Raw genomic sequence first — 44,185 nt, forward strand, 5'->3', positions numbered from 1 at the left:
CTTGCGGAAACATCAACGATCTTTTTCCAAGCCCAACCTCTACCGCGAAGGGAAACAGAATGGGCTTGCATTCGGAGATGGCATCTTGATTGTCCGTGATCTGTTCGAACAGCTTGGTGCCGCCACGGATCAGAATATCAGTCACGTCGGTCCCGGTGATGATCACAGCACTGCCGCCATCAGCAGCGGGAACGGGGGCATAGCTGGGATCGGTGGACGCGCGGCGTAGATCGACATCCACTTAAAGCGCTGATGCTCCGCTCACTTCCGCGTCTATTTAAAGCGTGACTTTGTCACGAATGGTGATTTCCGTATTGGAAACGATAACCGGTTGGACATCGTCTGGAATTACTGGCGGGCCAAGTTCCATATGCAGTCTTATATCTGGTGAGTTATATGCGGTATTGGATTTGTTAGAAATATCAAGGCTCGCATCGGCTTTAATTGTGTAGGTGTCCAGCACATCGGTGGCGAGATCTTTTACAAGATTCGCCGACTAAATGAGGGTAGAGATAAGGGCCATCAGGCGATCTCCCTAAAAATATGTTACTTAGAGGTGCATGGGGTGACGTGGCACACTTTAAGCGTGATGTGCTTGAGGCGTTATTTCAATAAGTTTTGCAACAAAATGTAACACATTTCTTATTGCGGTGGTGAGTGGAGGATTAAAGCGCAATTAATGCTTTTAGGTAAATAATATGGGGTTTTGTGTTGAATTTTTCGGAAAACAAAAAGCCCCGTGTCACCGGGGCGGATAGCGTCAAAGAGGGAAAATCAAGGTTGGCTCCGGCGGTAGGGATCGAACCTACGACCAATTGATTAACAGTCAACTGCTCTACCGCTGAGCTACGCCGGAATACCTTGTACATGTCGCGCCACGAGCCAAGGTTGAACCTTGAGGAAAGTGGCTCCGGCGGTAGGGATCGAACCTACGACCAATTGATTAACAGTCAACTGCTCTACCGCTGAGCTACGCCGGAACATGTGAGGGGCTGTATAGCTATGGCTTACAGGGACGTCCAGAGGGTTCTGGCAGATTTTTTCAAAAATTTTTCACGGGTTTTCAGAGACATGAAACACGGTGTCTTCGGCCAGAGGGTCGGCGTGCGTGACCCGGCCTTTCTGAGCAAGATCAATGAGATGGGCTAGAACGTTCCGGCTGGCTGCTGGCAATAGGGCAGGGTCAACATCAGTGTAAATCCGTGCGGCCAGTTCTGCCGCGGATCCGCCTGTGGTCTTCAGTTGCTTTAGGATGTCACCCTCGCGTTTCTGGCGGTGGGCCAGCAAAGTTTCGACCCGTGCGCGGGGGGCGGTCACGGGCGTGCCGTGGCCGGGGTAATAGATGCGGTGATCATGCTCTAGCAGGCGGCGGCATGATGCCATGAAGGCGGCCAGATCCCCATCGGGGGGCGAGATCAGTGAGGTTGCCCATTCCATCACATGATCGCCGGAAAACAGGCGATCGCCAGAGACAAAGCACATGTGATTGCTCAGATGGCCGGGGGTCCAAAGGGCGGTGACGTGGTGATCGCCGATCTGGAGACTTTCGCCGTCCGCCAAGATGTGATCGGGCTGAAAGGTTGGATCGATCCCTTCGCCGCCGCCGACATCTGCGGCCGCGCGCAGGGCCTGCATTGTCTCGCTTTCGCCTGCATGGGCAGGGCCAAAGGCATAAATCGCTGCGCCGGTCTCGCGGCTTAGGCGGGCGGCAAGAGGGCTGTGGTCCTTGTGGGCGTGGGTCACAAGAATATGGGTGATCCGTGCGCCGCCGGTCTGACAGGACAGCAACGCCTCAAGATGGGCGTCGCTGTCAGGGCCGGGATCGATCACCGCCAGTGCATCCGTGCCTAAAATATAGGTGTTCGTGCCCCAATAGGTCATGGGCGAGGGGTTCGGCGCCAGAACCAGACGCAGATCCGGCTCTAGCATCAACGGGGTGCCATGGGCCGGCGGAAATGGGGGCAGTGTCATCAGTCTTTCTTCACGCAAGAGCGGTTTGCCCCATTGCAACCGCTTCCGAAGCGTTTAGCAATAGGGGCCATGTTTCTATGGCTCAAACGTTACATGCCAAACAGCCTTTATGGCCGTGCGGCGCTGATCCTGATCCTGCCTGTGCTGACCGTGCAGCTGGTGGTGTCTGTCACTTTTATTCAAAGGCATTTTGAAGGGGTGACCCAGCAGCTTAGCAAGGGGCTGGCGCTGGATCTGGCCTATGTGGCGACCGAACTAAGTGGTCTGCCCGAGGATGAGATTGGCGTTCGTGGTGCAGAACTGACCGAGCCTTTCCAACTGGCTTTCGAATTCCTGCCCTCGGCGGATGCGAAAGACTTGCCAAGTCGCCGCCGCATCTATGACTTCTCGGGTCTTGTCGTCATTGAAACCCTGAAAGCCCGCTTGCCGAATTTGTTGACGGTCGATCTTCCTGATGATCGCTCTGCCACGACCTATCTTCAGCTCGAGAATGGCGTAGCCGCCTTCGGGTTTGACCGGAATCGCGTCTCGGCGTTGAACCCGCACCAGCTGCTTGTGTGGTCCGTGGCGGTCGGCTTTTTGATGACGGTGATTGCTTACTTCTTCCTGCGCAACCAGTTGCGTCCGATCAAGCGGATGGCATCGGCGGCCGAGGCGTTCGGCAAGGGGCAGCACATCGCCTATAAGCCATCCGGCGCGATTGAGGTTCGGGCGGCGGGCAACGCCTTTCTGGACATGCGCGCGCGGATCGAACGTCAGATCGATCAGCGGACATTGATGCTATCGGGCGTCAGTCATGACCTGCGCACGCCGCTCACGCGGCTGAAGCTGGGGCTGTCGATGATCGAGGATGACATGCGTGATGATCTGCTGCGTGATGTCGATGATATGCAGCACCTGCTGAATGAATTCCTGAATTTTGCCCGCGGCGAGGCCGAGGGCGAGGCCGAGTCCGTTGATCCCGGTCAGCTGGTTGCGCAGCTGGTTTCTGACTTTCAGCGTGAAGGCAAGAATGTCTCTCTTCTGGGCATTGAGGGCGAGGGTGTTGTTACCCTGCGCCCCGTGGCGATCCGGCGGGCCCTGGAAAACCTGGTCGGGAATGCGGTGCGCTATGGCAGTACGGCGCAGGTTAGCTGCTGGATCGGGGAACGCTCGGTCCGGTTCCGGGTCGAGGATGACGGACCCGGCATTCCCAACGCCAAACGGGCCGAAGCAATCAAACCCTTTGCCCGTCTGGACCCTTCGCGTAACCAGAACAAAGGCATGGGCCTTGGGCTGGGGCTGGCCATTGTCACGGATATTGCCCGTGCCCATGGAGGCTCGCTGCGGCTGGACCAGAGCCCGGATATGGGCGGGCTGCTGGCCGATCTTGTGTTGCCCCGTTAAACCGCCAGAAAACCGCGGACGGCTTTGGCTATGATCGCCTCCTCATCGGTCGGGATGACACGAACTGTGGTGGTGCCGTTAGAGATGATGTCTGCGGCTGCCTCATTCGCCGCAGCGTCCAGCGCGATCCCCAGCCACTCCATGCCTGTGCAAACCTCGGCGCGGATGCGGGCCGAATGCTCGCCAATGCCGCCGCAAAAGACCAACGAGTCCAAGCCGCCCAAGATGGCCGCCATCGCGCCAAGCTCTCGCCGGATGCGGAAAGTGAAATAGGCGATGGCCTGTTCGGCTTCATCGGTGCCAGCCGTTTCCAAGGTGCGCATGTCGTTTGACAAGCCTGACAGCCCTAGAAGTCCGCTTTTCTTGTAAAGTAGATCGGTCAGGTCGGCGGCGTCCATCCCGTGGCTTTCCATCAGATACAGCAGCACGCCCGGATCAATTTGCCCGCTGCGGGTGCCCATCGGCAGCCCGTCCAAGGCTGAGAACCCCATGGTCGAGCCGATAGACCGCCCGTCGCGGATCGCGCACATGGACGCGCCGTTGCCCAAGTGGGCCACAACGGTTTTTCCGTGGGCGGCATGGCTGTCGATCTGGGCAAGGCGGTGGATGATGTAGTCATAGCTCAGACCATGAAATCCGTAGCGGCGGACCCCTTGATCATAGTAGCTGCGGGGCAGGGCAAAGGTGTCATTGACCCACGGATGGTGGCGGTGGAACGCAGTGTCAAAACACCCCACTTGCAGCGCTTCGGGAAAGGCTGCAATCGCCGCATGAACGGCAGCCAGATTATGCGGTTGATGCAAGGGGGCCAGCGGCGCGTATTCGGCCAGCTTGTCCAGCAAGGCGCTGTCCAGAATTTTCGGCGCATCGATATCCGGTCCGCCGTGAACAATCCTGTGTCCGACAGCGGCAATCGCAGCCCCTTGGGTCAGGCCATCAAGCGCCGACAGAATTCGGCGCAAACCGGTGGTGTGATCCAACGACCCTTCGCTGCGGGTTTCTGAATGATTGCCTCCATGCAGCGTCAGTTGCGCATCATCGCTGCCGATCTTCTCTAGCTGGCCGTGGGCGATGGGGTGGTCGCCGTTTACGGGATAGACGGCAAACTTAATCGAACTGGACCCCGCATTCAGGGTCATCAAGATGCTCATTTTACACCGCTTTTCGCAAACAGGGCCGCAATTGCACAGGACGCCAGCCGCGCCTTTTCATCATCGGACCGAGAGGTCAGGATGATCGGGCATTTGGCCCCCAGAACAATCCCGCCAGCCTCGGCACCCGCCACAAAGGTCAGTTCTTTGGCCAGCATGTTGCCCGCCTCCATATTGGGGGCGATCAGGATATCGGCATGACCGGCTACGGCGGATTTGATGCCCTTGGTGCGGGCGGCCTCGATATCGATGGCGTTGTCCATCGCCAGTGGTCCATCCACGATCCCGCCGCGAATCTGGCCGCGATCTGCCATCTTGGACAGCACCGCCGCATCAAGGGTCGAGGGGATTTTGGGGGTCACAGTCTCGACGGCAGACAGCACGCCGACCTTGGGCTGCACCGTGCCAAGCGCAATCGCCAGATCAATAGCGTTCTGGATGATGTCCACTTTGGTTTCCAGATCAGGCGCGATGTTGATGGCCGCGTCCGACACCATCAGCAAATGGTCCAGACCAGGCACATCCATCACGAAGATATGGCTGAGGCGTCGCCCGATGCGCAGGCCAGTGTCCTTGCGCAGAACAGCACTCAGAAGAACATCCGTGTGCAAATGCCCTTTCATCAGGGCTTGGGCGCGGCCTTCATGAACCAACTGGCAGGCCAGTTCAGCGGCCTCTTGATGGCTGGCAGTGTGCAGCACCTCATGCTGTGAGATATCCGCGCCGATCTCGGCAGCGGCGGCAGCAATCTTGCTGCGGTCTCCGATCAGAATCGGCCGAATGATCGTGTGCTCATGGGCCAGCAAAGCGCCGCCAAGGCTGTTGGGCTCTTCGGGGCAGACCACGGCAGTCGGGATGGCGGGCAGGGGCTCGGCCTGATGCAGGATGCGATCAAAATGCACATGACGCTGGACGCGCAGGGTGGGCAGGTCATCGATGTTGAAGGTCATCTTGCGCTCTGGCGCGATGACCACAGCCTCGCCGTGCAGGATTTGCGCGCCGCCCTTTTGCGAGACCGTGGTGCGCAGGCGCACGCGGCGGTCAGGCAGTTTTTCTAGCAGATGCACCCGGGCAACTAGCGTATCGCCCGCATGGGCAAGGCCAGTCCAATGCAGTGTCTGGCTTTCGTAGATTGTTCCTGGGCCGGGCAGCAGGTTCCCCAGCACGGACGAGATCAACGCACCCACCCAAGCCGAGGGGGCCTGTGCCTCAGGCAGCCCATCCTGATCGCCGTCTTCATGGGGCAAGTGCAACGGATTAAGGTTGCCAGAGGCGTTGGCAAAGACGAATAGGTCATCCGCCAGACACAGCCGTTCGGTGCTGGCCTCTTGTCCAGCGGTTAGGTCGTCATAGGGGATGTTTTCAAGCAATTTCATGAGGTTGTTCTGCGTTGTTCGGAAGGGTTATGAGCGCAAGGAATAGCCGCCGTCCAGCATATGCACGCCGCCGGTGATGTTGCGCGCCGCATCGCTGGCCAGAAAGGCCGCGAATGCGCCAGTCTCGTCAATTGTGGTCAGGCGGCCCGTCGGCGTCGCGTCTTGCGCCTTCTTCATCAGGCTGTCGAATTCCGGCAAACCATTGGCCGCACGGGTCGAGATCGGCCCCGGTGACAGGGCGTTCACGCTGATCCCCTTGGGGCCAAGCTCAACCGCCGCATAGCGGGTCACCGATTGCAGCGCGGCTTTGACTGGGCCCATGATGTTGTAGTTCTCGACCACCTTGTCGGCTCCTAGGTAGCTGACCGTCATACATGCCCCTCCATCACACATTAGCGGCTCTGACGCTTTGATCAGGCGCAAGAAAGAATGGACCGAAACATCCATCGCCAGCGCGACCCCATCGGCGCTGGTGTCTACCACGCGGCCATAAAGATCGTCTTTGGGGCAGAATGCGATGGAGTGGACTAGAATATCCAGCTTGCCCCATTTTTTGTGGATTTCCTGAAATAACGCGTCCTGTTCGGCGGGGTTTTCCACGTCCAGCGGAGCCAGAATGTCAGCATCCAGTTCGGTTGCCAGCGCCTGAACATAGGGCAGGGCCTTGGCGTTCAGAGAGGTCAGCGCCAGATCGGCCCCCGCTGCATGCATCGCTTTGGCAATTCCGTAGGCGATGGAATGGTCGTTGGCGATCCCGACAATTAGCGCTTTCTTTCCCTGCAACATAGGCGATCCCCTTGTGTCTGCGGTGCTTTTGAAAACTGTCCCACACCAAGATGACAATCCTACTGCAATCGGGCGCTGCGGGTGGATTTCCACAGAATTGTCAGCGGCTTGCTGCCTTGATAGGCGCAAATGCAGTAGATCGGAGAGGTTTTGGAAAATGGTAGGCCCGGCAGGATTTGAACCCGCAACCAAAGCGTTATGAGCGCTCTGCTCTAACCGTTGAGCTACAGGCCCCCCATGGGCGCTTTGCTAAATTGCGCGGGGTATCGCGTCAAGGGGCCGTCGCTGCTTCAAGTTGCAAAGTTAGAGAGGCGGGCAGGGGAATAAGCCCCGCGCCCGCCCGCAGAAATCACGCAAACAGGAAATCGTCTGCGCTCAGATCAGCCTTGGCGACCCCCAGAAGCTCGACTGAGCTGGAATCATAGACAACAATCGCGTTGCCAGCGGTGTTCTGGTTGATCGTCAGGTCCGCATATTTGGTGGCGGCGCTAATCTTGATATGGTCGATACCCACTTCGAAATCAGAGATAGCGTTGTGGTCAAAGTCCGCGCCCGCAAAAACAAATGTGTCCGCGCCGGTGCCGCCCGAGACATAGTCATTGCCCCGACGCAGCAGGAAGGTGTCATCGCCCGCGTTGCCGCGGAAATAGTTGTCATTGGCGTCATCGAAGAACCGGTCAGCGCCTGCGGTGCCATAGACACCCTCGATCGAAACAACGCGGTCGCGGTTGCCAAAGCCGTCGGTGACAAAGCCCTGATCCAGTCGGGCGACGATGGCGCTGTATCCGCCGTAATCGTCATCATCGTCATAGCGCACGTAATCCCGGCCGCCGCGCCCGTTGAATACGTCATTTCCTGCAAAGCCGGTAAAGACGTTGTCCGCCGCGTTGCCGCGCATCACATCGTTCTTATAGGTGCCGGTGATCTGCTCGATCCCGTTGAAGGTGTCTGTATTGCCATCAGGGCCGGTTCCGGTGCCTGCCCGCAGATCCACCACAATGCCGCGATTTCCCAGCCACGGACGCCAGAAGGATTGGGAATAATCCACCACATCCACACCTGCGCCCCCGATGTAGGTGTCAGAGCCACCCATATCCATGATGTAATCCTGACCGGCCAGAGCTTTGACCACGTCATTGCCGGTGCCTGTGTAGATCAGATCGGCCTGCGCAGAGCCGAAATAGTTCAGGTTCCGGTCGGTGATCATCTCCCACAAAAGGTTTCCGCCATCGGTTAGCATTTTCGAGGCAAAGGTGGCGGCGCTGAAATTGAGGTTGCTGGCGCGCATCGCGACGGCGCCGTCGTCGGTGTACCAGGTGATTGTGGTGATGGTGCCGGAGGACAGGGATTGGCTGCCTGCGTTGGTACCGAAGGCAATGTCATAGGCGGTGCCGTCCGCGACAGTGGCCTCGAACCGGTAGGGCGTGGTGCCAAGTGCGCTGCTCAGGACGGTGCCTGTGATTGCAGTCTGAGAGATCGATGTCAGCGCGTAATTCTGGAACTTGCTGTAGGTGCTGGTTCCGCTGGATGCGGGGAAAAATTTGATTTGGGCCATAGGTCTTCCTCCTTGGGGAGAGCTAAACGGGCATGAGTCGCCTTTTGCGAGTCTTTGCGTTTGCAGAAAGCCTTTCCAAGTCACACTTCGGTGGCTGGCAGTTTTCCGCGGGGCATTGCCCTTGGCAGCGCATTTCTGTATCGCCTCAGCAACACGTTTTCAGGGGACCGACATGACCGAGAACAAGAACGGGCTGACCTACGCCGAAGCTGGCGTGAACATCGATGCTGGCAACGCGCTGGTGGATCGCATCAAACCGGCTGCGGCAAAGACCAAACGGTCGGGCGTTATGTCGGGTTTGGGTGGTTTCGGCGCGTTGTTCGATCTGAAAGCTGCAGGCTACAATGATCCCATTCTGGTGTCGGCCACCGATGGCGTTGGTACCAAGCTTCGCATCGCGATTGACACAGGTCACTTCAGCACCATCGGCATCGATCTGGTCGCCATGTGTGTGAACGATCTGGTCTGTCAGGGCGCCGAGCCGCTGCTGTTCCTGGATTACTTTGCCACCGGCAAGCTGGATCTGGACGATGCGGCCACCATCATCGAAGGCATCGCCGAAGGCTGCCGTCTGTCGGGCGCGGCTTTGATCGGCGGCGAGACTGCGGAGATGCCGGGCATGTATCATGACGGCGATTTCGATCTGGCCGGTTTTGCAGTTGGCGCGATGGAACGCGGCGAAGACTTGCCCGCAGGTGTTGTCGAAGGTGACGTACTGCTGGGTCTGGCCTCGAACGGGGTGCACTCGAACGGTTATTCGCTGGTGCGCCGCGTTGTGGATCACGCTGGTCTGACTTGGGCCGACAAAGCACCCTTCGCTGATGCGTCCGTGGGCGAGGCGCTGCTGGCGCCGACCCGTCTTTACGTCAAACAGTGTCTGGCAGCGGTTCGCGCTGGCGGCGTTCACGCGCTGGCCCACATCACGGGTGGCGGCCTGACCGAAAACCTGCCCCGCGTTCTGCCCGAGGGCCTTGGCGCCGAGATTGATCTGGACGCATGGGAACTGCCCGCTGTCTTTGCTTGGATGCAGGGCGTTGCCGGTATCGTGGAGCCCGAGATGCTGAAGACCTTCAACTGCGGCGTTGGCATGGTTCTGGCTGTCTCTGCTGACCGCGCCGAAGCACTGGCCGAGCTGCTGCGCGGCGAAGGCGAAACCGTTTACACCCTCGGTACTGTCGTGAAGGGTGAAGGCGTCAGCTACAAAGGCAAGCTGTCGTGATCCGTACCGCCATTCTTATCTCGGGTGGCGGATCGAACATGGTGCGTCTGGCCGAGTCGATGACCGGCGATCATCCGGCCCGTCCGGTTCTGGTCGTCTCGAACCGGCCGGATGCGGGTGGGCTTTTGAAGGCCCGCGACATGGGGATCGAAACCGCTGTGGTGGACCACAAGGACTTCGCCGACCGCGATGCCTTTGAGGCGCGTCTGCATGAGGTCCTGATGGGCGCAAAGCCCGATGTGGTCTGTCTGGCGGGCTTTATGCGGGTTCTGAACCCCGGTTTCGTGCAGAAATGGCAGGGGCGGATGCTGAACATCCACCCGTCGCTGTTGCCTAAATATAAGGGCCTGCACACCCATCAACGGGCAATCGATGCAGGGGATTCCTGTGGCGGCGTGACCGTCCATATGGTGACGCCTGCTTTGGATGATGGCCCGATCCTTGGCCAGACCCGCGTGCCGATCCTTGATGGGGATAGCGCGGATGATCTGGCCTCTCGTGTGCTTAAAGCGGAACACGCCCTTTATCCGGCGGTCTTCCGGCGTTTCGTTGAAAACTCGTTTCCCGCCTGATTTCTGCCTTTCAAACATGGGGGCAGGTGTCTAGGCTGACGGAAATCTAGAAAAAAGACCTGTTGATGAAGACCCTTACCACGACCGAAGAACTGGCAGCCTTCTGCGCTGAGGCCGCAAAATGCGATTATGTGACTGTTGACACCGAGTTTCTGCGCGAGCGGACCTATTACTCGAAGCTGTGTCTGGTCCAGCTGGCCTATCGCGGCGATTTTGGCGAGGACGCGGTTCTGGTTGATCCGCTGGTCAACACGCTGGATCTGGCTCCGCTGTATGAGCTGTTCCAGAATGAAGCGGTCGTAAAGGTCTTCCACGCAGCCCGTCAAGATCTGGAAATCTTCTACGTGGACAAGGGGATCATCCCCAGCCCGATGTTCGACACACAGGTTGCCGCGATGGTCTGCGGCTTTGGCGAGCAGGTGGGATATGAGACCTTGGTTCGCAAAATCCCCAAGAAATCACTGGATAAGACCTCGCGTTTCACCGACTGGTCGCGCCGCCCTTTGAGCGATGCGCAAAAGACCTACGCTTTGGCCGATGTGACCCATCTGCGCGATATCTACGAATATCTGGCCGAGCGTCTGCGTAAAACCGGTCGCGCTAAATGGGTGTCGGAAGAGCTGAAAACCCTGACCGCGCCTGAAACCTATCAGGTTCACCCCGAAGACGCGTGGCTGCGGATCAAGACCCGCACCAACTCTGGCCGGTTCTTGGCTGTGGTGCGTGAACTGGCGCGCTTCCGTGAATTCTACGCGCAAAGCAACGACGTTCCGCGCAGCCGTGTCATGAAAGACGATGCGATTCTGGAACTGGCCTCGACCAAGCCCGCAAACATGCAGGATCTGGGGCGCTCGCGCCTGTTGCTGCGCGAAGCCCGCAAGGGCGAGATCGCTGACGGTATTCTTGCGGCGGTGAAGGCTGGTGTGGATTGTGCGCAGGAGAACCTGCCCAAAGTCGAAGATCCGCGTGAGAAATTGCAGGTCAATCCGGCTCTGGCCGATCTGCTGCGCGTACTGCTGAAGGCCAAAACCGAAGAGTTCGATGTGGCGCAAAAGCTGATCGCCTCGGCGCAGGATCTGGATGCGATTGCCGCCGGTCAGCGGGACGTGGTGGCCCTGAAAGGCTGGCGCAAGGAAGTCTTCGGCAATGACGCGCTACGCCTGTGTGATGGTGAAATCGGATTGGCCGCAAAAGGCAGTAAAATCAAAATCTTCGACCTCTGACTTGATAGAGTAGTTGAGGTGGAAAGAAGGGGCGCTAGTCGCCCCTTTTTGCACTTCCGGCTTTGGGTTAGCGGCGGATTTGCAACGCGTTGGTGGCGCTGCGAACTTCGATCCGTTTGACGCCTTCCAGCGACTGGCGCGAGATTTTGACGGCCGCAGTAATTTCACGGGTGCGCTGGGGACCGACAGTCGTTGCAAAATCGGGCGGCAGGACCACGAAATCATAGACCAGCGTTGCGCTGTCCTCGCTGAAGGCGGGGATCAGTGCGGCGTTGGTATAGCCCTGACGGTCCGCAACGCCCATGGCGCGGATGATGATCGCACCGGGGATTTGGTCGGTGTCGATGGACGCCAATGCGGCAATGCGCAGGCCCTCGGTCTGATCATCCAGCATCACCCGCTGCATCGGAGCGCCATCAGCGGTGACGTCGGCGGCGCGGGCCTCTTTACCGCCCCACCAGTTCAGCGGGTTGAACGAGGAATCACGCACAGTGGCGCAGCCGGACACGACAAGCAGGCAGCAAAGGGCGGCGGGCAGGGTTCGGATCATGGAGAAACCTCGTCTTCGGATTACGGAATAAGGGCTATCCTAACTGACTGTCCTTGAAAAGCCTTTGCGCACTGGACCTTTGACGGTCAGCGACTTAATTCAGGAAGACGTTCTGCAAGGAGAAATCATGGCCAGCGCTGCATTCGAAGAGATTGTCGAGGATTTCGAGTTTCTGGACGATTGGGAAGACCGCTACCGGATGGTGATCGAGCTTGGCAAAGCTATGCCGTCGATGGACGAGGCGTTGAAGGTTCCCGCCACCAAAGTTGAGGGCTGCGCCTCTCAGGTGTGGTTGCATCCCGAGGTGAGCGCCGAGCGGTTCGATTTCACCGGCGACAGTGATGCAATCATCGTGCGCGGCCTGATCGCAGTTCTGCACAAGCTTTATGCGGGTCTGACGCCGGCCGAGGCTGCGAAAGTGGATGCGCGGGCCGAGTTGGCGCGTTTGGGGCTGGAAGAGAACCTGTCGTCCCAGCGATCGAACGGATTGAAAGCGATGATCCAACGCCTTGGGGAACACGCGCGCGCTGCGGCCTAAGAGGCGCTTTTGGCGGCGGTCGCGCCGTTAGGTATTTTGACCAAGATGAAATCAGATGTGCGGCGCAACCTGTTCAAGGCTGCGCTGTAGATCGCCGTATCCGGTCACTCGGCGCTCGAACGCGAGGCCGAGGCGGTCGGCGCAGGCGCGGGCTTTTTCCGTGAGAGCGGGATCTTCGGTTTGGGCTTGGTAGACCAGTTTGGTGTAATGGCCGAAGTACATATCCCTGAGTTGTGGATGGCGGTCGAGGCCGAGCGGTTTGATGACGAATGCATCGAACTGGCGGACGAGGAAGTCGGTCAGGTAGAAGGCCGAGATTTCGTCATTGGCCGCGAAGGCGGTGTTTCCTTCGAAGAAACTATAGCAATGAGGGCCATCGAGCATCTGAACGCCGAGGTCTTTGCAGCGGGCTTGCAGCAGGCCGCCGGTACCGCAATCGGCATAAAGGACGAAGATTTTGTCGTAATCGTTTCGGTGGGCGATCACCTTTTCGGCCACAGCATCGGGGATTTTTTCGGGGCTGTTGTGCAGGATTGCGGGCAGGCACATCAGATCGATGTGTGTCCATTTGTTGATGGCGATGATGTCCAGAACTTCCCGTGCAAGGGCACCGCATGCCAGCAGCAGAAGGCGGGCGGCACGGGGGGCGTCAACTTCGGTGTTTTCGAAGGTCAGGGCGCTGTCGTCAGGCAGGGCGTCACGGGGCGTTGTATCGGCGGTCATGGCGGTCCTTGGACGGTTGGGGCGCCGTGTGATGCTACTGCAAGTACAGGGGCGCTGAAAGCGCTGCCAGCGACCAATGAGATGCAGGGGCCGTCAATTCTGGGCGATGCGGCGCTCTGCTGCGATGGCGCGCATCATTTGCCGCATGTCGGGAGAGCGGACCTGCGATATTACCAGTTTGGTTTCGTGGGGCTTTAGCACCGGACGGGCCACACTGCCGTAGCTGGCGCTGCCGTAATCGGCTAGTTCTGGGAAAATCTCGAGGATTTCACGGCGGGCGGGCAGGTCAAGGGCGCGCATGGCCATGTCGCCGGGGTGAAAGCTTTCAGCCGGTGCGCCTTCGGCAAAGATGATTTCATGGCGATCCAGCATCAGGTGGTAATAATCTACGGTGCCGCCTTCGATCTGCCGGATGTCTGTATCATCGACAAAGTTGATTGCAGGGGTCAGGGCTTGTGCGTCGTCCGAAACCAGTTCGACCTGCCAGCCCTCGAGCATAACACGATGCTGGGGCGACAGTTTCAGGGGGCGGGTGTTGCCGATGGTGCCGGTGGCAAAGTGAACGGGGGCCAGTTTGCCTTTGGCTTCGCATCGTTTGTGGCCGATCCAGCGGATCTGCTGGAAGCCGTGATCGATGGTGAGGACGTGATCGTCGGTGGTCAGGGTTTCAATCGGGCGCTGGCCTTTGGATGTTTCGATCAAGGTGCCTTTGCAAAAGCATAGGGCGTAGTTCCAGACTTGGCGGTCTGTGGTGAGGCCATCGTAGGTGTTACTGACAACATCAATCAGTTTGAGTGATCGGATGCCTTCGGATTCCAGAAGGGTCTGGTTCGCGCCTGCGGTTGGTGAAGGCGCCCAGAACGTGTGGCCGCTGGGTTCCTGAAAGATCACGACGGTCATATTGGTGGTCGTGCCGTCGATGAAGGTCACTTGGGCGCTGTAAGTGGCAGTCGCGTCGAAGTTCACGGTCCAAGTGTTGTTGACTGTGAACTGGTCAAAAAAACCGAGCGAGTTGTTCTGGTCGTAGTAGGCGCCTGGATTGCCAACCGCGCTAATCGAGACGAAGTTGTTTAGTAGCGGGTTTCCGATGCCGCCGAACGTAAGGCCCTTCAGCAGATTCGCATCGCTGGCAGTCGTGTTCAATTCCCCTAGACCGGCCAAGCCGTCCGGATCGATGATTGCAAGCTGTCCAAGATAGATCGCGTTGAAGGTTGTTGCCATACAGCCGGTCACTTTTCAAAAGGGTAGGTCTTACCCTTAAGAACGGTGCTTGATCGGTCTGATTTAGGAAATTGGAACGTATCTTAGGATTACCTACCATGGGTCATCGGGGTATCAAATTTACCCTTTTGTCGAAAGAAAAAGCGCCGCTTTGCGGAAGCAAAACGGCGCTTGATCTGTTCGATGGAGGCGGTTGTTAGCCGTTCATCTGGTTGTGACGGCGGCTCATGAAATCCTTGGCGGTTTCCACGGCGACGGCGGCGTCACGGCAGTAGGCGTCAGCACCGATGGCGCGACCGAACTCTTCGTTCAGGGGGGCACCGCCGACCAGAACGACGTAGTCGTCACGGATGCCTTTTTCTTTCAGCGTGTCGATCACCACTTTCATGTAGGGCATGGTGGTGGTCAGCAGGGCCGACATGCCAAGGATATCGGGCTTTTCACTGTCCAGTGCTTCCAGATAGGCCTCGACCGCGTTGTTGATGCCAAGGTCCACAACCTCAAAGCCTGCGCCTTCCATCATCATCGAAACAAGGTTCTTACCGATGTCGTGGATGTCGCCCTTGACGGTGCCGATGACCATCTTGCCCATGCGCGGTGCGCCGGTTTCGGCCAGCAGGGGCTTAAGGATCGCCATGCCGCCTTTCATGGCGTTGGCAGCCAGCAGCACTTCGGGAACGAAGAGGATGCCGTCGCGGAAGTCGTGGCCCACGATGGTCATGCCAGCAACCAGAGCTTTGGTCAGCACGTCATAGGGAGTCCAGCCCCGTTCCAGAAGGATGTTCACGCCCTCTTCGATCTCTTCTTTGAGACCGTCATAGAGGTCGTCCATCATCTGTTGGACCAGTTCCTCGTCGTCGAGTTCCGAGAGAATGATGTCGTCTTCTTCCGACATGGCATAATTCCTTAAAGCGCGTGGACCGCTATGGTGCGGCTGTTCTTATTCTTTATTGGCGCGAAAACGCCCCGCGGCTGTGCAGATAACGACATATCGCGGGGCGATGCCGACGAGAGGTTATGTACGACGGCGGCTGTTGCGGCGGCTGCGGGCAGGGGCGTCGGACTGATCGCCGGTGCCGTCCGAGGCGGACGAGAATCCACCCAGCTTTACAGCGATGTCTTCCAGCGTCGGGCGCGGGCCTTTGGGCGTGCTTTCCAGCGCGGCGCGCATGGCTTTGAGATGCTCGGGCATGGTGCCACAGCAACCGCCGATGATACGGGCACCGGCATCGCGGGCCAGACAGGCGTAGGCGCCCATCAATTCGGGCGTGCCGTCATAGTGGATGTGGCCATCGACGTATTTGGGAATGCCTGCGTTGCCTTTGGCGATCACAGGACGCTCGGTGCCAGAGGCGATGAACCCCAGAACCGTGCGCATCAGGTCTGACGCGCCGACGCCACAGTTCGCCCCGAAGGCAATCGGCGGGTTGGGAAGGGCTTCGACCATATCCACCATCGAGGCGCTGGTGACGCCCATCATCGTGCGGCCAGCGGTGTCAAAGCTCATGGTGCCACACCAGGGCATGCCGGCCAGGGCAAAGGCCTCGGCGGCGGCTTTGTATTCTTCGGGGGCCGAGATAGTTTCCAGCCACAGCACATCCGCGCCGCCTTCTTTCAGACCTTCGGCCTGTTCGTGGAACATCTCGACGGCCAGCTCATGGGTGAGCGAGCCCATCGGGGCCATGATCTCGCCGGTGGGGCCAACGGAACCGGCAACGATCACGGTGCGGCCCGAGGCATCTGCAACTTCGCGGCCAAGGGCGGCGCCAAGGCGGTTCAATTCGCGCACGCGGCTTTCTGCATTGTGCAGCTTCAGGCGCGAGGCGTTGCCGCCGAAGGTATTGGTCAGAAACAGGTCGCTGCCTGCGTCAACGGCAAGGCTGTAAAGCTTTTTGATGTTCTGCGGCTCGTCTGCGTTCCACAGTTCAGGCGCATCGCCCGAGGACAGGCCCATGTTGAACAGGTTGGTTCCGGTGGCACCATCGGCCATGACCCAGTCCCGTTCCGAAAGCATTTTGGTCAGCGCATCAGTCATCGTTTTATCCTGTCTTATCGTTGCCTGCGGGTGCCACTGTCTGGCGGCGGTTGCAAATGCCCTTCGATCATATCGACCAAGACATCCATCGCCGCCAGTGGCGGTGTGCAGTTTTTCGGATCGAAACGAAAGGAAAAACGTATGGGTCTGGGGTTAGTGGCCTTGCTCGACCCGCGAGATGGCAGCTGCGCTGAAAATATCGCGCTGCGCTTTGATGATCTCGATTCCCACCATGTCATCCAGATCGGTGGCTAGCCTATTGACGATGGCCTCGGCGTTGCGGGTACTGGCGCGCGCCATCAAGTCATCATGCAGAAGGGCATCCGCATACATGCGGGCCTCGTCCTCGGATTTCCCCAATAGATTGGCCGCCCACATTCCAAGCATCCGATCCCGTAGTGTCGAGATTCGGAACGCGACTTCGTTGTCATGAGCGAATTTCGCCTCGAATGCGCGCTCACGATCGTCCAGTATTCCCATGGTAGTTCCTCCCTGGTCCATGTAAGGGAACGATACCATGTGAGTGCCTTGATTCCGTCTCTCCTGACGGATGGGTGCACCCCGACTTGCGACATACGCAGGCATGCTCTATGAGAGCGCATCGTGGCCCCCTCCCGGGCCCCATAGCAGGAGACCGACACAGCTCATGGCACGGCGCAACAAAATTTACGAAGGCAAAGCAAAGATCCTGTACGAAGGCCCCGAGCCGGGCACTTTGGTGCAGTACTTCAAGGACGACGCGACTGCCTTCAATGCCGCGAAAAAAGATGTGATCGAGGGTAAGGGGGTTCTGAATAACCGCCTGTCCGAGTTCTTTATGACCGGTCTGAACAACATCGGCGTACCGACCCACTTCATCAAGCGTCTGAACATGCGCGAGCAGCTTGTGCGTGCTTGCGAGATTATTCCGCTGGAAGTGATCGTGCGTAACTACGCGGCAGGTTCGCTGTCGACCCGTCTGGGCATCGAAGAGGGCACCCCGCTGCCCCGTCCGATCGTCGAGTACTGCTACAAAGACGACAAACTGGGCGATCCTCTGGTCAGCGAAGAACACATCGCTGCTTTCGGTTGGGCCAGCCAGCAGGACATGGATGATATCGTCAGCCTCGCGCTGCGCGTGAACGATTTCATGTCGGGCGTCATGATGGCCGTCGGTATCCGTCTGGTGGACTTCAAGATCGAGATCGGTCGCGTTTACGAAGGTGACTTCCAGCGTCTGGTTGTCGCCGACGAGATCAGCCCCGACAGCTGCCGTCTGTGGGACCTGAAGACTGGCCAGAAGCTGGACAAGGATGTGTTCCGCCGCGATCTGGGCAGCCTGACTGACGCCTACACCGAAGTGGCCCGTCGTCTGGGGATCATGCCCGAGCATGGTCAGGGCGGCGCGAAGCCGACTCTCATCAACTAATCCGGTCGCGCCGCGTCCAGCGGCGCGTCCTTTGAGTATTTTCGCGATAAAGAAGCGGGCACTGGCCTGCGAAAGAAGTCTGAGGAGACTGCCATGAAGGCACGTGTTCATGTGATGCTGAAAGAAGGTGTTCTGGACCCGCAGGGCGAAGCCGTGCGCCATGCGCTGGGAGCACTTGGGTTTGAGGGCGTCGGTGGCGTGCGTCAGGGCAAGGTGATCGAGCTGGATCTGGCCGATGGCACCACCGAAGAGCAGGTCACCCAGATGTGCGAGCAGCTGTTGGCAAACACTGTGATCGAAAAATACGAGATCGAGCTGAACTGATGAAAGCGGCGGTCATTACATTCCCCGGATCGAACTGTGACCGCGATCTTGCGGTCGCATTCGAGAATGCGGGCGCTGAGGTTGTTCGGGTCTGGCACAAGGATTCGGAACTGCCCTCCGGTATCGATGTGGTCGGCATTCCCGGCGGCTTCTCGTTCGGTGACTATCTGCGTTGCGGCGCGATTGCGGCGAACTCGCCCATTTGTCGCGGCGTTGTGGAACACGCAAACCGCGGCGGCTATGTGTTGGGGATTTGCAACGGCTTTCAGGTATTGACCGAGACCCGTCTGGTACCCGGTGCCCTGATCCGCAACATGAACCTCAAGTTCGTGTGCAAAACCGTCGGGCTGAAGGTCGAGCAGACCGACAGCATCTTTACCGGCGGTTATGTGGCAGGCAGCGAGATCCAGATTCCGATCGCCCACCATGATGGCAACTACCGCGCCGATGATGCGCTGCTGGAGCGTCTGAAAGGCGAAGGGCAGATTGCATTTACCTATGCTGAAAACCCCAACGGCTCGGCCGGTGACATCGCGGGTGTCTTCTCGGACAACCGCCGTGTGCTGGGGATGATGCCGCACCCGGAACGGGCTGCCGAAGTTGTTCATGGCAGCACCGACGGGCAGGCGCTTTTCCGCGCGTTGGTAGACGGTCTGGTTTCGGCCTGACTTGAGCGGATGCGGGCCTTGGCCTAGACTTTTGTGATGTCGAAACCGGCCCGCCTCTCTTCTGACACGAACCGACGCAAGTTGCGTCCCTGGTTTGTGCGCTTGATCGCTGCGGTGATGCTTGTGCTTGCCGTGGCGATTGTGTGGGGCACCAACGTCTGGCTGACCACACGTTTCACCGAGACAACACGCAATCGCGCTGAGGTGCGATTGGCGTTGTACTCGGGTCAGCTTCTTTCGGAATTGCGCCGTAACGGGATTGTGCCACAGCTTTTGGCGCGTGACCCCGCGTTGATCGGCGCACTGAATTCGAACGATTTTTCGCAAAGCTCGCAGCGTCTGATTTCCTTTGTGGATGAGATTGGTGCAGCCTCGCTGATGCTTCTGGATCGGGACGGGCGCACTGTGGCGGCCACGGATCGTGAGCGCCTTGGCAGTATGCACCGAAATGAAGGCTATTTCGTTGAGGCCCTGCGGTCGAACGGGACGGTTTTCACCAAGTTCGAACGGACCACGGGCGGCTATGGCTTTGCCTATTCGCGGCGGATCGAGGATGGCGGCTCGCCCATCGGTGTGATCGTGGTCGAGGCAGACTTGGGCAAGTTCGAACGGGCTTGGGCCGGTATTTCCGATGCGGTTGTGGTGACCGATAGCGAAGGGGTGATCGTTCTTTCGACCGAGCCGCGCTGGCGCGGTCTGAGTGAAGAGGATGCCCTGACGCGGCAACCGGCTGCTACGGCGATTGAGCGCGCCTTGCAGGTGACTGCCGATTGGGCCGCCGAGCGGGACGAGATTTATCTGGGCGGCGAGGCGGTGATGCGCCTGACGGGCCGCATTCCGTTCCGTGGTTGGAACCTGATCACCTACACCAACTATTCCAGCGTCCGCGAAAAGGTGAACGGTGTTCTGGCGCTGGAGATCATGGGCTTCGCGATTCTGCTGGCGGTGGGCTTCTATTTCCTGAACCGCAAGACGGCCTCGCGGATGATGCTGTTCCAGCGCGAGTCGGCAGAGCTTCGCGCATTGAACGCAAGGCTACAGCGCGAAATCGCCGAGCGTGAGCGGGTGCAAAAGACCCTTGCCGTGGCCGAACAAACCATTGCCCAATCGTCGAAATTGGCCGCCTTGGGTGAGATGTCGGCAGCCGTCAGTCATGAGCTGAATCAGCCTTTGGCCGCCATGAAAACCTATCTGGCCGGTGCGCGCCTGCTGCTGTCGCGCAACCGCGCGGAAGAGGCTTTGGCCAGCTTTCAGCGGATCGATGATCTGATCGAGCGTATGGGCTCGATCACCAAGCAGTTGAAATCCTATGCCCGAAAGGGCACAGATCACCTGCAACCCGTTGATATGAAAGACGCTTTGATGTCGTCGCTTGCGATGATGGAGCCTCAGCTGCGGCAAAATAAGGTGCGTCTGGAACGGACTGTTCCGGATGTGCCGGTGCTGGTCATGGGGGATCGGGTGCGTATCGAGCAGGTGATGATTAACCTCATCCGCAATGCTCTGGACGCCGTAAAGGCACGCAAAGATGGCCGCGTTGATATCCTGCTGACCGCAGGTGAAATGGCCACGCTGACCGTGCGCGACAATGGTCACGGGATTGAAGATTTAGAGGCTCTGTTCGAGCCGTTTTATACCACCAAACAGCCCGGCGATGGTGTCGGATTGGGGCTTGCGATCTCGTCCGGGATCGTGAACGAGCTTGGTGGACGCCTGACGGCACATAATGCTGAGGGTGAGGGGGCTGTATTTGAGATGCAGCTACCTATCTTGTTGGAAGATATTGAAGCCGCGGAGTAATTGAATGTCCCACGTGATGAAGATCGCAATCGTCGATGACGAACAGGACATGCGCCAGTCGATCAGCCAGTGGTTGGCCCTTTCGGGGTTCGACACGGAAACCTTCGCATGTGCCGAAGATGCTCTGCAAAAGATCGAACCGGATTACCCGGGGATCGTGATCACCGACATCCGGATGCCGGGTATGGGTGGCATGGGGCTGCTGAAAAAGCTGATGGGCAGCGATAGCAGCTTGCCCGTCATCATGATTACAGGCCATGGCGATGTGCCCATGGCGGTTGAGGCGATGCGTGTTGGCGCGTTTGACTTCATGGAAAAGCCGTTCAATCCGGACCGTATGACGGAACTGGCCCGCAAGGCGTTGCACCAGCGGCGTCTGGTTCTGGATAACCGTGCCCTGCGGCGCGAGCTGTCGGACGGGGCAGGGCTGATGAACAAGATCATCGGCAGCGCGCCCGAAATCAAGCGTCTGAAAGAGGACATCCTTGATCTAGGGCAGGCGGACGGTCACGTGATGATCGATGGCGAAACCGGCACCGGCAAAACCCTGACCGCCCACGCACTGCACGCGGTGGGCAGTCGCGCAGGTAAGAAATTCGTGCTGGTGTCGTGCTCGGCCTATGATGAGGACAGCCTGACAAAGCGGCTCTTTGGCCCGATGCAGCCCGAAGATTCCCAGTTGCCTGCGGTCGAAGAGGCACGTGGCGGCACACTGGTGCTGGAAGATATCGAGACGCTCAGCGAAGTGGTGCAGGCGCGCCTTTTGTCGTTCATCAATGATCAGGGCATGCCGTCAGAGACCCGCATCATCGCCATCTGTAATATGCAAGAGCAGGGCCGCACCATCGAAGACGCCCTGCGTCCCGATCTGTTCTATCGCTTGGCCGCCCTGCGGATCACTCCGCCACCCCTGCGCCAGCGGGGCGAGGATATCTTAACCCTGTTTGCGCGCCTTTCTGAACAATACGCCGAGGAATACGGCTGCGAGCCGCCCGAGATCAGCGCACAGGAAGCGGCGCAACTGCTTCAGGCTCCTTGGCCAGGCAATGTGCGTCAGTTGATCAACGTGGCCGAACGGGCGGTGCTGCAAAACCGTCGTGGTTCGGGTACCATCGCCAGCCTCCTCATGGCCGAAAGCGATGACATGCGCCCGCTGGTGACAACCGAAGGCAAACCCCTCAAAGAGTATGTGGAAGCTTTCGAGCGTATGCTGATCGATAACACCATGCGCCGTCATAAAGGCTCGATTGCCAGCGTAATGGAGGAACTTTGCCTTCCACGCCGGACACTTAATGAGAAAATGGCCAAATACGGTCTACAGCGCGCCGATTACCTGTAATCGGCGCAAGCCTATTCATTTTCCTCATTGTCAATTCTGTATTTGTCCCTTTATGGTGACCAGACGGGTACTTGTTACATAAGTGTCCGCGACAGATTTTCTGAATTGAACCTGGCGATTTGCCTGCAAAGGGCCGCCGTTCAGGACAGACCGTTGGATCAAAATGATCCTGAGAGAACCGCCCGCAACGCGCAAGCGACGGGCCAGTAAGTAGGCGCAACCCTGCGTCGGAGAAGAAACGCGATGAAACGCGCTGAACGTATATCAGTCACGAGTGAGGCGCCCATTGCGCCCGCTAAGTGCGCGTTCAACATCGCCCTTACAAGCCACAGACATGACGTGCGCGTCCGGCTTAGACCGGACCCCGTTGCCCTGTGCAATGAGATACCATGGGAAAGAAAATGCTCATCGACGCCACCCACGCGGAAGAAACCCGCGTTGTGGTGGTTGACGGAAACAAGGTTGAGGAATTTGACTTTGAGTCCGAAAATAAACGCCAGCTTGCTGGCAACATCTATCTAGCAAAAGTTACTCGGGTCGAGCCTTCGCTGCAGGCGGCCTTTGTGGATTACGGCGGGAACCGTCACGGCTTTCTAGCATTCTCCGAGATTCATCCGGATTACTACCAGATCCCCGTTGCGGACCGTGAGGCGCTGCTGGCTGAAGAACGTGCGTATGCGCAGGAAAACAGCGAGGATGACGACGAGTCTGAAAAGCCCAAAAGCCGCAGCCGTCGTAGCCGTAGCCGTAGCAAGTCGAAGCCTGCTCAGGATAAGGCCAAATCAGACGCGCCCGTCGCGGATGAGGCAGAAACCTCGTCCGAAGAGGCACCTGTTGCTGATGACGCTGTAGAAACTCCGGTCGAAGCGGTGGAACCTGCCGCCGAAGCTGCACCCGTTGACGCGGTTGAAGAGACTGCTGCAGTTGAGGAAACCACTGAAGAGGCAGCGCCTGAGGCACAAGAAGCTGTCGCAGAAGAGGCCGTTGCAGAAGCGCCTGCCGAAGAGGTACCTGTTGGTGAAGAAGCGGCGCCTGAAGAGGTTGTAGCGGAAGAACCTGCAGCAGAAGAACCTGTTGCCGAGGATGTGGCTGAGGCAGAAGACGAGGGCGAAGACGCAGGTGAAACCACCCGCCGTCCGCCCGCTCAGGCTGCACGCAATGACAGCGATGACGCGGTAGAAACCCGCGAGATCACGGGTATGGAGACCATCGACCTCGAAGAGGACGAGCAGGAAAACGCTGCCCCTGAGGTTGCTGAGGCTCCCGAAGCTGCTGAAGACGCAGAAGAAGCGTCGGAAGAAGAAAAGAAACCCAGCCGCAGCCGTCGTAGCCGCATCCGCAAGCCCGCCGCCAAGTCGAAAGAGGCAGCCCCCGCAGAAGAACCCTCTGAGGACGCTGGCGAAGAGGTTCAGCCCGAAGACACCATCGAATCCATCGCCGTGCAGGACGACGAGGAAGAGGACATCCGTCCCGTCCGCAAGCCCCGCGCACGCCGTTACAAGATTCAGGAAGTGATCAAAGTCCGTCAGATCATGCTGGTGCAGGTCGTTAAGGAAGAGCGTGGCAACAAGGGCGCGGCCCTGACCACCTACCTCAGCCTTGCCGGTCGTTACTGCGTCCTGATGCCGAACACCGCCCGTGGCGGCGGCATCAGCCGTAAGATCACCAATGCGGCAGACCGTAAGAAACTCAAAGAGATAGCGGGCGAACTTGATGTTCCGATTGGCGCAGGTCTGATCATCCGGACTGCCGGTGCAGAGCGTACCAAAGCTGAAATCAAGCGCGACTACGAATACCTGCAGCGTATGTGGGAACAGATCCGCGAACTGACCCTCAAGTCGGTCGCGCCCTGCAAGATCTATGAAGAAGGTGATCTGATCAAACGCTCGATCCGCGATCTTTACAGCCGCGAGATTGACGAGGTTCTGGTCGAAGGCGATCTGGGCTACCGGAACGCCAAGGACTTCATGAAAATGATCATGCCGTCCCACGCCAAGAACGTGAAGAACTACACCGACCGGATGCCGCTGTTCGCGCGTTATCAGGTGGAAAGCTACCTGAGCTCCATGTTCAACCCGACCGTCCAGCTGAAATCCGGTGGCTACATCGTGATCGGAGTGACCGAGGCGCTGGTGGCGATCGACGTGAACTCGGGTAAGGCGACCAAAGAAGGGTCGATCGAAGAGACTGCACTGAAGACCAACCTTGAGGCCGCCGAAGAGGTGGCCCGCCAGCTGCGCCTGCGCGATCTGGCCGGTCTGATCGTGATCGACTTTATCGATATGGACGAGCGCAAGAACAACACTGCTGTTGAGAAGCGCCTGAAAGACAAGCTGAAAACCGACCGTGCGCGCATTCAGGTAGGCCGTATCTCGGGCTTTGGCCTGTTGGAAATGAGCCGTCAGCGTCTACGTCCCGGCATGATCGAGGCGACCACCCAGCCGTGCCCCCATTGTCATGGCACCGGTCTGCTGCGCTCGGACGACAACGTCAGCCTCGCGATCCTGCGTCAGCTGGAAGAAGAGGGCGTTCGCGGCCGCAGCAAAGAGGTGCTGATCAAAGCGCCGGTGCAGATTGCGAACTATCTGATCAACCACAAGCGCGAGCATGTGGCACAGATCGAATCCCGCTACGGAATGGCCGTGCGGATCGAGGCCGATGTTCACTTGATCAGCCCCGACTATGGCTTTGAAAAGTTTAAGAGCGCGACCCGCGTGATCGGCGCTGTTGAAGAGGCGCATGTGTCGGTCGACACCTCGATCATGGACGCGCTGGACGCGGAAATCATCGAAGAAACCGCGCCTGAAGAAGTTCAAGCCGAAGCGGTTGCTGAAGAGCCCGCAGCACCTGAAGCGGCAGGGGAAGAGACTCCCAAGCCGAAGAAGCGTCGTCGTCGTCGTCGCCGCGGTGGTAAGGCCAAAGAAAACGGTGCGGATGACGCGCAGGCAGAGGGTGACACCGATGACGATGCCGCGGATTCGACGGAAGATCAGGACAAGGATGCAGCGGATGTGTCCGAGGCTGAAGTAGTAGCGCCCGAAGTTGCCGAGGAAGCTGTCGCTGAAGCACCCGCTGCCGATGAGGCTGCGGCTGAGGTTGCTGAAGAGGCTCCTGCGGCTCTTGAAGATACCGCTGAGGTCGACGCTGCTACGCCGGAAGAACAGCCTGCTGAAGTAGAGGCAGAGCCTGAAGCGGCTGCGCCGGTTGCGGATGCTGCCGAAGAAGTGGTTGCTGAAGAAGCAGAGCCTGTTGCCGAAGAGCCTGCACAAGAGGTTGTCGCTGACGAACCTGTGCAGGAAGACACTCCGGCTGAGATCGTAGAAGAGGCCCCCGTTGAGGTGGTCACTGAGGCCGAGGAGACCCCTGCCGAAGAGCCCGCCGCCGAGGAAGAGGCCTCGCCGCCCAAGCCCAAGCGCAAGGGCTGGTGGAGCATGGGCTAACGCCTGAACACGAAAAGGGCGCCCCGACGGGCGCCTTTTTTGCATCATCGACAAGCGCTGACGGGGATGTGACGACCTGTCAGATGACGAAGACAGCTGAATCGCGTAGGGCAGCCTTATGTTCGGAATTGACCTCTTCGATGCGGGACTTTTGCCCGCCATGATCGTGGCGCTGGTGGCGGGGATCATCAGCTTTCTCAGCCCCTGCGTGCTGCCCATCGTGCCGCCTTATCTGGCCTACATGTCTGGTGTCAGCCTCAAGGATCTGGACAGCGATGGCGCTCCGGCGCGGGGCAAGGCGATCTTGGCCGCGTTGTTTTTTGTCATGGGCCTCTCAACCGTGTTTCTGCTGCTTGGGTTCGCGGCCTCGGCCATCGGGCGGACATTGTTGCAGTATCAGGACCAGTTCAACACCTTCGCGGGTCTTCTGGTCATGGTGTTCGGTGCGCATTTTCTGGGTGTGATCCGCATCGGCTTTCTGGCGCGTGAGGCGCGTCTGGATGTGGGCGATCAGGGGGGCAGTGCTCTTGGGGCCTATATTCTGGGGCTGGCTTTTGCTTTTGGCTGGACGCCTTGCATTGGCCCGCAACTTGGCGCGATCCTGTCGCTGGCCGCGTCTGAGGCGAGCGTTGCCAAAGGCACAATGTTGCTGGCGGTCTACGCTGCGGGTCTTGGCATTCCGTTCCTCTTGGTGGCGGCCTTCCTTCCCAGCCTCAAGGGCTTGATGAACTGGATGAAGCGCCACATGGACCGGATTGAACGGATCATGGGTCTGCTCTTGTGGACCATCGGCCTTTTGATGCTGACAGGGGGCTTTTCGCGGTTTTCCTACTGGCTTTTGGAACAATTCCCCGCGCTTGCCACTTTGGGGTGAATTTATCCCTGTCCATGACGTGGCTAAGGGTGTTTACTGCCGTGAAAGCAACGGGTTGGCATGAGGCCATGTATGCAAGGGCAGGTGCAGCGCAGACGGGTGTTCTATATCCCCGGGTTCGATCCATATCCGCCCCGCCGGTATCGTGAGTTCTACCGCAAGGAAGGGGCCGAACAGGCGCGGATTTCCGGTTTTGACCTGACCATGCAGGCCGATGGCAGTGATGCCTGGCGGGTAGAGGCGCGGATCGACGGGCAGGACGTGAATGCGCGGGTCGAGGTGCTGGTCTGGTCCGATATCGTCGGACACTCGATGGATCAGGGGCTGCTGTCCACCTATCTGAAAGTGTGCCGCACCGCGTGGATCTATATCTCTAGCGGGACGTTGTTTCGTCTGATGCGCTTGCGTCGGGGGCCGGTGATTGCGGCCCTCTATCCGGTGGTCTTCCTGATTATGCAGCTGCTGGTGGCCTGTGCTGTGGCGTTCGGCCTCTGGCTAGGGGCGGTGCATTTGCTGCCCTATGGCGTTTATCTGGGCGTGCCGATCGGGGCTGTGGCGGCATGGGCGCTGCTGGATTGGTTCCGCAGGCATGACAATCGGGTTTTGGCCCATTACCTGATGCTGGACTACGCTTTCTCGGCCGGTCATTGGGGCGCTTATCCCGCCGCGCAGGAACAGCGCCTGTCGCAATTCGTGGACCGGATCGCCGAGGCGCTGGATGATGAGGACTTGGATGAAGTCTTGATCGTCGGCCATTCCTCGGGCGCTTACATGGGCGCTTCGGTTCTGGCGGACCTGATGCGGCGTGGTGATCTGGCGCGGGCAAAGCCGGCGGTCGGGTTTTTGTCGTTGGGGCAGGTGGTGCCGATGGTCTCGTTCCTGCCAAAGGCAGACCGGTTGCGCCGCGATCTGCATGACCTTTCCACCTGCGAAGACCTGACGTGGGTCGATATTAGCGCTATGGGCGATGGCTGCGCTTTTGCCCTGTGTGATCCGGTGGGCGTCACGGGGGTTGCGCCCGAAGGGCAGAAATGGCCGCTGATGTTCTCGGCGGCGTTTTCGCGCACTTTGGGCCCCGAGCGGTGGAAGCGGGACCGCAGGCGTTGGTTCCATCTGCACTTCACTTACCTCTTCGCGCTGCCGTTTCCCGAAGATTACGACTATTTCCGCGTGACCGCAGGCCCGATGACCTTGGCAGAGCGCTATAAGGATCGCCCCCCGTCGCCATCGTGCAAACGCGCCCCCGTTTCCAAGTTCCGAGGTCTGCTGTGATCCCGCCGAAACCTAGGCCCCGCGCTGATCGTGTGTCCTTGTGGCGCTATATGCAGCTGTTCCGGCAGGATATCCTATCCGCGCAGCCCCAGCGGCTATACCGCGCGTGGATGGCTGAATTCCGCACGCCGTTCTTCCGGTCCTTCATGATCAACCAGCCAGAGCTACTGGATATGGTGCTGAAAGAGCGCCCTGATGACTTCCCTAAATCCGCCCGTGTCAGCGAAGGGCTGCGGCCGCTGTTGGGGAATTCGGTCTTTGTGACGAACGGTGAGGTTTGGAAACGCCAGCGCCGTATCATTGATCCGGCCTTCGAAGGGGGGCGACTGCGCGATACATATCCGGCCATGTGGCAGGCCGCGCTGGCCGCGCGCACGCGGCTCATGAGGCTGATCGGCGAAGAGGTGGACTTAGAACCTCACACAAGCCACGCGGCGGCTGATGTTATATTTCGCACATTGTTCACAATTCCAATCGAGCATGAGATCGCCAGCGCGGTCTTTGAGGAGTTTCGCAACTATCAGCGCAGTCAGCCGATCCTGAATCTGGCTGCCTTCATACCGCTGCCCAAATGGATGCCGCGCCCCCATCGCAAGGCCACGCGACACAGTGCGCGGCGCATCCGCAATCTGATCACACAACTGACCGCTCAGAGGATGGAGGCGATCCGCGCAGGCACTGCGCCGGACGATCTGGCGACCAAGATCATGACCACCGCCGATCCACTAACGGGCGAGACGTTTACCACCGAAGAGATGGTAGATCAGGTCGCGATCTTCTTCCTTGCGGGCCATGAAACCAGTGCCTCGGCACTGGCGTGGTCACTGTATCTCTTGGCGGCCTTTCCCGAGTGGCAAGATCGCGTAGCAGAAGAAGTAGTGGCGCTGGAAAATGGAGATTTTTCAGAGACTTCCAGGTTGAAAGTCAGTCGTGATGTGTTCCGCGAGGCATTGCGTCTGTATCCTCCGGTCCCCATGATGGTGCGGGAAACCACGCAAACAGAATGCCTGCGGGATCGCAAGGCCCCCAAGGGCTCGCAAATCGTTCTTAGCCCGTGGCACCTGCACCGGCATGAGCGGCTCTGGGACCGTCCCGATGAATTTGATCCGGCCCGCTGGTCGACCGAGGCTGGCAAAGCCTCCAGCCGCTGCGCCTATATGCCGTTTTCTGCAGGATCGCGGGTTTGCACAGGGGCAGGGTTCGCCATGGTCGAGGGGCCATTGCTGCTGTCCCTTCTGGTGCGGGACATCCGATTCACTTTACCGGAATCACCCCCGCCAGTGCCCGTCGCGCACCTGACTGTGCGGGCAAAAGACGGCATCCGCCTGAATCTCGCCGCCCGTTAGCGTTAAAGTTAGCGATAAATATACCATTGTTAGCGCTATAAGTCTGATAAGACCCTATGCTGATCGCGTGATATAAGTTAAAAACCCCACAGATTTTTAACTTATTGAAGGGATCCCCGGGCCATGGCCAAGGACACCGTAGCTTCGACAAGCCAAGCTGACCGTATCTCCAGCGTTGCCGGTTTCATTGCGGCACTCGATCAGAGCGGCGGGTCTACTCCGAAGGCGCTCAGCCAGTATGGCGTTGAGGCGGAAGAGTATTCGACCGAAGAAGAGATGTTCGGCCTGATCCACCAGATGCGCTGCCGCATTATGCAGGCGCCCGATTTCACCAGCGAAAAAGTTCTGGGCGCGATCCTTTTTGAACGCACCATGCGCGGTGAAGTGGCCGGCATGCCCGTTCCCCAGTACTTGTGGGAAGAGCGCGGCGTGGTTCCCTTCCTGAAGATCGACAAGGGCATGGAAGATGTGCAGAACGGTGCACAGATCCTGAAGCCGATCCCCGGTCTGGACGAGCTGCTGGCAACTGCCCGCGAATTCGGCATTTTCGGCACGAAAGAGCGCTCGGTCATTCATGAAGCGAACGCAGAGGGCATCGAAGCTGTGGTTGTTCAGCAGTTCGAACTGGGCAAGCAGGTGATCGCCGCTGGTCTGGTCCCGATTGTCGAGCCTGAAGTGCTGATCGACAGCCCCACCAAGACCGAAGCCGAAGCCCTGCTGAAAGCCGCAACCCTGCGTCAGTTGGACCTGCTGGAAGACGGTCAGAACGTCATCCTGAAACTGACGATCCCCAATGAAGCCGGTCTTTACGACGATCTGGCGGACCACCCCCGCGTTCTGCGCGTTGTTGCTCTGTCGGGTGGTTACACCACCGATGACGCCTGCGAGCGTCTGTCGAAGAACACCAAGATGATTGCAAGCTTCAGCCGCGCGTTGGCCGAAGGCCTGAGCGCCAAGCAGTCGGACGACGAGTTTAACGCCGCTCTGGCGTCGAACATCGACAAAATCTATAGCGCATCGCTGTAAGGTTAGGGTGAGGTTCTTCGCCGAAGAACCTCATTTAAAAGAGTTTTCGGCGAAAACTCTTAGCGCCGCGCCAGCGGCCACCGGATACGGAAAAGCCCTTCGCAGGAAGGGCTTTTTTCATTTCTGCTGGTAGTATTTCAGAACGAACACGCGGATCGCCGAGGCCAGTCCTTCGTTTTCGGGATCGCGGTTTGCATCAATCTCGGCGGCAAGCTGGTTGATGGGCTTGTCCTGCACATCGGCGATCTCGCGGAAGGCTTTCCAGAACGGATCTTCCAGCGTGACGCTGGTGCGGTGGCCGTGCAGGGTCAGGGATCGTTTGGCAGGGCGGCTCATGTGTCCGCGCCATCGTCGCGTTTGTGCTGGTCCAGATGGCGGACGGCTTTGTCTTCGCGTGCTTTGTCCAAGGTTTTCTCTGCCTTGGTGCGGCCGAATTTGACTGCGTTTTCTGATGCGCGGGCCTTTTTCTCAGCCCGCGCTTTTTCTTTTCTGAACCGGTTCAGATTGACCGGTGCCGCCATTATTTGGGGCCGATCATCTGTTCGGGACGCACGACGCGGTCAAAGGTCTCTTCGTCCACAAAGCCAAGCGCGATTGCCTCTTCTTTCAAAGTGGTGCCGTTCTTGTGCGCGGTCTTCGCAACCTTGGTGGCGTTGTCGTAGCCGATGGTTGGTGCCAGTGCGGTGACCAGCATCAGCGATTCCTTCATCAGCTTGTCGATGCGGGCGACGTTCGCCTGCGTGCCAACAACCATGTTGTCGGTGAAGGCCGACGCCGCATCCCCCAGCAACTGGATCGACTGCAGAACGTTGTACGACATCATCGGGTTGTAGACGTTCAGTTCAAAGTGACCCTGCGAGCCAGCGAAACCAACCGCGGCGTCGTTGCCCATGACGTGGGCGCAAACCATGGTCAGCGCTTCGGCTTGAGTGGGGTTCACTTTGCCGGGCATGATCGACGAGCCAGGCTCGTTTTCCGGCAGGATCAGCTCGCCCAGACCAGAACGGGGGCCCGAACCTAGAAGGCGCATGTCGTTGGCGATTTTGAACAGCGAACCGGCAACGGTTTTCAGCGCGCCAGAGAACATGACCATCGCATCGTGTGCAGCCAGTGCTTCAAACTTGTTGGGGGCGGTGACGAAGGGCAGGCCGGTGATGCCAGCGATCTCGGCTGCGACTTTCTCGGCAAAGCCCTTGCGGGTGTTCAGACCGGTGCCAACGGCGGTGCCGCCCTGCGCAAGCTCGTAGATGTCAGGCAGGCATGCTTCTACGCGCTTGATGCCCTGAGCCACCTGATGGGCGTAACCACCGAATTCCTGACCAAGGGTCAGCGGGGTCGCGTCCTGGGTGTGGGTGCGGCCGATTTTGATGATGTCCTTGAACTCTTCGGACTTGGCGACCAGAGCGCCGTGCAGCTTGCGCAGGCCGGGCAGCAGGACGTCACGGGTGTGCATACCGATGGCAACGTGCATTGCGGTCGGGAAAGTGTCATTCGACGACTGGCCCATGTTGCAGTGATCGTTGGGGTGCACGGGCGATTTGCTGGCCAGTTGACCACCCAGCATTTCGATCGCGCGGTTCGAGATCACCTCGTTCGCGTTCATGTTCGACTGGGTGCCGGAACCGGTCTGCCAGACAACCAGCGGGAAGTTGTCGTCAAACTTGCCTTCGATGACTTCGGTCGCTGCGGCCTGAATGGCTTTGGACAATTCGGCGTCCAGATCACCGAAACCCTCGTTCACGATGGCGCAGGCCTTCTTTACCACACCCAAGGCGCGGATGACCGGCACGGGCTGCTTTTCCCAACCAATGGGGAAGTTCATGATCGAGCGCTGGGTCTGCGCGCCCCAGTACTTGTCAGCGGGAACTTCGAGAGGACCAAAGCTGTCGGTTTCGGTACGGGTATCGGCCATGAGGCAACCTCCTGTGGATCTGTTGCCCGAGGGTTTACAGGCAGAAAAGCCCTGTCGCAATCGCGTCAGGGCTTTAGATAGCGCAAACGGGGTCGAAAAATGCCGCTTGTGATCACAAATTTAAAGCGTGTGATCACGGGTTACTTGCGGAATTTGTCCAAGCTGACGATTTCTGCATCGCCGTGGGGCTCTTCTTCCACCTCGGCCAGTTCGGCGTCCAGCTCATCCTCATCGTCGTCGTCATCGTGGGCGCTTTCGAAGCGCAGGCCGAATTCAACCGAGGGATCGACGAAGGTGCGGATCGCGTCATAGGGAATGTAAAGACGTTCCGGAGTGTCGCCAAAGTTTAGCGTGACGCCAAAGCCGTCTTCGTCCACGTCCAGCGATTCAAACCAATGTTGCAGCACCACAGTCATTTCCTGCGGATAGCGCTGCATCAGCCAATCCGCGATCTCGACCCCTTCGCTGTGGGTTGAGAAGGTGATGAAGAAATGGTGATCGCCGGGCAAGCCAGTTTCTGAAACACCCGTCAGCACTTGGCGGATCAAACCGCGCATAGCTGCGTGCATCAGATTGCCATAGTCGATATCGCCCATTTCAGGTGCCTCCATTTTCTTGTCAGCATAGTTCAACAAGAACCAAACAAAAGGGGAAATGCACCCTCACGTCAGTCCTGTCAGTGTTGCGCCGAGCACTGCCATGAAAACAATCGTGCGGGCAATATCCCATTTGCGCCAGAGCAGAACTATCGCGGCCACTAGGGAAAAGCCAACGCTTTCGATGGCAAGTGTCTGGAATTGCGGGATAGTCAGGGTCATGGGCCCCCATGTGAGAATGCTGGTTTCTGCAAAGAAGACATGCAAGGCGAACCAGATCGAAAGGTTCAGGATTACCCCGACCACGGCTGCTGTAATTGCGTGCAGCGCTTTTGCAAATCTGGGCGCATTGCCAAGTTTCTCGATGTAGGGCGCACCGGCAAAAATCCAGATGAAGCAAGGTACGAAGGTCACCCAGAGGCACATGCTAGCGGCCAAGATGGCCTGAGGGATGCCGCCCTGCGCATAGCCTGCCAGAAGGGCCACAAACTCGGTCACAAGGATCAGCGGACCGGGGGTGGTTTCGGCCAGTCCCAACGCGTCTATCATCTGTTCGGTGGTGATCCACTGATAGGTGCCGACAACCTCTTGGGTCATATAGGTCAGAACCGAGTAGGCGCCACCAAAGGTCACGACCGCAAGTTTTGAAAAGAAAACAAAGATTTGCGTCAGGAAGCTCGCGTCATACACGTAAGCAGCCAAAAGCGGTGCTAGCCACAGAGACAGGCCGATGAAGACCACTGTTAGTGTATAGTTTCCGCGTCCAGCCTCAGCGGGCGTTTCCGTTGGTTGGACCTGCGGGGTGACAATGCTACCTATTGCAGCCGCCCAAATGATCACCATCGGGAAAGGTGCATCAAAGGCGAAAAGTGCGATAAAGCTGCCTGCCGCGATCGCCCGGTCCGAAGGGGTCTTTAGGGCCTTTTTCGATACTTTCATAAGCGCTTGCAGGACAATGATAATGACAGCTGCCTGAATGCCGGTGAACATCGCCTGCATCAGCGGCATCTGCCCCCAAATCGCATAGGCTAGTCCAAGCGCCAGAATCACCAGCGCCCCTGGGACCACGAACAAAAGCCCTGCAAGCAGGCCACCAGTGATGCCGCGCAGGCGCCAGCCGGAATAGGTGGCCAGCTGCATGGCCTCTGGGCCGGGCAGCAGCATGCAAAAGGACAGGGCGCGCAGGAATTGCGCCTCGGTCAGCCAAGGGCGCTCTTCGACCAATTCCTTGTGCATCAACGAGATTTGCGCCGCAGGGCCGCCAAAGGACAGCAGGCCAATACGGCCAAAGACGCGAAAGAGATCAGAGTACGGAATATGGGACATGGTACCCCGAGAAGGTCGTTTCGCCTCTGGTATGTGGGCCCTAATTCCGCTTGGCAAGCGAAGGTTTTATAATGCTCCGTGGTGGGCGCGGCTGTCGGCGGGGGCCTCGGCCCGTTCTTCCATGCCGTAATCGCGAATGACGGATGCGACGCGCAGGCGGTAATCGGCGAAATAGCTTTGGCGGCCAGCCTCTTGCGCGCCGCGGTGGGCGGTCAGCTTGCGCCAGCGGATCACAGCGTCTTCGTCCCGCCAGATTGACAGAGACAGTAGCTTGCCGGGGGTGGTCAGGCTTTCGAAACGCTCGACGCTGATAAACCCGTCAAAGCCTTCCAGATGCTCTTTCATCTTGGCCGCCATTTCCAGATAGGGGCCCTGCATGCCGTCCTTGGGCGTCACTTCGAAAATCACTGCAATCATATAAATTCCTCCCACTCCGCCGGAATTAAGAACGGCAAACTGGCGATTTGAAAAGCAAAATCGACGCTGGGAAGGGAAGTGCAGGTTTCTGTTGCCAGGTACCTGCGAACCCCGCCTTACACTGCTAGGCGCAAGGACTTAGATTTCGGAAACTCCGACTGCTTACGCAGCCATTGCTACCGGAGCACGATTGTCGTTTGCAATTGTACTGTTTGAACCGATAACGGCGGTATCACACCGGGACAAAGCAAACCCCTTTAGACGTTCGTCGATCCTATTTCGGCCCCATGATCCCAAACGATAGGATTTTTGGTGGAGCCGCCGGGTACCGCCCCCGGGTCCGATCCGCTTATTACGAGCGCGTTTATGTCCATAGTCGGTTGCCCGACGTGCCTAACCTACGAACTTTCCACGGGGTTTCAAGAGGCTGACGCGAAAATCCAGCGGCATTCGCACGGATATCCCTTGGCCTGTCGCGCAATCTTTGCATTGATGCTGTTAGAAATTTTGCAGAAAATACGTTTATGAGGCGTGCATGCTGACCCGAGAATATTGCATCACGATGGCCCGCTATAACGCTTGGCAGAACCGTGGGCTGCGCAAATTATTGCAAACCATGCCAGCGAAAGAGCTGAATGCGGACCGAGGACTGTTCTTCGGCTCGATTTTCGCGACGGTGAATCACCTGCTGTGGGCCGATACCATGTGGATGTCGCGGTTTCAGGGGCAGCCCCAGCCTGATGTGAGCCTGAAAGACGCTGTGCATTTTCAGCCCACCATCGCTGCTTGGGCAGGCGAAAGGTTCCGGACCGATGGGCATATCCTCTTGTGGGCCGAAAAGGTCCGTGAGGTTCAGTTGGTGTCAAACCTGACGTGGTATTCCGGTCTGAAAGGGGCCGAGATTTCGCGCAACATGGGTGGGTGCGTGGCGCATTTCTTTAACCATCAGACCCACCATCGGGGACAGATACATGCAGCGTTGACCGGAATGGGTTTAAAGCCTGAGCCGACCGATATGTTCCTGATGCCCGATCAAGGGCCGTGGCTGTGATGGACCGGCAAAATCTCTGTTGTCTGCATAAGGGCTTTTCTTTCCAGATTTTGCGCTAGTCTTTGATCCAACAGGAAAACTCCTGCGTACCAGTATAAAAAGCAGTGAGGTCCCGTGTCCGAGCATTCTCCGATACTAGTGTGGCTGCGCCGAGATTTGCGCCTGTCGGATCATCCGGCCTTGTGGGCGGCGATGTCCTCGGGGCGGGCGGTTGTTCCGGTGTTCATCCGTGATGAGTTGGTCGATGGCCTAGGGGCCGCGCCCAAATGGCGTTTGGGTTTGGGGCTGGAACATATGGCCGCGCGGTTGGAACAGATCGGATCGCGTTTGATCTTTCGCAGCGGTGCGGCCTTGGAATGCCTCAACGCACTGGTGAAAGAAACGGGCGCCAGCGCAGTCTACTGGTCGCGTACCTATGACCCCGAAGGCACCGCCCGAGACACTGCGGTCAAAGCCGCTCTGAAGGACGCCGGGATCGAGGCGCGCAGTTTCGATGGTCACCTGATGTTCGAGCCTTGGACCGTGCAGACGGGGCAGGGTGCGTTCTACAAGGTCTTCACCCCCTTCTGGAAGAATGTGCGCGCGGTGGATGTGGCGCAGCCGCTTGGGGCGATCTCATCCCTGAAGGCGCCGGACAGTTGGCCCGAAAGCGAAAGCTTGGCCGATTGGTCGCTTGGTGCCGCCATGCGGCGCGGCGCGGAAGTGGTGCGCCCCTTCGTCCAGCTTGGCGAAGAGGTTGCGCAGCAGCGATTAGACCTGTTCTTGCAGCAAAAGGTCGATGCCTATGACACCGACCGCGACCGCCCTGATCGGGATGGCACCAGTTGCTTGTCAGAGAACCTGGCGCTCGGGGAGATCAGCCCGCGCCAATGCTGGCACGCGGCTTTGCGCAAGCGGGAAGAGGGCTCAAAAGGGGCCGAGACCTTTATGAAGGAACTCGCATGGCGCGAGTTTGCCTATCACCTGCTGTGGCACACCCCCCATATCGCAACCGGCAACTGGAAACCCGATTGGGACAAATTCCCGTGGAACGAAGCAGAGACCGATGAGGTCATCGCATGGAAGCAGGGCCGGACTGGCATCCAATTCGTAGATGCCGCCATGCGCGAGCTTTACGTCACAGGCCGCATGCACAATCGCGGGCGGATGATCGTGGCCAGCTATCTGACCAAACATCTTCTGAGTCATTGGAAGATTGGCCTGAAGTGGTTTGAGGATTGCCTGATCGATTGGGACCCCGCCGCGAATGCAATGGGCTGGCAATGGTCCGCAGGCTCTGGCCCCGATGCCACGCCCTACTTCCGCGTGTTCAACCCTGTCACGCAACTCGACAAGTTCGACCCCCAGCGCGACTACGTCAGCCGCTGGATCGCCGAAGGGCGCAGCCGACCCCATGAGGACGCTTTGAACTACTTTAAGGCGATTCCCGAAAGCTGGGGTCTTTCCCCCGATGATGCCTATCCAAAGCCCATCGTTGCCGCCGACAAAGGCCGCGAGCGGGCGCTTTCCGCCTATGAGACACGGGATTTCTGAAACAATGAACCAGATGCTTGCCCCAAGGGGAAACAGTACCTTAGCCTGTGAGTATGATGAGGAGTGCGCTCTGATGGTGTTGACTGATACGAGTGGACAGCGCGATTTGCCCCGATATTTCCCCGCCGTCTTCCAGATGGTGAAGGGCATGCGCGCGGGGCGTCTGGATATCCGTTTGCCCGATGGCCGCGTGTTCCGTGCTGAAGGCCAGATCGCAGGGCCCGTTGCCGAAATTCACATCCACAATCCGGACACGTTTGCCCGTCTGATCCGCGAAGGCGATCTGGGCTTTTGCGATTCCTATCTGGACGGCTGGTGGTCTTCGCCCGATTTGCAAGCCTTTATGGACCTGGTCCACGACAAGAATGATCAGATTTATGACGGTTTTCCGGGGCAGGGCCTTGTCCGCGTCCTAGAGAAATTCCGGTTCTGGATGCAGTCCAACACTAAGAAGCAGGCCAAGAAGAACATCTCGTATCACTATGATCTGGGGAATGATTTCTATTCCCTTTGGCTGGATGACACGATGACCTATTCGTCCGCGATCTTCGCCACTGGTCAGGAAAGCCTAGAGGCCGCTCAGATCGCCAAGTACAAATCTATGGTTGATCAGATGGACGTAAAGCCCGGCGATCATGTGCTTGAAATCGGCTGCGGCTGGGGTGGCTTTGCCGAATATGCCGCGAAAGAGCGGGGGCTGAAGGTTACGGGCCTCACGATCAGCAAAGAGCAATTCGACTTTGCCCAAGCTCGCATCGCCAAGGCGGGGCTCTCGGATATGGTAAAATTTAAGTTACAGGATTACCGCGACGAAAAGGGCACCTACGACGGCATCGCCAGCATTGAGATGTTCGAGGCCGTGGGGCAGAAATACTGGCCGGTTTATTTCGAGACCGTGCGCAAGAACCTGCGTCCGGGACGCAAGGCGACAATCCAGATCATTCTTGTTGAGGATCGCCGTTGGGATACTTACCGAAAAGGCGTTGATTTCATTCAGAAATACATCTTCCCGGGTGGTATGCTGCCTTCGCCTTCGGTTCTGAAAGGCGAGGTCGAAAGCGCGGGGCTAAAGCTGGCAAAGACGCTGGAATTCGGGGAAAGCTACAGCCTGACCTTGCGCCGCTGGCATGAGGTTTTTGACCGGAAATGGGCGGATATCCAGAAATTGGGCTTTGATGAACGGTTCAAGCGCATGTGGGATTTCTACCTTACGTCTTGCGCGGGATCGTTCCGAGGGGGTATTTGCGACGTAACCCAGATTACAGTCCAAAGGCCATCCTGACCTCATGCCCACAGCCGCCCGTCTGATCGCAGCAATCTTTCTTGGTTTGACCGGACTGGTGCTTGCGTTCCAGATGCGCGGCGCGGCCATCAGTGCCGACAACTTGGTGCTTCCGAATTTTATCGAGATTACGGCGGTCTTCATCGGGATCACCACCGGCTGGCTGGTGGTGGGACCGCGCAGTGGGCGGGGCTGGCAGTTTGCCGCCTCGACGGGCATTACCGGCGGGATCGTTCTGGTGGTGGGGTTGTTTCTGTCGATTGGCGCCCACGAGATGTTGCGCCGGACCCTGCGCAACCAATATGACACGGCTTTGGAAGCATTGCTTGCGATCTTCGACATCGCGCTGAAGGACCTGATCGCCTTGTCTACACCGGGTGTGCTGCTGCCATTGATCGCGGGGGCCATCATGACAGGTTTTGCCAGCGAAGTCGCATCGCGAAACTGGAAGTAATTCTATGACCGATATTTTTGTTTATGGCACCCTGTGCCATGCGCCTCTTGCCCGAATGATCGCGGGCGAGGAGGCTGAACTTGTTCCCGCAAACCTTTTGGATCATGCGGTTTTCTGGGCTGCAGGGCAAAGCTACCCGCTGCTTTTGGGGGCTGAGGGGACAGCGGCGCAGGGGCAGTTGCTGACCGGTTTGTCAGATGCGGCGCGGGCGCGGCTGGATTTCTATGAGGCGGCCTTTGGCTATTACCTTGCGAAGGTCACGGTTCAGACCGCATCCGGCCCGCAAGAGGCCCTGTGCTATTTCCCCGAAGCTGTGAACGATACTCCCGGTGCGCCGTGGGATTTGAGCGCGTGGCAGGCCACTTGGGCGCAAATCTCGCTCTATGCGGCTGAGGAAGTAATGCAATCCTTCGGGCTGGTCGATCCGTTGACCATCGGTCAGCGCTTTCCGGCGATCCGGATGCGGGCGGCCTCGCGGGTGACGGCTGAAACCTATCCCAGTGCGCTGACGCCTTCTGGCATGACACAGGCTCAGGTGAACACCCATCGCCGCCATACCCCTTACACCAACTGGTTCTCGGTGCTGGAAGAGGATCTGAGCTTTGCCAAACACGAAGGCGGGCAAAGCCCAGTGGTGAATCGCGCGACCTTTATGTCGGGAGATTCGGTTTTGATCCTGCCCTATGATCCGAAACGGGATCGGGTGATGTTGATCGAACAATTTCGCGCAGGTCCCCATTTCCGCGGCGATCCCCATCCTTGGACGCTAGAGCCTGTCGCGGGCCGGATCGATCCGGGTGAGACACCAGAACAGGCTGCCCGCCGTGAGGCCGTGGAAGAGGCGCGTCTTGATCTACTGGCGCTGCACTCGGCGGGGCGCGGCTATCCATCGCCTGGTTGTTCCAGCGAACACTATAATTTCTTTGTTGGAATTGCGGATTTGCCCGACCAGATCGTCGGCGTTGCTGGCGAAGAGGCCGAGGCCGAAGATATTCGCAGCCATTTGTTCGACTTCACCACTTTCATGCAGATGATTGATAACGACCGGATCAGCGCCTATCCCACCTGCCATTTGGGTCTTTGGTTGGCACGGGCGCGTGATCGTTTGCGCCTAGCTGCTTGAGTTCACCCGCAGACCCCCCTAGAGATTATCCGTCAGAATACGAAAGGGCGCATGATGCGGATTGCACAGGATTTGGCCGGAGCCATCGGAAACACCCCTCTGATCAAGCTGCGTAAAGCAAGCGAAGAGACCGGATGCACCATCCTCGGCAAGTGTGAGTTCATGAACCCGGGCCAGTCGGTCAAAGACCGCGCTGCGCTCTACATCATTAAGGACGCGCTGGAAAAAGGCCTGCTGGAGCCTGGAGGCACCATCGTCGAAGGCACCGCGGGTAACACCGGTATCGGCCTTGCGCTGGTTGGCGCCTCGATGGGTTTCCGCACGGTGATCGTGATCCCCGAGACCCAGTCTCAGGAAAAGAAGGACATGATCCGTTTGGCTGGTGCCGAACTGGTTCAGGTGCCTGCCGCGCCTTATCGCAACCCGAACAACTACGTGCGCTATTCGGGCCGTCTGGCCGAAGAACTGGCCAAGTCCGAGCCTCATGGCGCGATCTGGGCAAACCAGTTCGACAACGTTGCCAATCGCCGCGCGCACGTGGAAACCACTGGCCCCGAGATTTGGGAACAGACCGGCGGCAAGGTTGACGGTTTCATCTGCGCCGTTGGTTCGGGTGGTACGCTGGCCGGTGTGGCCGAGGCGTTACAGCCCAAAGGCGTCAAGGTTGGTCTGGCCGATCCCTTGGGCGCGGCGCTTTATAGCTTCTACACCAGCGGTGAGCTGAAGGCCGAAGGTGGCTCGATCACCGAAGGCATCGGTCAGGGCCGGATCACCGCAAACCTTGAAGGGTTCACCCCCGATTTCGCCTACCAGATCCCCGACGAAGAGGCGCTGCCGATCGTCTTTGATACGCTGGCGGAAGAGGGGCTTTGCCTTGGCGGCAGCTCTGGCATCAACATTGCCGGTGCGATCCGTATGGCAAAGGAAATGGGACCGGGCCACACCATCGTGACCATCCTGTGTGACTATGGCACCCGCTACCAGTCCAAGCTGTTCAACCCTGAATTCCTTCAGGAAAAAGGTCTGCCGGTTCCCGGCTGGCTAAGCACCGGCCCGAAGAGCATTCCGGGGGTGTTTGTTGACGGCTAAAGCCTTCGACATCCTGCGGCGGGCCCTTCTGGGGCTCGTCTTTTGCCTGATGCTTCCGCTTGGGGCCTTTGCGCAAAGCGGTCCCGATTATGACGCGTGGACCAAAACGGCGAACCGCGCCGAAGTGGTGTTGGATCAGGACTGGGCCGAGGAAAGTGATCTGGAAACCCTGCGGGCCGAAATCTCGGACTACCGCAGCCAGTTCCAACGGGAACAATCCGCCAGTCAGGAACGGATTACGACGCTTAAAGCGCAGATCGCTGCATTGGGGCAGGTGCCGGAAAGCGGCTCTGAACCAAAAGAAATCGCGTCCCGCCGCGCTGATCTGCAAAAGCAGTTAGATGATCTTGAGGTGCCGCGTGTCCGCGCGGACGAGGCCTATAGCCGCGCCGATGGTCTGATCGGGGAAATTGACGGGCTATTGCGCAAGCGTCAGGCGGAAAAGCTGACCTCGCTGGACCCTGCGCCGCTGAACCCTGTGAATTGGCCCGTGGCTGGCAAGACCGCGCTGGATTACGTGCGCAATGTGGCCGCCGAAACCAAGGAAGGCTTCAGCGCCGACGAGGTGCGCGCCGATTTCCGCAAAAGCTTGCTGCCCGCACTGGCCCTCGTGATCGTCGCCCTTGTGCTGATCTTGCGCGCCCCTGCGTGGGTTGAAAACCTTGCAGGTTTGGCGTGGCAGCGCTTCAAGCGCGGGCCGGGGGTCTGGGGCTTTGGCATTTCCTTGGGCCAGATTGCACTGCCACTTTTGGGGATCGTCATTCTGGTCTCGGCGGTGCGGATTGCAAATGTGGCCGGACCGCGCGGGAATGATCTGCTTGGGGACCTGATCGGTGCCGTAGCGATTGTCATGGGTGGCCGTTGGCTGGCGGCGATGGTGTTTCCTTCCGGCGAAGGGCGGGCCTTGCTGGACCTGAAAGCCGCTTGTCTAAAGCCTGCGCGGCGCAACGCTAGTATTCTGGCCTTCCTGACGGCGCTTTATGCCATCGCCATGACCATCGGCGAACGGGAAGGGGCGGCGGCAGCGGCCATGTCGGTTTCGCTTTTCCCGCTGAGTTTGGTGACGTCATTCTATCTGTACCGTCTGGCCCGTACATTGCGCGGCGGGATGTGCCATCCGGCAGAGGGTCAGACCGAAGCGCCCAATTATCTGGACCAGTTGTTCGGGCTTTTGCTGCGGGTGGTTACGCTTGTGGCCTTCCTTTCGCCTCTGTTGGCAATGGTCGGCTACCGGAATGCTGCTGAACAACTGCTGTTTCCGACGATCCTAACCCTTGGCCTCATGGCGCTGGTGCGCATCCTGCAAACGCTGGTGCGTGATCTTTTTACGCTGATCACCAACCATCCTGAGGATGATGACGAAGGCCTGTTTCCTGTCGTTGCCAGTGTGCTGCTGGCCTTTGCCGCGATCCCGCCGCTGGCGCTGATCTGGGGGGCGCGCATCTCTGACCTGACCGAGTTGTGGGCCCGATTCCGCGCTGGCTTCCAGATCGGCGAGACAACGATCTCGCCCTCGGACTTCCTGAGCTTTGCGATTATCTTCGCGATTGGCTTTGGCGTGACGCGTCTGGTCCAAGGGATGTTGCGCAACATCGTATTGCCCAAGACGCGGCTGGATGTGGGTGGAAAAACCGCTGTCATTTCAGGCGTCGGCTATATCGGTGTGTTCGTGGCTGCGCTGGCTGCGATCACGGGGGCAGGGCTGGACCTTTCGTCTCTGGCCATTGTGGCAGGTGCCCTATCGGTGGGCATCGGTTTTGGCTTGCAGAACATCGTGTCCAACTTTGTCTCGGGCATTATCCTGCTGATTGAACGCCCGATCAGCGAAGGCGACTGGATCGAAGTTGGCGGCAAGATGGGTTACGTGCGCTCGATCTCGGTACGCTCAACACGGGTCGAGACCTTTGACCGCACCGATGTGATTGTGCCCAACGCTGATCTGGTCAGCGGCATGGTGACCAACTGGACCCGTGGCAATTCGATCGGCCGCGTAATCGTGCCTGTGGGCGTCGCTTATGGCACGGATACCCGCCGTGTCGAGGCCATCCTGATGGAGATCGCCAAAGAACATCCTATGGTGCTGCTCCAGCCGCCGCCCTTTATCTATTTCAAAGGTTTCGGGGACAGCTCTCTGGATTTTGAAATCAGGGCTATCATTCGTGATGTAAACTGGGTGCTGAATGTCGGGTCAGACATGAACCATGAAATCGCCCGCCGTTTCGCAGAAGCAGGGATCGAGATTCCATTCCCCCAGCGCGATGTCTGGATGCGCAGCGCGCCCGCAGCGGCTGCCCCCGCAGAGCCCTTGAAAACTGCGCCCGAACAACCGCCGCAAGGCCTGCAAGACCCTCAGGAAGGCACCGACACATGACCGAGACCCTGTTCCAGAGCGATCCCTATCTGCGCGACGCAAGCGCCACGGTGACAGCTGTGACGGACGAAGGGGGCATCGTTCTTGATCGTAGCATCTTTTATGCGACTGGCGGTGGCCAGCCGGGGGACAGTGGGAACCTGACATGGGCGGGTCAGATCCTTGAGATCGCCACCACCATCAAGGGCGAGGGCAACCAGATTGTGCTGCTGCCCGCTGAACCGGCGCGTCTGCCCGCTGTTGGCACCCAAGTCACCCAGCATCTGGACTGGGAACGCCGGCACCGCCACATGCGTGTGCATACCGCGCTGCATTTGCTGTCCGTCGTCGTGCCACTGCCAGTGACGGGCGGGGCGATCGGCACCGAAAAAGGGCGTCTGGATTTCGATATGGAAGACAGCCCCGAAGACAAGGACGCGTTAGAGGCCGCCCTGAACGCGCTGGTCGCGGCAGATCATCCGATCTCATATCACTGGATCACCGACGAAGAACTGGCCGCCAACCCTGGTCTGGTCAAAACGATGTCCGTCCAGCCGCCCAAAGGGCAGGGCCGTGTGCGCCTTGTCCAGATCGGCACCGATGCAGCCAAGGTGGATCTACAGCCCTGCGGTGGCACCCATGTGCGCTCGACCGCAGAGATCGGTCAGCTGCGGATCGGCAAGATCGAGAAAAAAGGTCGCCAGAACCGCCGGATAAACCTTCATCTGGCATGAAATCACCTATTGCAGGTGGCGGTGTACTCGGTATAACTCCGCCCAACGGAGAGGTGGCCGAGTGGTCGAAGGCGCACGCCTGGAAAGTGTGTAGGCAGGGAACTGTCTCCAGGGTTCGAATCCCTGTCTCTCCGCCATATCCTTCTGGAAATGCGCTTCTGACTGAAAGTAATTCGGTCTTTGCCACGCTATCTCACAACTAGGCACACATTCCTGCTGCTTTGTTGCACGTTGGCGGGCACTGTGTGGGTTCAGAAGCTTGAACGCTGGAGGTTTCCGTTCAACCTTGTGCGACACTTGCGGTTATCAGCTTTTCTTACGCCGACAGGTTTGGGCTAAACGGCGGGCGGTTTGCCGTGCAAGACGCCTAATCTCCGGATTAATGCAGTCTTGAGGTGAGTTGACGCAATCCACGCTGCGTGAACCGCCCCGTCTTTACCGGAGGGCAAAACTCTCGGAGAATTGCCTGTTATGGAACATAGAAAGCAAAGAACCACGAAGCCTTATTCGCCCGA

42 protein-coding genes, 4 tRNA genes and 1 other RNA gene (1 of these 47 cut by a window edge) are annotated in these 44,185 nt (G+C 58.6%); 25 read left to right on the forward strand and 22 right to left on the reverse strand.

Annotated features, from left to right (window positions below; all coding sequences use genetic code 11):
* Nucleotides 1-71: the 5' end (the start) of a hypothetical protein gene (locus tag CLV74_RS17165; RefSeq protein ID WP_106267220.1), read on the reverse strand. The gene continues 268 nt to the left of window position 1, outside the view; the window shows 71 of its 339 coding nt (coding positions 1-71); the start codon lies at nucleotides 69-71; its stop codon lies beyond the left edge, outside the window.
* A gap of 14 nt (nucleotides 72-85) precedes the next feature.
* On the opposite strand from CLV74_RS17165, the gene CLV74_RS22890 reads away from it, so the two are divergent.
* Entirely contained in the window at nucleotides 86-229 is a 144-nt protein-coding gene (locus CLV74_RS22890; protein ID WP_170108091.1) for a hypothetical protein, read from the forward strand.
* Nucleotides 230-781: 552 nt separating this feature from the next.
* On the opposite strand, the gene CLV74_RS17170 is transcribed toward CLV74_RS22890, so the two are convergent.
* From CLV74_RS17170 to CLV74_RS17180, 3 genes are all read right to left on the reverse strand, one after another.
* Nucleotides 782-856: transfer RNA gene (locus tag CLV74_RS17170), tRNA-Asn, on the reverse strand.
* A gap of 49 nt (nucleotides 857-905) precedes the next feature.
* Nucleotides 906-980: transfer RNA gene (locus CLV74_RS17175), tRNA-Asn, on the reverse strand.
* Nucleotides 981-1,053: 73 nt separating this feature from the next.
* Nucleotides 1,054-1,971 carry an MBL fold metallo-hydrolase gene (locus tag CLV74_RS17180; RefSeq protein WP_106267222.1) on the reverse strand — a complete coding sequence of 306 codons (918 nt, stop codon included), beginning with the start codon at nucleotides 1,969-1,971 and terminating at the stop codon, nucleotides 1,054-1,056.
* 69 nt (nucleotides 1,972-2,040) lie between these two features.
* On the opposite strand from CLV74_RS17180, the gene CLV74_RS17185 reads away from it, so the two are divergent.
* A complete protein-coding gene (locus CLV74_RS17185) occupies nucleotides 2,041-3,357 on the forward strand; it encodes an ATP-binding protein (RefSeq protein ID WP_106267224.1) in 1,317 nt (438 codons plus the stop codon).
* On the opposite strand, the gene CLV74_RS17190 is transcribed toward CLV74_RS17185, so the two are convergent.
* The 5 genes from CLV74_RS17190 to CLV74_RS17210 all read right to left on the reverse strand — a co-directional run bounded on the left by CLV74_RS17190 (nucleotide 3,354) and on the right by CLV74_RS17210 (nucleotide 8,225).
* A complete protein-coding gene (locus tag CLV74_RS17190; protein WP_106267226.1) occupies nucleotides 3,354-4,508 on the reverse strand; it encodes an acetate/propionate family kinase in 1,155 nt (384 codons plus the stop codon). The two genes, CLV74_RS17185 and CLV74_RS17190, sit on opposite strands and share 4 nt — an antisense overlap.
* Complete coding sequence (locus CLV74_RS17195) at nucleotides 4,505-5,884, reverse strand: bifunctional enoyl-CoA hydratase/phosphate acetyltransferase (RefSeq protein WP_106267228.1); 1,380 nt, start codon at nucleotides 5,882-5,884, stop codon at nucleotides 4,505-4,507. The genes CLV74_RS17190 and CLV74_RS17195 overlap by 4 nt, the downstream gene beginning before the upstream one ends.
* Before the next feature lie 27 nt (nucleotides 5,885-5,911).
* Nucleotides 5,912-6,670, reverse strand: coding sequence for an enoyl-ACP reductase FabI (gene fabI, locus CLV74_RS17200; protein ID WP_106267230.1), 759 nt, complete (start codon nucleotides 6,668-6,670; stop codon nucleotides 5,912-5,914).
* Between the two features lie 158 nt (nucleotides 6,671-6,828).
* Nucleotides 6,829-6,904: transfer RNA gene (locus tag CLV74_RS17205), tRNA-Ile, on the reverse strand.
* Nucleotides 6,905-7,019: 115 nt separating this feature from the next.
* On the reverse strand, nucleotides 7,020-8,225 hold the full coding sequence (locus CLV74_RS17210; protein ID WP_106267232.1) for a calcium-binding protein: 1,206 nt from the start codon (nucleotides 8,223-8,225) through the stop codon (nucleotides 7,020-7,022).
* Between the two features lie 172 nt (nucleotides 8,226-8,397).
* Here CLV74_RS17210 and purM point away from each other — a divergent pair, with 172 nt between their 5' ends.
* From purM to rnd, 3 genes are all read left to right on the forward strand, one after another.
* Nucleotides 8,398-9,444: a phosphoribosylformylglycinamidine cyclo-ligase gene (gene purM, locus CLV74_RS17215; protein WP_106267234.1), complete on the forward strand. Its 1,047-nt coding sequence runs from the start codon at nucleotides 8,398-8,400 to the stop codon at nucleotides 9,442-9,444.
* Nucleotides 9,441-10,016: a phosphoribosylglycinamide formyltransferase gene (gene purN, locus CLV74_RS17220; RefSeq protein ID WP_106267236.1), complete on the forward strand. Its 576-nt coding sequence runs from the start codon at nucleotides 9,441-9,443 to the stop codon at nucleotides 10,014-10,016. The genes purM and purN overlap by 4 nt, the downstream gene beginning before the upstream one ends.
* A gap of 65 nt (nucleotides 10,017-10,081) precedes the next feature.
* The gene (gene rnd, locus CLV74_RS17225; protein WP_106267238.1) at nucleotides 10,082-11,239 is read left to right on the forward strand and encodes a ribonuclease D; all 1,158 of its coding nucleotides are present in this window, start codon (nucleotides 10,082-10,084) and stop codon (nucleotides 11,237-11,239) included.
* Between the two features lie 67 nt (nucleotides 11,240-11,306).
* Here rnd and CLV74_RS17230 read toward each other — a convergent pair whose 3' ends face one another.
* Nucleotides 11,307-11,789: a hypothetical protein gene (locus tag CLV74_RS17230; protein ID WP_106267241.1), complete on the reverse strand. Its 483-nt coding sequence runs from the start codon at nucleotides 11,787-11,789 to the stop codon at nucleotides 11,307-11,309.
* A gap of 127 nt (nucleotides 11,790-11,916) precedes the next feature.
* Between CLV74_RS17230 and CLV74_RS17235 the strand changes: the two genes are divergently transcribed.
* On the forward strand, nucleotides 11,917-12,327 hold the full coding sequence (locus tag CLV74_RS17235) for a SufE family protein (protein WP_106267243.1): 411 nt from the start codon (nucleotides 11,917-11,919) through the stop codon (nucleotides 12,325-12,327).
* Nucleotides 12,328-12,378: 51 nt separating this feature from the next.
* Here the strand turns inward: CLV74_RS17235 and CLV74_RS17240 are convergent, their stop codons facing one another.
* The 5 genes from CLV74_RS17240 to CLV74_RS17260 form a co-directional block, all read right to left on the reverse strand.
* A complete protein-coding gene (locus CLV74_RS17240) occupies nucleotides 12,379-13,050 on the reverse strand; it encodes a DUF1638 domain-containing protein (protein WP_106267245.1) in 672 nt (223 codons plus the stop codon).
* A gap of 93 nt (nucleotides 13,051-13,143) precedes the next feature.
* Complete coding sequence (locus CLV74_RS17245) at nucleotides 13,144-14,271, reverse strand: Hint domain-containing protein (RefSeq protein WP_106267247.1); 1,128 nt, start codon at nucleotides 14,269-14,271, stop codon at nucleotides 13,144-13,146.
* A gap of 196 nt (nucleotides 14,272-14,467) precedes the next feature.
* Complete coding sequence (locus tag CLV74_RS17250; protein ID WP_106267249.1) at nucleotides 14,468-15,166, reverse strand: corrinoid protein; 699 nt, start codon at nucleotides 15,164-15,166, stop codon at nucleotides 14,468-14,470.
* A 120-nt stretch (nucleotides 15,167-15,286) separates the two neighbouring features.
* Nucleotides 15,287-16,306, reverse strand: coding sequence for a betaine--homocysteine S-methyltransferase (bmt, locus tag CLV74_RS17255; RefSeq protein ID WP_106267251.1), 1,020 nt, complete (start codon nucleotides 16,304-16,306; stop codon nucleotides 15,287-15,289).
* A 153-nt stretch (nucleotides 16,307-16,459) separates the two neighbouring features.
* A complete protein-coding gene (locus tag CLV74_RS17260) occupies nucleotides 16,460-16,786 on the reverse strand; it encodes an ATPase inhibitor subunit zeta (protein WP_106267253.1) in 327 nt (108 codons plus the stop codon).
* A gap of 166 nt (nucleotides 16,787-16,952) precedes the next feature.
* On the opposite strand from CLV74_RS17260, the gene purC reads away from it, so the two are divergent.
* The 10 genes from purC (at nucleotide 16,953) to CLV74_RS17310 (ending at nucleotide 29,803) form a co-directional block, all read left to right on the forward strand.
* Nucleotides 16,953-17,714 (forward strand): phosphoribosylaminoimidazolesuccinocarboxamide synthase, encoded by a 762-nt coding sequence (gene purC, locus CLV74_RS17265; RefSeq protein ID WP_106267255.1) that lies wholly within the window; start codon nucleotides 16,953-16,955, stop codon nucleotides 17,712-17,714.
* A 93-nt stretch (nucleotides 17,715-17,807) separates the two neighbouring features.
* On the forward strand, nucleotides 17,808-18,038 hold the full coding sequence (gene purS / locus CLV74_RS17270; protein ID WP_106267257.1) for a phosphoribosylformylglycinamidine synthase subunit PurS: 231 nt from the start codon (nucleotides 17,808-17,810) through the stop codon (nucleotides 18,036-18,038).
* Entirely contained in the window at nucleotides 18,038-18,706 is a 669-nt protein-coding gene (gene purQ / locus CLV74_RS17275) for a phosphoribosylformylglycinamidine synthase subunit PurQ (RefSeq protein WP_106267259.1), read from the forward strand. The genes purS and purQ overlap by 1 nt, the downstream gene beginning before the upstream one ends.
* Before the next feature lie 36 nt (nucleotides 18,707-18,742).
* Nucleotides 18,743-20,506, forward strand: coding sequence for a sensor histidine kinase (locus CLV74_RS17280; RefSeq protein ID WP_106267261.1), 1,764 nt, complete (start codon nucleotides 18,743-18,745; stop codon nucleotides 20,504-20,506).
* A gap of 4 nt (nucleotides 20,507-20,510) precedes the next feature.
* Nucleotides 20,511-21,845 (forward strand): sigma-54-dependent transcriptional regulator, encoded by a 1,335-nt coding sequence (locus CLV74_RS17285; protein WP_106267263.1) that lies wholly within the window; start codon nucleotides 20,511-20,513, stop codon nucleotides 21,843-21,845.
* Between the two features lie 389 nt (nucleotides 21,846-22,234).
* On the forward strand, nucleotides 22,235-25,285 hold the full coding sequence (locus CLV74_RS17290) for an Rne/Rng family ribonuclease (RefSeq protein ID WP_106267265.1): 3,051 nt from the start codon (nucleotides 22,235-22,237) through the stop codon (nucleotides 25,283-25,285).
* 118 nt (nucleotides 25,286-25,403) lie between these two features.
* On the forward strand, nucleotides 25,404-26,159 hold the full coding sequence (locus tag CLV74_RS17295) for a cytochrome c biogenesis CcdA family protein (RefSeq protein ID WP_106267267.1): 756 nt from the start codon (nucleotides 25,404-25,406) through the stop codon (nucleotides 26,157-26,159).
* Between the two features lie 72 nt (nucleotides 26,160-26,231).
* Complete coding sequence (locus tag CLV74_RS17300) at nucleotides 26,232-27,431, forward strand: hypothetical protein (protein ID WP_245888583.1); 1,200 nt, start codon at nucleotides 26,232-26,234, stop codon at nucleotides 27,429-27,431.
* Nucleotides 27,428-28,777, forward strand: a complete 1,350-nt coding sequence (locus tag CLV74_RS17305) for a cytochrome P450 (RefSeq protein ID WP_245888584.1) — start codon at nucleotides 27,428-27,430, stop codon at nucleotides 28,775-28,777. The genes CLV74_RS17300 and CLV74_RS17305 overlap by 4 nt, the downstream gene beginning before the upstream one ends.
* Before the next feature lie 123 nt (nucleotides 28,778-28,900).
* Nucleotides 28,901-29,803, forward strand: coding sequence for a fructose bisphosphate aldolase (locus tag CLV74_RS17310; RefSeq protein ID WP_106267273.1), 903 nt, complete (start codon nucleotides 28,901-28,903; stop codon nucleotides 29,801-29,803).
* A gap of 117 nt (nucleotides 29,804-29,920) precedes the next feature.
* Here CLV74_RS17310 and CLV74_RS17315 read toward each other — a convergent pair whose 3' ends face one another.
* From CLV74_RS17315 to ssrA, 7 genes are all read right to left on the reverse strand, one after another.
* Entirely contained in the window at nucleotides 29,921-30,139 is a 219-nt protein-coding gene (locus CLV74_RS17315) for a ribbon-helix-helix domain-containing protein (protein WP_106267275.1), read from the reverse strand.
* On the reverse strand, nucleotides 30,136-30,324 hold the full coding sequence (locus CLV74_RS17320) for a DUF4169 family protein (protein WP_106267277.1): 189 nt from the start codon (nucleotides 30,322-30,324) through the stop codon (nucleotides 30,136-30,138). Before CLV74_RS17320 ends, CLV74_RS17315 begins: the two co-directional genes overlap by 4 nt.
* A complete protein-coding gene (fumC, locus tag CLV74_RS17325) occupies nucleotides 30,324-31,715 on the reverse strand; it encodes a class II fumarate hydratase (RefSeq protein ID WP_106267279.1) in 1,392 nt (463 codons plus the stop codon). Before fumC ends, CLV74_RS17320 begins: the two co-directional genes overlap by 1 nt.
* Nucleotides 31,716-31,855: 140 nt before the next feature.
* Nucleotides 31,856-32,326, reverse strand: a complete 471-nt coding sequence (locus tag CLV74_RS17330; RefSeq protein ID WP_245888585.1) for an SspB family protein — start codon at nucleotides 32,324-32,326, stop codon at nucleotides 31,856-31,858.
* 51 nt (nucleotides 32,327-32,377) lie between these two features.
* Complete coding sequence (chrA, locus tag CLV74_RS17335) at nucleotides 32,378-33,637, reverse strand: chromate efflux transporter (protein ID WP_211299072.1); 1,260 nt, start codon at nucleotides 33,635-33,637, stop codon at nucleotides 32,378-32,380.
* A gap of 66 nt (nucleotides 33,638-33,703) precedes the next feature.
* A complete protein-coding gene (locus tag CLV74_RS17340; protein WP_106267281.1) occupies nucleotides 33,704-34,054 on the reverse strand; it encodes an antibiotic biosynthesis monooxygenase family protein in 351 nt (116 codons plus the stop codon).
* A gap of 77 nt (nucleotides 34,055-34,131) precedes the next feature.
* Nucleotides 34,132-34,481: a transfer-messenger RNA gene (gene ssrA, locus CLV74_RS17345) on the reverse strand.
* Nucleotides 34,482-34,589: 108 nt separating this feature from the next.
* Between ssrA and CLV74_RS17350 the strand changes: the two genes are divergently transcribed.
* The 9 genes from CLV74_RS17350 to CLV74_RS17390 all read left to right on the forward strand — a co-directional run bounded on the left by CLV74_RS17350 (nucleotide 34,590) and on the right by CLV74_RS17390 (nucleotide 43,807).
* On the forward strand, nucleotides 34,590-35,105 hold the full coding sequence (locus CLV74_RS17350) for a DinB family protein (RefSeq protein WP_106267283.1): 516 nt from the start codon (nucleotides 34,590-34,592) through the stop codon (nucleotides 35,103-35,105).
* Nucleotides 35,106-35,219: 114 nt separating this feature from the next.
* A complete protein-coding gene (locus CLV74_RS17355; protein ID WP_106267285.1) occupies nucleotides 35,220-36,638 on the forward strand; it encodes a cryptochrome/photolyase family protein in 1,419 nt (472 codons plus the stop codon).
* Nucleotides 36,639-36,711: 73 nt separating this feature from the next.
* Nucleotides 36,712-37,920, forward strand: coding sequence for an SAM-dependent methyltransferase (locus tag CLV74_RS17360; protein ID WP_106267287.1), 1,209 nt, complete (start codon nucleotides 36,712-36,714; stop codon nucleotides 37,918-37,920).
* Nucleotides 37,921-37,924: 4 nt separating this feature from the next.
* A complete protein-coding gene (locus CLV74_RS17365) occupies nucleotides 37,925-38,374 on the forward strand; it encodes a TrgA family protein (protein ID WP_106267289.1) in 450 nt (149 codons plus the stop codon).
* Nucleotides 38,375-38,378: 4 nt separating this feature from the next.
* Entirely contained in the window at nucleotides 38,379-39,497 is a 1,119-nt protein-coding gene (locus CLV74_RS17370) for an NUDIX domain-containing protein (RefSeq protein ID WP_106267291.1), read from the forward strand.
* A 54-nt stretch (nucleotides 39,498-39,551) separates the two neighbouring features.
* Nucleotides 39,552-40,586 (forward strand): cysteine synthase A, encoded by a 1,035-nt coding sequence (locus CLV74_RS17375; protein WP_106267308.1) that lies wholly within the window; start codon nucleotides 39,552-39,554, stop codon nucleotides 40,584-40,586.
* On the forward strand, nucleotides 40,576-42,957 hold the full coding sequence (locus tag CLV74_RS17380; RefSeq protein WP_106267293.1) for a DUF3772 domain-containing protein: 2,382 nt from the start codon (nucleotides 40,576-40,578) through the stop codon (nucleotides 42,955-42,957). Before CLV74_RS17375 ends, CLV74_RS17380 begins: the two co-directional genes overlap by 11 nt.
* On the forward strand, nucleotides 42,954-43,670 hold the full coding sequence (locus CLV74_RS17385; protein WP_106267295.1) for an alanyl-tRNA editing protein: 717 nt from the start codon (nucleotides 42,954-42,956) through the stop codon (nucleotides 43,668-43,670). The genes CLV74_RS17380 and CLV74_RS17385 overlap by 4 nt, the downstream gene beginning before the upstream one ends.
* Nucleotides 43,671-43,717: 47 nt before the next feature.
* A tRNA-Ser gene (locus CLV74_RS17390) sits at nucleotides 43,718-43,807 on the forward strand.
* The last annotated feature ends 378 nt before the right edge of the window (nucleotides 43,808-44,185 follow it).

It is taken from the genome of Donghicola tyrosinivorans, assembly GCF_003003355.1.
In the GTDB taxonomy this organism is placed as follows: domain Bacteria; phylum Pseudomonadota; class Alphaproteobacteria; order Rhodobacterales; family Rhodobacteraceae; genus Donghicola; species Donghicola tyrosinivorans.

Coding starts and splice junctions, on each gene's coding strand:
- CLV74_RS17195 (WP_106267228.1), bottom strand. CDS start 5,884: ATGAAATTGCTTGAAAACATCCCCTATGACGACCTAACCGCTGGACAA.
- bmt (WP_106267251.1), bottom strand. CDS start 16,306: ATGACTGATGCGCTGACCAAAATGCTTTCGGAACGGGACTGGGTCATG.
- CLV74_RS17365 (WP_106267289.1), top strand. CDS start 37,925: ATGCCCACAGCCGCCCGTCTGATCGCAGCAATCTTTCTTGGTTTGACC.
- chrA (WP_211299072.1), bottom strand. CDS start 33,637: ATGTCCCATATTCCGTACTCTGATCTCTTTCGCGTCTTTGGCCGTATT.
- purM (WP_106267234.1), top strand. CDS start 8,398: ATGACCGAGAACAAGAACGGGCTGACCTACGCCGAAGCTGGCGTGAAC.
- purC (WP_106267255.1), top strand. CDS start 16,953: ATGGCACGGCGCAACAAAATTTACGAAGGCAAAGCAAAGATCCTGTAC.
- CLV74_RS17285 (WP_106267263.1), top strand. CDS start 20,511: ATGTCCCACGTGATGAAGATCGCAATCGTCGATGACGAACAGGACATG.
- CLV74_RS17315 (WP_106267275.1), bottom strand. CDS start 30,139: ATGAGCCGCCCTGCCAAACGATCCCTGACCCTGCACGGCCACCGCACC.
- CLV74_RS17375 (WP_106267308.1), top strand. CDS start 39,552: ATGCGGATTGCACAGGATTTGGCCGGAGCCATCGGAAACACCCCTCTG.
- purQ (WP_106267259.1), top strand. CDS start 18,038: ATGAAAGCGGCGGTCATTACATTCCCCGGATCGAACTGTGACCGCGAT.
- CLV74_RS17320 (WP_106267277.1), bottom strand. CDS start 30,324: ATGGCGGCACCGGTCAATCTGAACCGGTTCAGAAAAGAAAAAGCGCGG.
- CLV74_RS17260 (WP_106267253.1), bottom strand. CDS start 16,786: ATGGGAATACTGGACGATCGTGAGCGCGCATTCGAGGCGAAATTCGCT.
- fabI (WP_106267230.1), bottom strand. CDS start 6,670: ATGTTGCAGGGAAAGAAAGCGCTAATTGTCGGGATCGCCAACGACCAT.
- CLV74_RS17360 (WP_106267287.1), top strand. CDS start 36,712: ATGGTGTTGACTGATACGAGTGGACAGCGCGATTTGCCCCGATATTTC.
- CLV74_RS17330 (WP_245888585.1), bottom strand. CDS start 32,326: ATGGAGGCACCTGAAATGGGCGATATCGACTATGGCAATCTGATGCAC.
- CLV74_RS17340 (WP_106267281.1), bottom strand. CDS start 34,054: ATGATTGCAGTGATTTTCGAAGTGACGCCCAAGGACGGCATGCAGGGC.
- fumC (WP_106267279.1), bottom strand. CDS start 31,715: ATGGCCGATACCCGTACCGAAACCGACAGCTTTGGTCCTCTCGAAGTT.
- rnd (WP_106267238.1), top strand. CDS start 10,082: ATGAAGACCCTTACCACGACCGAAGAACTGGCAGCCTTCTGCGCTGAG.
- CLV74_RS17250 (WP_106267249.1), bottom strand. CDS start 15,166: ATGTCGGAAGAAGACGACATCATTCTCTCGGAACTCGACGACGAGGAA.
- CLV74_RS17350 (WP_106267283.1), top strand. CDS start 34,590: ATGCTGACCCGAGAATATTGCATCACGATGGCCCGCTATAACGCTTGG.
- CLV74_RS17385 (WP_106267295.1), top strand. CDS start 42,954: ATGACCGAGACCCTGTTCCAGAGCGATCCCTATCTGCGCGACGCAAGC.
- CLV74_RS17245 (WP_106267247.1), bottom strand. CDS start 14,271: ATGGCAACAACCTTCAACGCGATCTATCTTGGACAGCTTGCAATCATC.
- CLV74_RS17240 (WP_106267245.1), bottom strand. CDS start 13,050: ATGACCGCCGATACAACGCCCCGTGACGCCCTGCCTGACGACAGCGCC.
- CLV74_RS17290 (WP_106267265.1), top strand. CDS start 22,235: ATGGGAAAGAAAATGCTCATCGACGCCACCCACGCGGAAGAAACCCGC.
- CLV74_RS17300 (WP_245888583.1), top strand. CDS start 26,232: ATGCAAGGGCAGGTGCAGCGCAGACGGGTGTTCTATATCCCCGGGTTC.
- CLV74_RS17370 (WP_106267291.1), top strand. CDS start 38,379: ATGACCGATATTTTTGTTTATGGCACCCTGTGCCATGCGCCTCTTGCC.
- CLV74_RS17210 (WP_106267232.1), bottom strand. CDS start 8,225: ATGGCCCAAATCAAATTTTTCCCCGCATCCAGCGGAACCAGCACCTAC.
- CLV74_RS17190 (WP_106267226.1), bottom strand. CDS start 4,508: ATGAGCATCTTGATGACCCTGAATGCGGGGTCCAGTTCGATTAAGTTT.
- CLV74_RS17180 (WP_106267222.1), bottom strand. CDS start 1,971: ATGACACTGCCCCCATTTCCGCCGGCCCATGGCACCCCGTTGATGCTA.
- CLV74_RS17280 (WP_106267261.1), top strand. CDS start 18,743: ATGTCGAAACCGGCCCGCCTCTCTTCTGACACGAACCGACGCAAGTTG.
- CLV74_RS17295 (WP_106267267.1), top strand. CDS start 25,404: ATGTTCGGAATTGACCTCTTCGATGCGGGACTTTTGCCCGCCATGATC.
- CLV74_RS17185 (WP_106267224.1), top strand. CDS start 2,041: ATGTTTCTATGGCTCAAACGTTACATGCCAAACAGCCTTTATGGCCGT.
- CLV74_RS17310 (WP_106267273.1), top strand. CDS start 28,901: ATGGCCAAGGACACCGTAGCTTCGACAAGCCAAGCTGACCGTATCTCC.
- purS (WP_106267257.1), top strand. CDS start 17,808: ATGAAGGCACGTGTTCATGTGATGCTGAAAGAAGGTGTTCTGGACCCG.
- CLV74_RS17235 (WP_106267243.1), top strand. CDS start 11,917: ATGGCCAGCGCTGCATTCGAAGAGATTGTCGAGGATTTCGAGTTTCTG.
- CLV74_RS17230 (WP_106267241.1), bottom strand. CDS start 11,789: ATGATCCGAACCCTGCCCGCCGCCCTTTGCTGCCTGCTTGTCGTGTCC.